The sequence below is a fragment of the Variovorax ureilyticus genome (assembly GCF_037889935.1).
Lineage (GTDB): Bacteria > Pseudomonadota > Gammaproteobacteria > Burkholderiales > Burkholderiaceae_C > Variovorax > Variovorax ureilyticus.
In genome coordinates this window covers 449021-506176 of sequence record NZ_JBBKZU010000001.1, presented here as the reverse complement: position 1 = coordinate 506176, position 57156 = coordinate 449021, and the positions used below count along the sequence as shown (strand labels likewise).

At 66.9% G+C, this 57156-nt stretch carries 48 protein-coding genes, 4 tRNA genes and 1 riboswitch (2 of these 53 only partly in view); of the genes, 40 read left to right on the top strand and 12 right to left on the bottom strand.

Going from position 1 to position 57156, the window contains the following annotated elements; translation table 11 throughout:
- The 13 genes from WKW77_RS02450 to WKW77_RS02390 all read left to right on the top strand — a co-directional run.
- Window positions 1-323, top strand: the 3' end of a protein-coding gene (locus tag WKW77_RS02450; protein ID WP_422823101.1) for a potassium transporter Kup. 1591 nt of this gene lie to the left of the window's left edge; the window shows 323 of its 1914 coding nt (coding positions 1592-1914); its start codon lies off the left edge, out of view; the stop codon is at window positions 321-323.
- 107 nt (window positions 324-430) lie between these two features.
- The gene (locus WKW77_RS02445) at window positions 431-1591 is read left to right on the top strand and encodes an efflux RND transporter periplasmic adaptor subunit (RefSeq protein WP_340355220.1); all 1161 of its coding nucleotides are present in this window, start codon (window positions 431-433) and stop codon (window positions 1589-1591) included.
- A gap of 10 nt (window positions 1592-1601) precedes the next feature.
- Window positions 1602-4775, top strand: coding sequence for an efflux RND transporter permease subunit (locus WKW77_RS02440; RefSeq protein ID WP_340355219.1), 3174 nt, complete (start codon window positions 1602-1604; stop codon window positions 4773-4775).
- Between the two features lie 114 nt (window positions 4776-4889).
- Window positions 4890-4976: transfer RNA gene (locus tag WKW77_RS02435), tRNA-Leu, on the top strand.
- A 29-nt stretch (window positions 4977-5005) separates the two neighbouring features.
- Window positions 5006-6319, top strand: a complete 1314-nt coding sequence (gene tig / locus WKW77_RS02430; protein ID WP_340355218.1) for a trigger factor — start codon at window positions 5006-5008, stop codon at window positions 6317-6319.
- A gap of 94 nt (window positions 6320-6413) precedes the next feature.
- The gene (gene clpP / locus WKW77_RS02425; RefSeq protein WP_340355217.1) at window positions 6414-7022 is read left to right on the top strand and encodes an ATP-dependent Clp endopeptidase proteolytic subunit ClpP; all 609 of its coding nucleotides are present in this window, start codon (window positions 6414-6416) and stop codon (window positions 7020-7022) included.
- A gap of 103 nt (window positions 7023-7125) precedes the next feature.
- Entirely contained in the window at window positions 7126-8391 is a 1266-nt protein-coding gene (gene clpX, locus WKW77_RS02420; RefSeq protein ID WP_340355216.1) for an ATP-dependent Clp protease ATP-binding subunit ClpX, read from the top strand.
- Between the two features lie 119 nt (window positions 8392-8510).
- Window positions 8511-10952 (top strand): endopeptidase La, encoded by a 2442-nt coding sequence (gene lon / locus WKW77_RS02415; protein WP_340355215.1) that lies wholly within the window; start codon window positions 8511-8513, stop codon window positions 10950-10952.
- Between the two features lie 77 nt (window positions 10953-11029).
- Window positions 11030-11105: transfer RNA gene (locus tag WKW77_RS02410), tRNA-Gly, on the top strand.
- Between the two features lie 73 nt (window positions 11106-11178).
- Window positions 11179-11252: transfer RNA gene (locus WKW77_RS02405), tRNA-Cys, on the top strand.
- 88 nt (window positions 11253-11340) lie between these two features.
- Window positions 11341-11433 (top strand) — tRNA-Leu (locus WKW77_RS02400).
- Window positions 11434-11455: 22 nt separating this feature from the next.
- Window positions 11456-12088, top strand: a complete 633-nt coding sequence (locus WKW77_RS02395) for a DUF6806 family protein (RefSeq protein ID WP_340355214.1) — start codon at window positions 11456-11458, stop codon at window positions 12086-12088.
- Between the two features lie 92 nt (window positions 12089-12180).
- On the top strand, window positions 12181-13479 hold the full coding sequence (locus WKW77_RS02390; protein WP_340355213.1) for an MFS transporter: 1299 nt from the start codon (window positions 12181-12183) through the stop codon (window positions 13477-13479).
- Between the two features lie 13 nt (window positions 13480-13492).
- Here the strand turns inward: WKW77_RS02390 and WKW77_RS02385 are convergent, their stop codons facing one another.
- The 3 genes from WKW77_RS02385 to WKW77_RS02375 form a co-directional block, all read right to left on the bottom strand.
- Complete coding sequence (locus WKW77_RS02385; RefSeq protein WP_340355212.1) at window positions 13493-14167, bottom strand: PA3715 family protein; 675 nt, start codon at window positions 14165-14167, stop codon at window positions 13493-13495.
- Window positions 14168-14265: 98 nt separating this feature from the next.
- Window positions 14266-15120 carry a glutamate racemase gene (gene murI / locus WKW77_RS02380; protein WP_340355211.1) on the bottom strand — a complete coding sequence of 285 codons (855 nt, stop codon included), beginning with the start codon at window positions 15118-15120 and terminating at the stop codon, window positions 14266-14268.
- Window positions 15117-16667 carry a fumarate hydratase gene (locus WKW77_RS02375; protein ID WP_093159351.1) on the bottom strand — a complete coding sequence of 517 codons (1551 nt, stop codon included), beginning with the start codon at window positions 16665-16667 and terminating at the stop codon, window positions 15117-15119. The genes murI and WKW77_RS02375 overlap by 4 nt, the downstream gene beginning before the upstream one ends.
- A gap of 126 nt (window positions 16668-16793) precedes the next feature.
- On the opposite strand from WKW77_RS02375, the gene fumC reads away from it, so the two are divergent.
- Complete coding sequence (fumC, locus tag WKW77_RS02370) at window positions 16794-18191, top strand: class II fumarate hydratase (protein WP_340355210.1); 1398 nt, start codon at window positions 16794-16796, stop codon at window positions 18189-18191.
- A gap of 15 nt (window positions 18192-18206) precedes the next feature.
- On the opposite strand, the gene WKW77_RS02365 is transcribed toward fumC, so the two are convergent.
- Window positions 18207-18824 (bottom strand): YqhA family protein, encoded by a 618-nt coding sequence (locus WKW77_RS02365; RefSeq protein WP_340355209.1) that lies wholly within the window; start codon window positions 18822-18824, stop codon window positions 18207-18209.
- A 188-nt stretch (window positions 18825-19012) separates the two neighbouring features.
- Between WKW77_RS02365 and acs the strand changes: the two genes are divergently transcribed.
- Both acs and WKW77_RS02355 read left to right on the top strand, forming a co-directional pair.
- The gene (gene acs, locus WKW77_RS02360; RefSeq protein WP_340355208.1) at window positions 19013-21007 is read left to right on the top strand and encodes an acetate--CoA ligase; all 1995 of its coding nucleotides are present in this window, start codon (window positions 19013-19015) and stop codon (window positions 21005-21007) included.
- A 107-nt stretch (window positions 21008-21114) separates the two neighbouring features.
- On the top strand, window positions 21115-21621 hold the full coding sequence (locus WKW77_RS02355; protein WP_340355207.1) for a LapA family protein: 507 nt from the start codon (window positions 21115-21117) through the stop codon (window positions 21619-21621).
- 9 nt (window positions 21622-21630) lie between these two features.
- On the opposite strand, the gene WKW77_RS02350 is transcribed toward WKW77_RS02355, so the two are convergent.
- Complete coding sequence (locus WKW77_RS02350) at window positions 21631-21936, bottom strand: c-type cytochrome (protein WP_340355206.1); 306 nt, start codon at window positions 21934-21936, stop codon at window positions 21631-21633.
- Between the two features lie 107 nt (window positions 21937-22043).
- Between WKW77_RS02350 and WKW77_RS02345 the strand changes: the two genes are divergently transcribed.
- The gene (locus WKW77_RS02345; protein ID WP_340355205.1) at window positions 22044-22280 is read left to right on the top strand and encodes a TIGR04438 family Trp-rich protein; all 237 of its coding nucleotides are present in this window, start codon (window positions 22044-22046) and stop codon (window positions 22278-22280) included.
- Between the two features lie 114 nt (window positions 22281-22394).
- Here WKW77_RS02345 and ilvD read toward each other — a convergent pair whose 3' ends face one another.
- Window positions 22395-24089 (bottom strand): dihydroxy-acid dehydratase, encoded by a 1695-nt coding sequence (gene ilvD, locus WKW77_RS02340; protein WP_340355204.1) that lies wholly within the window; start codon window positions 24087-24089, stop codon window positions 22395-22397.
- A 99-nt stretch (window positions 24090-24188) separates the two neighbouring features.
- Between ilvD and WKW77_RS02335 the strand changes: the two genes are divergently transcribed.
- The 8 genes from WKW77_RS02335 to WKW77_RS02300 all read left to right on the top strand — a co-directional run bounded on the left by WKW77_RS02335 (window position 24189) and on the right by WKW77_RS02300 (window position 34280).
- Window positions 24189-25115: a LysR family transcriptional regulator gene (locus WKW77_RS02335; protein WP_340355203.1), complete on the top strand. Its 927-nt coding sequence runs from the start codon at window positions 24189-24191 to the stop codon at window positions 25113-25115.
- A gap of 41 nt (window positions 25116-25156) precedes the next feature.
- Window positions 25157-25984 (top strand): prolipoprotein diacylglyceryl transferase, encoded by an 828-nt coding sequence (gene lgt, locus WKW77_RS02330; RefSeq protein ID WP_340355202.1) that lies wholly within the window; start codon window positions 25157-25159, stop codon window positions 25982-25984.
- Between the two features lie 118 nt (window positions 25985-26102).
- Entirely contained in the window at window positions 26103-28121 is a 2019-nt protein-coding gene (locus tag WKW77_RS02325) for a protein kinase domain-containing protein (RefSeq protein WP_340355201.1), read from the top strand.
- Complete coding sequence (locus WKW77_RS02320) at window positions 28121-29326, top strand: OmpA family protein (RefSeq protein WP_340355200.1); 1206 nt, start codon at window positions 28121-28123, stop codon at window positions 29324-29326. The genes WKW77_RS02325 and WKW77_RS02320 overlap by 1 nt, the downstream gene beginning before the upstream one ends.
- 126 nt (window positions 29327-29452) lie before the next feature.
- Window positions 29453-30880, top strand: coding sequence for a malonyl-CoA decarboxylase (locus WKW77_RS02315; RefSeq protein WP_340355199.1), 1428 nt, complete (start codon window positions 29453-29455; stop codon window positions 30878-30880).
- Window positions 30881-30950: 70 nt separating this feature from the next.
- Window positions 30951-31940, top strand: coding sequence for a Bug family tripartite tricarboxylate transporter substrate binding protein (locus WKW77_RS02310; protein ID WP_340355198.1), 990 nt, complete (start codon window positions 30951-30953; stop codon window positions 31938-31940).
- A complete protein-coding gene (locus WKW77_RS02305) occupies window positions 31937-32713 on the top strand; it encodes an enoyl-CoA hydratase/isomerase family protein (RefSeq protein ID WP_340355197.1) in 777 nt (258 codons plus the stop codon). Before WKW77_RS02310 ends, WKW77_RS02305 begins: the two co-directional genes overlap by 4 nt.
- 7 nt (window positions 32714-32720) lie before the next feature.
- Window positions 32721-34280 carry a malonate--CoA ligase gene (locus WKW77_RS02300; protein ID WP_340355196.1) on the top strand — a complete coding sequence of 520 codons (1560 nt, stop codon included), beginning with the start codon at window positions 32721-32723 and terminating at the stop codon, window positions 34278-34280.
- 6 nt (window positions 34281-34286) lie between these two features.
- Here WKW77_RS02300 and WKW77_RS02295 read toward each other — a convergent pair whose 3' ends face one another.
- The 5 genes from WKW77_RS02295 to WKW77_RS02275 form a co-directional block, all read right to left on the bottom strand.
- Window positions 34287-34712 carry a universal stress protein gene (locus WKW77_RS02295; RefSeq protein ID WP_340355195.1) on the bottom strand — a complete coding sequence of 142 codons (426 nt, stop codon included), beginning with the start codon at window positions 34710-34712 and terminating at the stop codon, window positions 34287-34289.
- 67 nt (window positions 34713-34779) lie between these two features.
- A complete protein-coding gene (locus WKW77_RS02290) occupies window positions 34780-35223 on the bottom strand; it encodes a universal stress protein (protein WP_340355194.1) in 444 nt (147 codons plus the stop codon).
- Window positions 35224-35293: 70 nt separating this feature from the next.
- Window positions 35294-36109 (bottom strand): sulfite exporter TauE/SafE family protein, encoded by an 816-nt coding sequence (locus WKW77_RS02285; RefSeq protein ID WP_340355193.1) that lies wholly within the window; start codon window positions 36107-36109, stop codon window positions 35294-35296.
- A gap of 280 nt (window positions 36110-36389) precedes the next feature.
- Complete coding sequence (locus tag WKW77_RS02280; protein WP_340355192.1) at window positions 36390-36710, bottom strand: cell division protein ZapA; 321 nt, start codon at window positions 36708-36710, stop codon at window positions 36390-36392.
- Window positions 36707-36934, bottom strand: a complete 228-nt coding sequence (locus tag WKW77_RS02275; RefSeq protein ID WP_093159302.1) for a DUF904 domain-containing protein — start codon at window positions 36932-36934, stop codon at window positions 36707-36709. The genes WKW77_RS02280 and WKW77_RS02275 overlap by 4 nt, the downstream gene beginning before the upstream one ends.
- 77 nt (window positions 36935-37011) lie before the next feature.
- A riboswitch (cobalamin riboswitch) is annotated at window positions 37012-37257 on the top strand.
- An 81-nt stretch (window positions 37258-37338) separates the two neighbouring features.
- On the opposite strand from WKW77_RS02275, the gene WKW77_RS02270 reads away from it, so the two are divergent.
- The 8 genes from WKW77_RS02270 to WKW77_RS02235 are packed head-to-tail and all read left to right on the top strand — an operon-like array spanning window position 37339 to window position 45005.
- Window positions 37339-39216, top strand: coding sequence for a TonB-dependent receptor domain-containing protein (locus WKW77_RS02270; protein ID WP_340355191.1), 1878 nt, complete (start codon window positions 37339-37341; stop codon window positions 39214-39216).
- Window positions 39213-39782 carry a bifunctional adenosylcobinamide kinase/adenosylcobinamide-phosphate guanylyltransferase gene (locus WKW77_RS02265; RefSeq protein ID WP_340355190.1) on the top strand — a complete coding sequence of 190 codons (570 nt, stop codon included), beginning with the start codon at window positions 39213-39215 and terminating at the stop codon, window positions 39780-39782. The genes WKW77_RS02270 and WKW77_RS02265 overlap by 4 nt, the downstream gene beginning before the upstream one ends.
- Window positions 39779-40744, top strand: coding sequence for an ABC transporter substrate-binding protein (locus WKW77_RS02260; RefSeq protein WP_340355189.1), 966 nt, complete (start codon window positions 39779-39781; stop codon window positions 40742-40744). The genes WKW77_RS02265 and WKW77_RS02260 overlap by 4 nt, the downstream gene beginning before the upstream one ends.
- Window positions 40741-41748 carry a FecCD family ABC transporter permease gene (locus WKW77_RS02255; RefSeq protein ID WP_340355188.1) on the top strand — a complete coding sequence of 336 codons (1008 nt, stop codon included), beginning with the start codon at window positions 40741-40743 and terminating at the stop codon, window positions 41746-41748. Before WKW77_RS02260 ends, WKW77_RS02255 begins: the two co-directional genes overlap by 4 nt.
- Complete coding sequence (locus tag WKW77_RS02250; RefSeq protein WP_340355187.1) at window positions 41745-42515, top strand: ABC transporter ATP-binding protein; 771 nt, start codon at window positions 41745-41747, stop codon at window positions 42513-42515. Before WKW77_RS02255 ends, WKW77_RS02250 begins: the two co-directional genes overlap by 4 nt.
- A gap of 14 nt (window positions 42516-42529) precedes the next feature.
- Window positions 42530-43099 (top strand): cob(I)yrinic acid a,c-diamide adenosyltransferase, encoded by a 570-nt coding sequence (cobO, locus tag WKW77_RS02245; RefSeq protein ID WP_340355186.1) that lies wholly within the window; start codon window positions 42530-42532, stop codon window positions 43097-43099.
- 8 nt (window positions 43100-43107) lie between these two features.
- Window positions 43108-44046 carry an adenosylcobinamide-phosphate synthase CbiB gene (cbiB, locus tag WKW77_RS02240; protein ID WP_340355185.1) on the top strand — a complete coding sequence of 313 codons (939 nt, stop codon included), beginning with the start codon at window positions 43108-43110 and terminating at the stop codon, window positions 44044-44046.
- Window positions 44043-45005: an aminotransferase class I/II-fold pyridoxal phosphate-dependent enzyme gene (locus WKW77_RS02235; protein ID WP_340355184.1), complete on the top strand. Its 963-nt coding sequence runs from the start codon at window positions 44043-44045 to the stop codon at window positions 45003-45005. Before cbiB ends, WKW77_RS02235 begins: the two co-directional genes overlap by 4 nt.
- On the opposite strand, the gene WKW77_RS02230 is transcribed toward WKW77_RS02235, so the two are convergent.
- Window positions 44986-45957, bottom strand: coding sequence for a LysR family transcriptional regulator (locus WKW77_RS02230; protein ID WP_340355183.1), 972 nt, complete (start codon window positions 45955-45957; stop codon window positions 44986-44988). The two genes, WKW77_RS02235 and WKW77_RS02230, sit on opposite strands and share 20 nt — an antisense overlap.
- Before the next feature lie 180 nt (window positions 45958-46137).
- Between WKW77_RS02230 and WKW77_RS02225 the strand changes: the two genes are divergently transcribed.
- The 7 genes from WKW77_RS02225 to WKW77_RS02195 form a co-directional block, all read left to right on the top strand.
- On the top strand, window positions 46138-46998 hold the full coding sequence (locus tag WKW77_RS02225; RefSeq protein ID WP_340355182.1) for an alpha/beta hydrolase: 861 nt from the start codon (window positions 46138-46140) through the stop codon (window positions 46996-46998).
- Window positions 46999-47240: 242 nt separating this feature from the next.
- Window positions 47241-48497, top strand: a complete 1257-nt coding sequence (locus WKW77_RS02220; RefSeq protein ID WP_340355181.1) for an efflux RND transporter periplasmic adaptor subunit — start codon at window positions 47241-47243, stop codon at window positions 48495-48497.
- A gap of 25 nt (window positions 48498-48522) precedes the next feature.
- A complete protein-coding gene (locus WKW77_RS02215) occupies window positions 48523-51783 on the top strand; it encodes an efflux RND transporter permease subunit (protein ID WP_340355180.1) in 3261 nt (1086 codons plus the stop codon).
- Between the two features lie 40 nt (window positions 51784-51823).
- Window positions 51824-53305 carry an efflux transporter outer membrane subunit gene (locus tag WKW77_RS02210; RefSeq protein ID WP_340355179.1) on the top strand — a complete coding sequence of 494 codons (1482 nt, stop codon included), beginning with the start codon at window positions 51824-51826 and terminating at the stop codon, window positions 53303-53305.
- An 869-nt stretch (window positions 53306-54174) separates the two neighbouring features.
- Window positions 54175-55644 carry a cobyric acid synthase gene (locus WKW77_RS02205; RefSeq protein WP_340355178.1) on the top strand — a complete coding sequence of 490 codons (1470 nt, stop codon included), beginning with the start codon at window positions 54175-54177 and terminating at the stop codon, window positions 55642-55644.
- Complete coding sequence (gene cobT / locus WKW77_RS02200) at window positions 55641-56684, top strand: nicotinate-nucleotide--dimethylbenzimidazole phosphoribosyltransferase (RefSeq protein ID WP_340355177.1); 1044 nt, start codon at window positions 55641-55643, stop codon at window positions 56682-56684. Before WKW77_RS02205 ends, cobT begins: the two co-directional genes overlap by 4 nt.
- A gap of 55 nt (window positions 56685-56739) precedes the next feature.
- A protein-coding gene (locus WKW77_RS02195; RefSeq protein WP_340355176.1) for an adenosylcobinamide-GDP ribazoletransferase crosses the window boundary here: on the top strand, window positions 56740-57156 show its 5' portion. The gene runs 381 nt beyond the window's last position; only the first 417 of its 798 coding nucleotides appear in the window; it begins with the start codon at window positions 56740-56742; its stop codon lies beyond the right edge, outside the window.

The window sequence follows — 57156 nt, the reverse complement described above, 5'->3', positions numbered from 1 at the left end:
CGCCGCGGGTGGACGCGCGGCTGCGCATCGAGGCCGAGCAGCTCGGTCACGGTATCTGGGTCGTGACGGCGCGGCACGGCTTCATGGAAAGGCCGAACGTGCCCGAGTTCATCCGCATCCTGGCCTACCAGAAGGCGCTGGCCTGCGATTCGATGACCACGTCGTACTTCGTCTCCCGCGCTTCGGTGGGCGACGACCGGCTGCCACAGATGAACCCCTTGCGGCGCGCGCTGTTCAGCTGGCTTCAGCGCAATGCGGGTCGGGCTTCGGACTATTTCCAGCTGCCGGACAACCGCCTCGTGGAGATGGGCCAGCGCACCTGAAACTTCCCGCAGGGCCACGGCTGTTTTCGTTGACAGTCCTCGGCGTTTACCCTAGATTACTAACCGGCCGGTCATTAGTGACCCCGTCTGTCTTTCAAGGGTGATTCATGACCGCCTCATCGCATCTCCGGGTCCCGCTCTGCCTCGGCGCATTGGTCGCCGCGCTCGTTCTGGCAGGCTGCTCCCGTCCTCCTGCTGCCGAAGAGCCGGTCCGTGCCGTCAAGGTGATCGCGGTCGGCGTGAGCGCCTATGACACCGAGCCCGAGTTCTCGGGCGAGGTGCGGGCCCGGGTCGAATCGCGGCTCGGCTTCCGCGTCGCGGGCAAGATCACCAGACGTCAGGCCGAACTGGGCCAGCATGTGCAGGCTGGACAGGTACTGGCCCAGTTGGATCCGCAGGACTACCAGCTCGCGGCGGAGGCGGCCCGTGCCCAGCATGCCGCCGCGCTCACCAACCGGGATCTCGCCGCTGCGGACCTCAAGCGCTATCGCGAGCTGCGCGCGCAGAACTTCATCAGCGGCGCGGATCTGGAGCGCCGAGAAACCACCTTCAAGGCCGCGCAGGCCCAACTCGAACAGGCGCAGGCCCAACTGACGACCCAGGGCAATCAGGCCAACTACACCACGCTCGTGGCCGACGTGCCGGGCATCATCACCGCCATCGAGGCCGAGCCGGGGCAGGTGGTCGCTGCCGGCGCGCCGGTCGTGCGCGTGGCCCAGGACGGCGCACGGGACGTGGTGTTTGCAGTGCCGGAAGACAAGGCGGGCCGGATCAAGGCTGGTTCGCCCGTCGTGGTCCGTGGATGGTCCAACGACAGCGAATTCCAAGGCCAGGTGCGGGAAGTCGCCGCCAGTGCCGATGCGGTCACGCGCACCTACACCGTCAAGGTGACCGTGGATCCCGCGACCGCGCCGGCACTTGGCGCCACCGTCTATGCGCGGCCGAAGGCACTGTCTGCCAGCGGCGCACCGGTTCTGAAGGTGCCGACGAGCGCCCTTCGGCAGGAAGGCAAGGGAACCGCCGTCTGGGTCCTCGACAAGTCCACGATGACCGTGCGTTCGCAGGCGGTCGACGTGATGACCGCCGACGGCAACGAGGCGGTGATCGCCCGCGGGCTGGAGCCCGGCATGCTGGTGGTCGCAGCGGGCGTGCACGTGCTTCAGCCTGGCCAGAAAGTCACGATCTACCAGGACCGTTCGGCCGCGCCGGCGGCGGAAACCGCGGCCACTGCGGTACGCACGCCCATCGCCCCGGTTGCTGCGCGCTGAGGACGGCTCGATGACGTCCTCCAACGCCGGCGCCGGCAAGACCGGCTTCAACCTCTCGAAATGGGCGCTCGATCACTCGGCGCTCACCCGCTACCTGATGCTGGTGCTGATGCTGCTGGGATTCGCGTCCTACTTCCAGCTCGGGCAGGACGAAGACCCGCCGTTCACTTTCCGTGCGATGGTGGTCCGCACCTACTGGCCCGGCGCCACCGCGCAGCAGGTGGCCGAGCAGGTGACCGACAAGCTCGAACGCACCCTGCAGGAGGCGCCGTACGCGGACAAGATCCGCAGCTATTCCAAGCCCGGCGAGTCGCAGATCATCTTCCAGATCAAGGACTCCTCGCCGCCGGGCGACGTGGCGAACGTCTGGTACACGGTGCGCAAGAAGATCGGCGACATGCGCTACACGCTCCCGGCGGGCGTGCAGGGGCCGTTCTTCAACGACGACTTCGGTGATGTCTACGGGGTGATCTATGCGCTGGAGAGCGAAGGCTTCTCGTACGCCGAGCTCAAGAACTTTGCCGACGATGTGCGCCAGCGCCTGCTGCGCGTGAAGGATGTCGCCAAGGTCGAGCAGTTCGGAGTGCAGGACGAGAAGATCTTCATCGAAGTCTCGCAGAAGCGTCTTGCCCAGCTCGGACTCGATTTCAGCAACGTGCTCGCGCAGCTCGGTTCGCAGAATGCCGTCGAGAGCGCCGGCACCATCCAGGCCCCGCAGGACATCGTGCAGGTGCGCGTGGCTGGGCAGTTCACGAACGTCGAGCAGTTGCGCGCCATGCCGATCCGCGGGAGCTCGGGCAACCAGATGCGTCTCGGCGATCTCGCGGAGATCCATCGCGCCTACGTCGATCCGCCGTCCGTCAAGGTGCGGCACGAGGGCAAGGAAGTGATCGCGCTCGGCGTATCGATGGCCAAGGGCGGCGACATCATCGCGCTCGGCAAGTCGTTGCAGAGCGCGACCGACCAGATCGAAAAGCAATTGCCGCTCGGCGTGAAGCTCGTGCAGGTGCAGGACCAGCCGGTTTCGGTGTCGCGCTCGGTCAACGAGTTCGTGCACGTGCTGATCGAAGCTGTGGCGATCGTGCTCGCGGTGAGCTTCATCTCGCTCGGCCTGCACAAGGGTGGGCGCTTCGGCTGGTACATCGACATCCGGCCGGGGCTGGTGGTGGCGATCACGATTCCGCTCGTGCTCGCGGTGACCTTCCTCGCGATGAACTACTTCGGCATCGGGCTGCACAAGATCTCGCTGGGGTCGCTGATCATCGCGCTCGGCCTGCTGGTGGACGACGCGATCATCGCGGTCGAGATGATGGTGCGGAAGATGGAGGAGGGTTACGACAAGGTGCGCGCCGCGACCTTCGCCTACGACGTCACTGCGAAGCCGATGCTGACCGGCACGCTGATCACGGCGGCGGGATTCCTCCCGATCGGCATCGCGAAGTCGGTGACGGGCGAGTACACCTTCGCGATCTTCGCGGTGACCGTGATCGCGCTGGTGTTGAGCTGGCTGGTGTCGGTGTACTTCGTGCCGTATCTCGGGACGATCATCCTGAAGGTGAAGCCGCATGACCCCGATGCGCCTCCGCACGAACTCTTCGACAGCCCGTTCTACAACACCTTCCGCCGCACGGTGGACTGGTGCGTGGCGCACCGCTGGATCACCATCGGCGCGACCGTGCTGATGTTCGGGCTCGGCATCGTCGGCATGGGCAAGGTCCAGCAGCAGTTCTTCCCCGATTCGAGCCGCCCGGAGATCCTCGTGGACCTGTGGTTCCCGGAAGGCACCTCGTTCGCCGCGAACGAGGAAGTCGCCCGGCGCGTCGAGCAGCGGTTGCGCAAGGAAGAGGGTGTCTCGACGGTCACGAGCTGGATTGGCTCGGGCGTGCCGCGCTTCTACCTGCCGCTGGACCAGGTGTTCCCGCAGACCAACGTCTCGCAATTGATCGTGCTCGCTCAGGACCTGCACTACCGCGAGACCTTGCGGCTGAAGCTTCCGGGCCTCCTGGCGCAGGAGTTTCCCGAGGCGCGCGGCCGCGTGAAGCTGCTGCCGAACGGGCCGCCGGTGCCCTATCCGGTGCAGTTCCGCGTGATCGGCACCGAGCCGTCCGAGCTTCGCGCGCGTGCCGATGAGGTCAAGGCCGTGATGCGCGAGAACCCGAACATGCGCGGCGTCAACGACAACTGGAACGAGTCGGTGAAGGTGATCCGCCTCGAAGTCGACCAGGACAAGGCACGAGCCCTCGGCGTGACCAGCCAGGCGATCGCGCAGGCGTCGCGGACCATGTTCAGCGGCACCACCGTCGGGCAGTATCGCGAGAACGACCGCCTCATCGACATCGTGCTGCGCCAGTCGCCGGACGAGCGCGAGGCGATCTCGGACATCGGCAACGCTTATCTCCCCACCAGCTCGGGCCGCTCCATCCCGCTGACCCAGATCGCCAGGCCGGTCTTCACCTGGGAGCCGGGCGTGATGTGGCGCGAGAACCGCGACTACGCGATCACGGTGCAGGGCGACATCGTCGAAGGGCTGCAGGGTGCGACCGTGACCGAACAGCTCCTTCCCAGGCTGCGCGAGCTCGAAGCCAGATGGCACGCCGCAGGACAGGGTGCCTATCGCATCGAGGTGGCCGGCGCGGTGGAGGAGAGCAGCAAGGGCTCGGCATCGATCGTGGCCGGCGTGCCGATCATGCTGTTCCTCACGTTCACGCTGCTGATGCTCCAACTGCACAGCTTCAGCCGCTCGGTGCTGGTGTTCATCACGGGTCCGCTGGGCATCGTCGGCGTGGCGGGCGCGCTGCTGGCGCTGAACAGGCCTTTCGGTTTCGTCGCGCTGCTGGGCGTGATCGCATTGATGGGCATGATCCAGCGCAACGCGGTGATCCTGATCGACCAGATCGAGCACGACCGCGCGGCCGGCGTGCCGACGTGGGACGCGATCGTCGAGTCGGCGGTGCGCCGTCTGCGGCCGATCGTGCTCACCGCCGCTGCTGCCGTGCTGGCGATGATTCCGCTGTCGCGCAGCGTGTTCTGGGGCCCCATGGCAGTGGCCATCATGGGAGGCCTCATCGTCGCGACCGTCCTGACCCTGCTGGCACTGCCGGCGATGTATGCGGCATGGTTCCGCGTCAGGCGCGAAGAGAGAAACCCTGCCGTCGAAGCGGAGGTGGCCCTCGTTCGCGTTTAAAATGCGCGGTTGACCGATTTCAGGCGGACGACTTTCAAAGCCGTCCGCTCGCGAATGAACGAAGGCGGCCCGCGGGCCGCCTTCGGGTATTCATCACCTGAAAACACTGGAACCGCGCGGGTGGCGAAATTGGTAGACGCACCAGGTTTAGGTCCTGACGCCAGCAATGGCGTGCCGGTTCGAGTCCGGCCCCGCGCACCAGCAAAAGACCCCTCACAAGGAAGACTCTAATGACCGTGAACGTTGAAACCCTCGAGAAGCTCGAGCGCAAGATCACGCTGACGCTGCCCGTCGGCGCCATCCAGTCCGAGGTCGATTCGCGCCTCAAGAAGCTGGCTCGCACCGTGAAGATGGACGGCTTCCGCCCAGGCAAGGTGCCGATGAACGTCGTGGCCCAGCGCTACGGTTACTCGGTTCACTACGAGGTCATGAACGACAAGGTCGGCGAGGCCTTCTCGCAAGCGGCCAACGAAGCCAAGCTGCGCGTCGCCGGCCAGCCGCGCATCACCGAGAAGGAAGAGTCGCCCGAGGGCCAGCTCGCGTTCGACGCGATCTTCGAAGTCTTCCCCGAGGTCAAGATCAATGACCTGTCGGGCGCCGAAGTCGAAAAGCTCAGCGCCGACGTCGGCGACGACGCCATCGACAAGACGCTCGACATCCTGCGCAAGCAGCGCCGCACCTTCGCGCAGCGCGCGCAGGACGCCGCCGTTCAGGACGGCGACCGCGTGACGGTCGATTTCGAAGGCAAGATCGACGGCGAACCCTTCCAGGGCGGCAAGGCCGACGACTTCCAGTTCATCGTCGGCGAAGGCCAGATGCTCAAGGAATTCGAGGACGCCGTTCGCGGCCTGAAGGCCGGCGACAGCCGCACCTTCCCGCTGTCGTTCCCGGCCGACTACCACGGCAAGGACGTGGCCGGCAAGCAGGCCGACTTCATGGTCACCGTGAAGAAGATCGAATCCTCGAACCTGCCTGAAGTCAACGAGCAGTTCGCCAAGTCGCTCGGCATCGCCGACGCCACGGTCGAAGGCCTGCGCGCCGACATCAAGCGCAACCTCGAGCGCGAGGTCAAGTTCCGTCTCCTCGCGCGCAACAAGAACGCCGTGATGGACGCGCTCATCGCCAACGCCGAACTGGACCTCCCCAACGCCAGCGTGCAGGCCGAAGTCGACCGCATGATCGAAGGCGCCCGCGCCGAACTGAAGCAGCGCGGCATCAAGGACGCCGACAAGGCGCCGATTCCCGATGATGTGTTCCGTCCGCAGGCCGAGCGCCGGGTGCGCCTGGGCCTCGTCGTGGCCGAACTGGTCCGCGCCAACGATCTCCAGGCCAAGCCCGAGCAGATCAAGGCCCACGTCGACGAACTCGCCGCCAGCTACGAGAAGCCGGCCGACGTCGTGCGCTGGTACTTCAGCGACAACCGCCGCCTGGCGGAAGTCGAGGCCGTGGTGATCGAGAACAACGTGACCGATTTCGTGCTGGGCAAGGCGAAGGTCAACGAGAAGTCGGTATCCTTCGACGAGCTGATGGCCCAACAGGGCTGATCGCGGCCGCAAGGCTGAAATCCATGGGGCTTGTGCTTTGTGGCACGAGCCCCATTTCGTCTGGGTACAGTCCAAATCCCTCTGGAGAGCAATCATGAGCGCACAGGAAATTCAAGGCCTCGGCATGGTCCCGATGGTCATCGAGCAGTCGGGTCGGGGCGAGCGGTCCTACGACATCTATTCGCGCCTGCTCAAGGAGCGGGTGATCTTCCTGGTCGGCGAGGTCAACGACCAGACCGCCAATCTGGTGGTGGCGCAGCTCCTGTTCCTAGAGAGCGAGAACCCCGACAAGGACATCTCGTTCTACATCAACTCCCCGGGCGGCAGCGTGAGCGCGGGCATGGCGATCTACGACACCATGCAGTTCATCAAGCCTGACGTGTCGACCCTTTGCATCGGCTTCGCGGCCAGCATGGGCGCGTTCCTGCTGGCGGCTGGCGAGAAGGGCAAGCGCTTCTCGCTGCCGAACTCGAAGATCATGATCCACCAGGTGCTCGGCGGCGCACGCGGTCAAGCCACGGACATCGAGATTCATGCCCGCGACATCCTGAAGACCCGCGAGCAGATGAACCGCATCCTGGCCGAGCGCACCGGCCAATCGTTCGAAAAGATTGCCCGCGACACCGAGCGCGACTACTTCCTGACGGCCGACGAATCGAAGGAGTACGGGCTGATCGACCAGGTGATCTCCAAGCGCAGCTGACCGCCGCGCAAGGCGCCCGAGCAACGACGGCGTTTTCCCACACGGGGGACGCCGTTTTTGTTTCGCTATCATTGTTAAAACCCCTGTTACGAGGCATTTGTCCATGGCCGAAAAAAAAGGCTCCTCCAGCGAAAAAACGCTTTACTGCTCGTTCTGCGGGAAAAGTCAGCACGAGGTCAAGAAGCTGATCGCGGGGCCTTCGGTCTTCATTTGCGACGAGTGCATCGATCTCTGCAACGAGATCATTCGTGACGAGCTGCCCACGGGCGAGGAATCGCGCGAGTCCCGCAGCGATCTCCCGACCCCGTCGGAAATCAAGGCCAACCTCGACAACTACGTGATCGGCCAGGAGCCGGCCAAGCGGATGTTGTCGGTGGCCGTCTACAACCACTACAAGCGCCTGCGCCACAAGGACAAGGCCAAGGGCGACGACGTCGAGTTGAGCAAGAGCAACATCCTGCTGATTGGCCCGACGGGTTCGGGCAAGACGCTGCTGGCGCAAACCCTGGCGCGCATGCTGGACGTGCCTTTCGTGATGGCGGACGCGACGACCCTGACCGAGGCTGGCTACGTCGGCGAGGACGTCGAGAACATCATCCAGAAGCTGCTCCAGAGCTGCAACTACGAAGTCGAGCGTGCGCAGCGCGGCATCGTCTACATCGACGAAATCGACAAGATCTCGCGCAAGTCCGACAACCCGTCGATCACCCGCGACGTGTCGGGCGAAGGTGTGCAGCAGGCGCTGCTGAAGTTGATCGAAGGCACCATGGCCAGCGTGCCGCCGCAGGGCGGACGCAAGCATCCCAACCAGGATTTCCTGCAGATCGACACGACCAACATCCTGTTCATCTGCGGCGGTGCGTTCGCGGGCCTCGAGAAGGTCATCGAGAACCGCACCGAGGCGTCGGGCATCGGCTTCGGCGCGTCGGTCAAGAGCAAGCAGCAGCGCAGCCTCACCGAGGTGTTCCGCGAGGTCGAGCCCGAGGACCTGATCAAGTTCGGCCTGATTCCAGAACTCGTCGGACGGATGCCGGTCGTGGCGTCGTTGGCAGAGCTCTCGGAGGATGCGCTGGTCCAGATCCTGACCGAGCCGAAGAATGCCGTCGTCAAGCAGTTCACCAAGCTGCTGCAGATGGAAGGCGTGGACCTCGAGATCCGTCCGGCCGCGCTCAAGGCGATTGCCCGCAAGGCGCTTGCGCGCAAGACGGGTGCCCGCGGATTGCGTTCGATCCTGGAGCAGTCGCTGATCGACACGATGTTCGAGCTTCCGAACGCGACCAATGTCGACAAGGTGGTGGTCGAAGAATCGACCATCGACGAGAACAAGCCTCCGCTGCTCGTCTACCGCGAAGCCGCGAAGAAGGCGTGATGACCACGCGGCCGGCCGCTTTGAAACAGGCGTCCGGCGTCATTCGTCGAAATCCGCCATCGCGGGCTTGAAAAGCGCGTGCGGCCGACCATCTTTCCATGATCAAGTAAAGGATCCCCATGTCCGGTCATACCCCCCTGCCTGCAACCGAACTCGACCTGCCGCTGCTGCCGCTGCGCGACGTGGTCGTGTTCCCCCACATGGTCATCCCGTTGTTCGTCGGCCGTCCCAAGAGCATCAAGGCGCTCGAACTGGCGATGGAAGCGGAGCGCCGCATCATGCTGGTGGCGCAGAAAGCCGCCGCCAAGGACGAACCGTCGGTCGAAGACATGTTCGAGGTGGGCTGCATCTCGACGATCCTCCAGATGCTGAAGCTGCCCGACGGGACGGTGAAGGTGCTGGTCGAAGGCCAGCAGCGTGCGCGCGTCAACCGCATCGACGACAGCGAAACGCATTTCTCGGCGAACGTGACGCCGGTCGAGCCGGCGGACACCACCACCCAGAAGGCGACCGAGATCGAGGCATTGCGCCGCGCGGTGATGCAGCAGTTCGACCAGTACGTCAAGCTGAACAAGAAGATTCCGCCCGAGATCCTCACGTCGATCTCGAGCATCGATGACCCGGGGCGGCTGGCCGACACCATCGCGGCCCATCTGCCGCTGAAGCTCGACAACAAGCAGGCGGTGCTGGACCTGGACGACATCAAGGAGCGTCTGGAGAACCTGTTCGGGCAACTGGAGCGCGAGGTCGACATCCTCAACGTCGACAAGAAGATCCGCGGCCGCGTGAAGCGCCAGATGGAGAAGAATCAGCGCGACTTCTACCTGAACGAGCAGGTCAAGGCGATCCAGAAGGAGCTGGGCGAAGGCGAAGAGGGTGCGGACATCGAGGAGATCGAGAAGAAGATCAAGCTCGCCAAGATGCCCAAGGACGCGCTCAAGAAGGCCGAGAGCGAACTCAAGAAGCTCAAGCTGATGTCGCCCATGTCGGCCGAAGCCACCGTGGTGCGCAACTACATCGATGTGCTGATCGGCCTGCCCTGGAGCAAAAAGACCAAGATCAAGCACGACCTCGCGCATGCGGAAGAGGTGCTCAACGAGGACCACTACGGGCTCGAGAAGGTCAAGGACCGGATCCTCGAATATCTCGCGGTGCAGCAGCGCGTCGACAAGGTGAAGGCGCCCATCCTGTGCCTCGTGGGCCCGCCGGGCGTCGGCAAGACCTCGCTCGGGCAGTCGATCGCCAAGGCGACCGGCCGCAAGTACACCCGCATGGCGCTGGGCGGCATGCGCGACGAGGCCGAGATCCGCGGCCACCGCCGCACCTACATCGGCGCGCTGCCGGGCAAGGTGCTGCAGAGCCTTGGCAAGGTGGGCACGCGCAACCCGCTGTTCCTGCTCGACGAGATCGACAAGCTCGGAACCGACTTCCGCGGCGATCCTTCGAGCGCGCTGCTCGAGGTGCTCGATCCCGAGCAGAACCACACCTTCGGCGACCACTATGTCGAGGTCGACTTCGACCTCTCCGACGTGATGTTCGTTGCGACATCGAACTCGATGAACATTCCGCCGGCGCTGCTGGACCGGATGGAAGTCATCCGTCTCGCGGGCTACACCGAAGACGAGAAGACGCACATCGCGCTGAAGTACCTGCTGCCCAAGCAGATGAAGAACAACGGCGTGAAGGAGGACGAACTCCTCATCACCGAAGAGGCGGTGCGCGACATCGTGCGCTACTACACCCGCGAAGCGGGCGTGCGGTCGCTCGAGCGGGAACTGTCGAAGATCTGCCGCAAGGTGGTCAAGGGCCTGCTGCTCAAGAAGATGGAGGCGAAAGTCGTCGTGACGGGCCAGAACCTCAACGACTTCCTCGGCGTGCGCAAGTACACCTTCGGTCTTGCCGAGAAGCAGAACCAGGTCGGGCAGGTGGTGGGTCTGGCATGGACGGAGGTCGGCGGTGACCTGCTCACGATCGAGGCCGTCACCATGCCTGGCAAGGGCGTCATCAGCCGCACGGGTTCGCTCGGCGACGTGATGAAGGAATCGGTCGAGGCGGCCCGCACCGTGGTGCGCAGCCGTGCGCGCCGGCTCGGCATCAAGGACGAGGTCTTCGAGAAGCGTGACATCCACATCCACGTGCCTGACGGCGCGACGCCCAAAGACGGCCCGAGCGCCGGTGCCGCGATGACCACGGCTTTCGTTTCGGCGCTGACCGGCATTCCGGTGCGTGCGGACGTGGCGATGACCGGCGAGATCACCCTGCGCGGCGAAGTCACGGCCATCGGCGGGCTGAAGGAAAAGCTCCTGGCAGCGCTGCGCGGCGGCATCAAGACGGTGCTGATCCCCGAAGAGAACGCGAAGGACCTGCAGGACATTCCCGAGAACGTGAAGAACGGCCTCGAGATCGTGCCGGTGAAGTGGATCGACAAGGTGCTCGAGATCGCGCTCGAGAAGACCCCGACGCCCCTTTCCGACGAGGAGGTTGCTGCGTCCGCCGCGGCGATGGCAGAGCAGGCCAAGCAGCGCGCATCGCAACCGGCCGAAGGGTCGGTGAAGCACTGACCAAATTGCTGCCGCGATTTGTGGAGCCTCGAAAAATTGCTATATAATTCGAGGCTCTGCAGTGATCGGTGCAGTATGCGGGAATAGCTCAGTTGGTAGAGCGCAACCTTGCCAAGGTTGAGGTCGCGAGTTCGAGTCTCGTTTCCCGCTCCAGTTCTAAAAGAGGAAGCCGGAGCTTCCTTTTTTTTCGCAGGTTCTGCGAGCTCAAGATCTCGGCAACGAGAGCGGCGCGATAGCAAAGCGGTTATGCAACGGATTGCAAATCCGTCTAGTCCGGTTCGACTCCGGATCGCGCCTCCACCCCATCCTCATGTCTCAAAATGCAGTCCCGCCAATCCAGATTGACGGGACTGTTTTTGTTTGGGGTATCGTCAACATCCGACCCGAAGCCCGGATGGTGAAATTGGTAGACACATCGGACTTAAAATCCGCCGCTTCCTGCATAAGGGGCGTACCGGTTCGACCCCGGTTCCGGGCACCACCACATTACAAGGGAGCAAGACATGCCTCGCTATAACGCTCCGTTCGAAATCCATGTGCATGGCGATGTGCCGCTGCGCTCCGATGTGAATTTCGAGCAGATTCAGGAAGCCCTCAAGCCGCTGTGGAAGTACGCCGGTGCACGTTCGCTCGCCGATGGCGCGAGCAGCGTCTACGAGGAAGAGCCGGGCATCCGCTTCGAGCAGAAGGACCACATGCTCCAGATCTGCTGGACCGTGGCGGGCGACGACGACTTCCGCCAGGCGCTCGACGAGATGTGCATGGCGCTCAACGAGCTGTCGGAACAGGGGGCCGCGCTGGAGGTCACCTTCTACGACACCGACTTCGATGAAGAAGAGGGCGACCCGGACCAAGAATCGCGCGACGATTTCCTGATGCTCTTCGTCGGGCCGAATCCCGCCGCGATCATGCAGGTGCAGCGCGACCTGCTCGTCGAGGACGTCGTGAACCTGATGGAGCGTCACTTCGACGGTGCCGAGCTAGGCGGCGTGGTGGCGGAGATCGACAAGCTCTTCGGCGACCGCTTCGACGCCCTCGTGAACTCCCTCGAGATCGGCAAGCGCCCGCGTGGTGGCACGGGCGGCGCAGGTGGCAGCGGCCACGGCGGTGGACGCCGGCCGCGCCACCTTCACTAGGACACGCGCTGCGGCGCGCCCGGTCACTCGCGACACGGAGCGGTCAGCCCGCTCCGCTATGCTCGGCGGCGATCTATTCGAGGAGACGTCGCTTGGCCCTTTTCCCCCAGTCAGCCCTGCAGCCGGGCGTTCGCAAACGTGAAGTGTTCGGCTGGGCGATGTACGACTTCGCCAACTCCGGCTACACCACGGTCGTCATCACCGCGGTGTTCGCGGCCTACTTCGTCGGCGGCATCGCCCAGGGAGCGCCCTGGGGCGCCTTTGCATGGACTCTCGCGCTCAGCATCTCGTATGGGCTCGTGATGGTGACGATGCCCGCGATCGGCGCGTGGGCCGATCTCCATGCAGCCAAGAAGCGGGTGCTGATCCTGGCCACCTCGGGGTGCGTCGTCGGCACCGCGGCCCTCGCTCTCACGCCGCGCGTGGACGGATTCAGCGGCGTCCTCGTCGCGATGGCGCTGGTGATCTTCTCCAACACCTTCTATTCCTATGGCGAGTCGCTGACCGGTGCCTTCCTGCCCGAGTTGGCGACTGCCGACGGCATGGGCAAGGTCAGCGGCTGGGGCTGGGGCTTCGGCTACATCGGCGGCATGCTGGCACTGGGGCTGTGCCTTGCCTACGTGTTGTGGGCGCAAAGCCGCGGACTTCCGGCTGCCCACTTCGTGCCGGTGACGATGCTCATCACCGCGGTACTCTATGGTGTCGCCGCGTGCGTGACCTTCGTCCTGCTGCCGGAGCGCGCGGTGCCGCAGGCGCGCGCCGAGAAGTCGAGCGCGTGGCGGCAGTTGCGCAGCACCTTTCGCGAAGCTCGCAAGTACCGCGATTTCATGTGGCTGCTGGCCTGCACGGTGTCCTACCAGGGTGGCGTGGCGGTTGCGATCACGCTGGCGGCGATCTATGCGGAACAGGTGATCGGTTTCGTCCCGAACGAAACGATGGTCCTCATCTTCGTCCTGAACATCGCCGCGGCGCTCGGGGCTTTCGTCTTCGGCTACTGGCAGGATCGCATCGGACACAGGCGTTCGCTGGCCGGCACGCTGCTCGCCTGGATCGCCGTGTGCGTGATCGCGGCGTCGGTGACGACCAAGGGCGGCTTCTGGTGGGCCGCATCGATCGCCGGCCTGGCGATGGGCTCCAGCCAATCCGCAGGACGCGCGATGACGGGTGTCCTCGCGCCGCCCGGCCAACTGGCCGAATTCTTCGGGCTGTGGACGTTCGCGACCCGGTTGGCCAGCATCATCGGGCCGTTGAGCTATGGCCTGATCACATGGGCGACCGGTGGCAACCAGCGCGTTGCGATTCTTGCAACCGCCGTGCTGTTCGTTGCAGGCCTCCTGATGCTGCTGCCGATCGACATGCGAAGGGGCCGCGAGGCAGCTCTGCGAGCGTGAGTCTTCAGGAAACTCAGTCCCGCGCCGCGCGCTTGGGCGTCCGGTAGAGCGTGCCATCGAAGCGCAGGACGGTGGAGCTGAACGTCGCCGGCCGCTCCTGGGTGACGCATTCGTCCCCCTGGAGCAGGTTGCGGGTGCCCGAACGCGTCTGCCGCAGCATCAGGTCGGCCAATCCGTTGCTCGTGGCACGCATGACCGACAGCGTGCCGCGCCTCGTCTCGAAACTGCCGGTGCAATTCGTGTCCCACTCGCCGCGTTCCAGCATCATTTCGAGTTCGTCGAGCACCTTGGCGAGCTTCTGGCCTTGCGGCAGGTAGAGCGTCAGCGTTTCCCGCGCGTAGGGATTCGCGCGCGACGAACCCTGGTAGATCACGCGCAGGCCGAAGGCACGGGCATCCGGCGCCAGCGTATAGCGTGCGGTGTCGAGGCGGATTTCCGAGATGCGGATCGCGTCTTCCGTGAGTGCGCCCTCGTCGAGCAGCCGGCTGACGATCTTCGCGCGTTCGGTATTGCCGTTGTCGGCCTGCTGGACGACGAGCACGTCGAGGTCGAAGCGGGTGGTGTCGTGATCCCCGCCGGATTGCGGCATCGGCAGCACGACGATGAAGCGGCCCGGCGAGCCCCTCCAGGGCTCGCACACGGCGCGCTCATGGTCGAGGGTACGCTTGGGGTGCAGCTTGGCGTGCATCCGCTCTGCAAGACCCGTATCGCATGCCGCATGTCCAGCCCCGCAAGCGAGTCCCAGAAGGCATGCGGCGACGAATCGGCGGTGCATGCGCGACCGGATCAGGCCGTGGGCGTGTCGGAGGTCCAGGCGCGGATCGCCCGATCGACAGGTCCGTCGAGCCAGCGCGCCGTTGCGGCGTCGAGCGCTTCGGGCGCGGCGCTGCTGAGCATCAGAACGCCGCCTGCGCCTTCCGCACTGAGCTGCCCGGCGTTCTGCAACAGCCTGCGCGTCTGCTGCGCCACCGGCGCGCCGGTGTCGATGAAGCGCACCGCATCGCCGGTCCAGCGGCGCAGCTCGTCGGTGATGAACGGGTAGTGGGTGCAGCCGAGCACCAGGGTGTCGACGTGCCCGGGCTGATCGCCGAAGTTGCCTGCCGCCCCGAGGTACTTCTCGCAGAGCGTGGCGATCCGCACGGAATCCGCGCCTTCGATGGCGCCGGCCAGGCCGTCGCACGGAACGATGTGGAAATGGGCCTGCGCCGCGAGCGAGCCGCGCAGTGCATCGAACTTGCGGCTCTCCAGCGTCACGCGCGTAGCGATCACTGCGATGTGGCCTGTCCTGCTCAACGCGACCGCCGGCTTGAGCGCCGGTTCGACGCCGATCACGGGAAGCGTGAGGTGCGCCGCGCGCAGTTCATGGATCGCTGCCGCGGTCGCCGTGTTGCAGGCGACGACGAGCGCCTTGATCCCGTGCTCGTCGACCAGGTGGCGCGCGATCGCCGAAGTTCGCCGTGCGACGAAGGCATCGCCGCGCTCGCCATACGGCGCATGCGCCGTGTCGGCGAAATAGACGAAGCGCTCGTGCGGCAGTTCGGCGCGCAGCGCGTTGAGGACGCTCAGGCCCCCGACGCCGCTGTCGAAGACGCCGATCGGCCGACCGGCGCCCGAGGGGCCTGCTGTCGCGCCAGCGCTCAAGCCGGTTCCAGCGTGATGGTCTTGAACTCGCCGCTGGCGATGCGCTTCTGCCACTCGGCAGGGCCGGTGATGTGGGCGCTGGTGCCGCCGGCGTCGACCGCGACGGTGACGGGCATGTCCACGACGTCGAACTCGTAGATGGCTTCCATGCCGAGGTCCGCGAAGCCGACCACCTTGGCCGACTTGATCGCCTTGCTCACCAGGTAGGCCGCGCCGCCCACCGCCATCAGATAGGCGCTCTTGTGCTTCTTGATCGCCTCGATAGCGACCGGGCCGCGCTCGGCCTTGCCGATCATCGCGATCAGGCCGGTCTTGGCGAGCATCATTTCAGTGAAGCCGTCCATCCGGGTGGCGGTGGTCGGGCCCGCGGGGCCGACCGCTTCGTCCTTGACCGGATCGACCGGGCCGACGTAGTAGATCACGCGGTTGGTGAAGTCCACCGGCAGCTTCTCGCCCTTGGCGACCATGTCGCCGATGCGCTTGTGCGCGGCGTCGCGGCCGGTGAGCATCTTGCCGTTGAGCAGCAGCGTGTCGCCCGGCTTCCAGCTTGCGACTTCCTCGGGCGTGAGCTTGTCGAGGTCGACGCGCTTGCTCTTGTTGTAGTCGGGTGCCCAGTCGATCTTGGGCCAGAGGTCCAGCGAAGGCGCTTCGAGGTAGACCGGGCCCGAACCATCGAGCACGAAATGCGCGTGCCGGGTCGCCGCGCAGTTCGGGATCATCGCCACCGGCTTGCTGGCCGCGTGCGTCGGGTACATCTTGATCTTGACGTCGAGCACGGTCGAGAGACCGCCCAGGCCCTGCGCGCCGATGCCGAGCGCATTGACCTTTTCATAGAGTTCGATACGCAGCGCCTCGACCTTCGTCAGCTCGGCGCCGGAGGCCTTCTTGGCCTGCAGTTCGTGCATGTCGAGGTCGTCCATCAGGCTTTCCTTGGCGAGCAGCGTGGCCTTCTCGGCGGTGCCGCCGATGCCGATGCCCAGCATGCCCGGCGGGCACCAGCCGGCGCCCATGGTCGGCACCGTCTTGAGCACCCAATCGACCACGCTGTCGCCCGGGTTCAGCATCACGAGCTTGCTCTTGTTCTCGCTGCCGCCGCCCTTGGCCGCGACCGTGACTTCGACCGTGTTGCCGGGAACGATCTCCGTGAAGATCACCGCCGGCGTGTTGTCCTTGGTGTTCTTGCGATCGAACTGCGGATCGGCGACGACCGAGGCGCGCAGCATGTTGTCGGGATGGTTGTAGCCTCGACGCACGCCTTCGTTGATGGCGTCCTCGAGGCTGCCGGTGAACCCGCCCCACTGCACATCCATGCCGACCTTCAGGAACACATTGACGATCCCGGTGTCCTGGCAGATGGGGCGGTGGCCGATGGCGCTCATCTTGCTGTTGGTCAGGATCTGCGCCATCGCATCCTTGGCCGCGGGGCTCTGCTCGCGCTCGTAGGCCTTGGCCAGATGCGCGATGTAGTCGGTCGGGTGGTAGTAGCTGATGTACTGGAGGGCGGCGGACACCGACTCGATCAGGTCGGCCTGCTGGATGATGGTCATGGCTTTACGTGGGTGAGGGCGGACAAAACTCCCCGATTATCCGCGCCGCGGCCGTGGGCTGCCCGGATCGCGAAGCTCGCCCGAGTACCATGGTCGGCGTTTCGAATCTGACCGGGGACTCTTTCCATGACGACAGAAGCCAAGACCCGCACCGAACGCGACACCTTCGGACCGATCGAGGTGCCGGCCGACAAGCTCTGGGGCGCCCAGACTCAGCGCTCGCTCCAGAATTTCGACATCTCCGGAGAGCGGCAACCTGCCGAGATCATCCGGGCGCTGGCCCAGGTGAAACGGGCATCGGCGGTCGTCAATCAGGCCCTCGGGCTGCAGGACGAGAAGAAGACGCAAGCCATCGTCCGGGCTGCCGACGAAGTCATCGCGGGCAAGCACCCCGGCGAATTTCCGCTCGTGGTCTGGCAGACCGGTTCGGGCACCCAGACGAACATGAACGTGAACGAGGTGCTGGCGAATCGCGCGAGCGAGCTGCTCGGCGGGGAGCGCGGAGAAGGGCGGCTGGTGCATCCCAACGATGATGTGAATCGCAGCCAGTCTTCCAACGACGTTTTCCCCACGGCCATGCACGTCGCCGCGGTCGACGCGATCACGCACCGGCTGCTGCCGGCGATCGCCAAGTTGCGCGCGACGCTCGACAAGAAATCGAAGGACTTCGCCGACATCGTGAAGATCGGCCGCACGCACCTGCAGGACGCGACCCCACTGACGCTCGGCCAGGAGTTCTCGGGGTACGTTGCGCAGCTTGCCCACGGGGAGGCACACGTGAGGGCTGCGTTGCCGCACCTTTGTGAGCTTGCGCTCGGCGGCACCGCGGTCGGCACCGGCCTCAATGCGCCCAAGGGCTATGCGGAGCAGGTGGCGGCGGAACTCGCGAAGCTCACCGGACTGCCTTTCGTCACCGCCCCGAACAAGTTCGAGGGCATGGCCTCGGCCGACGGATTGGTCCATGCGCACGGCGCCATGAAGACGCTGGCGGCCAGCATGAACAAGATCGCCAACGACGTCCGCTGGCTCGCCAGCGGCCCGCGCAGCGGCATCGGGGAGCTGAGCATCCCCGAGAACGAGCCGGGCTCGTCGATCATGCCCGGCAAGGTCAACCCGACGCAGAGCGAAGCGGTCACGATGCTGGCCGCGCAGGTGTTCGGCAACGACGTCGCGATCAACATCGGCGGCGCTTCCGGCAACTTCGAGCTGAACGTGTTTCGTCCGATGATCGCCCACAACTTCCTGCAGAGCGTGCGCCTGCTGGCCGACGGGATGGTGAGCTTCAACGATCACTGCGCGGTCGGCATCGAGCCCAACCGCGAGCGCATCACCGAGCTGGTCCAGCGCTCGCTGATGCTCGTGACGGCCTTGAACACGCACATCGGCTACGACAAGGCCGCCTACATCGCGAAGAAGGCGCACAAGGAGGGCACCAGCCTGCGCGAGGCAGCGATCGCTTCCGGGCACCTCACGGCCGAGCAGTTCGACGCATGGGTGGTTCCGGAGAAGATGACCGGCCGCTGAGCCGGCCCTGCGGGATCAGTGTTGTTCGGCAGGCGACGGGGCCATCAGCCGGTCCGTGACCGCGATCGCCATCGCCGACAGCAGGAACGTGATGTGGATCGCGGTCTGCGCGATCAGCACCCGGTCGGTGTAGTTGTCCGCGTTGATGAAGGTCTTCAGCAGGTGGATCGAGCTGATGCCGATGATCGCGGTCGCCAGCTTGACCTTCAGCACCGAGGCATTGACGTGGCTCAGCCACTCGGGCTGGTCGCGGTGGCCTTCCAGGTTCAGCCGGCTCACGAAGGTCTCGTAGCCGCCGACGATCACCATGATGAGCAGGTTCGAGATCATCACCACGTCGATCAGGGCCAGCACGACCAGCATGATCACCGTCTCGTTGAGCGTGGCCACCGGGGCCGTGGTCTTGTAGCCGATGCTGGTGATTAGTGCCTGCAGCGCGTCCTTGCTGCCGAAGGCGGCCTCCACGAGGTGGAGCAGCTCGACCAGGAAATGCACCACGTAGACCGCCTGCGCGACGATGAGGCCCAGGTACAGCGGGAGCTGGAGCCAGCGGCTTGCGAAGATCAGGTTGGGCAGCGGACGAAGCGGCGAAGCCTTGCCTTCCACGGCACGGAGGGGATCTTGGTTTGACATCGGGCGGACGTTTGTTGAACTTCTTTGACAACGGTCAGGACGCGAGATTCTAGGGGGCGACAATCGACCGCCATGTGACGATTCCCGCATCGGCAGGGCCCGTCAGTCCTCCGTAAGTGCAGGCACCGACATTCGATCAGCACCGCAACGGTTCGCAATCTGATGCAGTCGGTATAGGAGACAAACGAATGAGCAGCGCATCCACCATCGAATCCGTCCTCGTCGAAAACCGGGTGTTTCCGCCGGACGCCCGCGCCAGCCAGGGCGCTCGCATTCCGAGCATGGCCGCCTACGACGCCCTCTGCAAGGAGGCCGCCGACGACTTCGAAGGCTTCTGGGGCCGGCAGGCCAAGGCCAACGTGGTCTGGACCAAGCCCTTCACCCGCGTGCTCGACGAGTCCAACGTGCCGTTCTACAAGTGGTTCGACGACGGCGAGCTCAATGCCTCGGCCAACTGCCTCGACAAGCACATCGGCACCCCGGTCGAGAACAAGACCGCGATCATCTTCGAGGCCGACGACGGTGCGGTCACGAAGGTCACCTACAAGGAGCTGCTGGCGCGCGTCTCGCAGTTCGCGAACGCGCTGAAGGCGCAGGGCATCAAGAAGGGTGACCGCGTCATCATCTACATGCCCATGACCATCGAAGGTGTGGTCGCGATGCAGGCCTGCGCGCGCATCGGCGCGACGCACAGCGTGGTCTTCGGCGGCTTCTCGGCCAAGGCGCTGCAGGAACGGATCATCGACGCCGGCGCCGTCGCGGTCGTCACCGCCAACTACCAGCTTCGCGGCGGCAAGGAGCTGCCGCTCAAGGCGATCGTCGACGACGGCATCGCGCTGGGCGGCTGCGAATCGATCAAGTCGGTGCTGGTGTTCCAGCGCACGAAGACGGCGTGCAACATGGTCGCCGGCCGCGACAAGACTTTCGACGAAGTCCTCAAGGGCCAGAGCAGCGAATGCGCGCCGGTGCCCGTCGGCGCGGAACACCCGCTCTTCATCCTCTACACCTCCGGCTCGACGGGCAAGCCCAAGGGCGTGCAGCATTCGACCGGCGGTTACCTGCTGTGGGCCAAGCTCACGATGGACTGGACCTTCGACATCCGTCCCGAGGACGTCTTCTGGTGCACCGCCGACATCGGCTGGATCACCGGCCACACCTATGTCGCTTACGGGCCGCTTGCGGCGGGCGCCACGCAGGTGGTGTTCGAGGGCATCCCGACCTTCCCGCACGCGGGGCGCTTCTGGCAGATGGTCGAGAAGCACAAGGTGTCGATCTTCTACACTGCACCGACCGCGATCCGTTCCCTCATCAAGGCCGCGGACAGCGACGAGAAGGTGCACCCGAAGAATTGGGATCTCTCGTCGCTGCGCATCCTCGGAACGGTCGGCGAGCCGATCAATCCCGAAGCGTGGATGTGGTACTACCGGAATGTCGGCGGCGAGAAGTGCCCGATCGTCGACACCTTCTGGCAGACCGAGACGGGCGGCCACGTGATCACCCCGCTGCCGGGCGCCACGCCGCTCGTGCCGGGCTCGTGCACGCTGCCGCTGCCGGGCATCATGGCTGCGATTGTCGACGAGACCGGCAAGGACATTCCGCACGGCGCCGGCGGCATGCTGGTCATCAAGCGGCCGTGGCCGTCGATGATCCGGACCATCTGGAATGATCCGGACCGTTTCAAGAAGAGCTACTTCCCCGAGGAGATGGGCGGCGCGATCTATCTCGCCGGCGACGGCGCGGTGCGCAGCGCCGACCGGGCGTATTTCCGTATCACGGGTCGCATCGATGACGTGCTCAATGTCTCGGGCCACCGCCTCGGCACCATGGAGATCGAATCGGCCCTGGTCGCCAAGACCGACCTCGTTGCCGAAGCGGCAGTCGTCGGGCGGCCCGACGACCTGACGGGTGAGGCCGTCTGCGCCTTCGTGGTGCTCAAGCGCGGGCGCCCCACGGGCGACGAGGCCAAGCAGATCGCCGCGGAACTGCGCAACTGGGTCGCGAAGGAAATCGGCCCGATCGCCAAGCCCAAGGACATCCGCTTCGGCGAGAACCTGCCCAAGACCCGCAGCGGCAAGATCATGCGCCGCCTGCTGCGCAGCATTGCCAAGGGCGAGGCGATTACCCAGGACACATCGACCCTCGAGAATCCAGCGATCCTCGAGCAGTTGGGTCAAGCCTACTGATTCGAGCCGTTTCGCCTGCTCGGCGCGGCGCGTTCGCACCCCTGTCCGACAGGGGATGCGGTCGACTTGCGTTACAAACGACCCTCCAATCACAAACGGAGCAGGTCATGGGAGTCAGGACAGGAGTATTGCTGGTGGTCGTGCTGCTGATTGCAGCACTGGCGGCCCTGAACTGGGGCCTCATCGTCTCGCCGACCGCCATGTCGATCGGCTTCATGCAGGTCAACGCGCCTTTCGGCCTGATCATGTTGGGGCTGACCGCGCTGCTGGGCATCTTCTTCGTCGCCTACGTGGTCTACCTGCAGAGCTCGATCCTTCTGGAGACGCGCCGTCACACCAAGGAAATGCAGGCTCAGCGCGATCTCGCCGACAAGGCGGAAGCCTCGCGCTTCACCGAGCTGCGCAACTTCCTCGAAACCCAGGAAAACGCCCACATGGCCCGAAACGCCGAGCGGCACGCGGCGATGCTCGCTCGTGTCGAGCAACTGGAGGCGGCCATGAAGGTCCGTTCCGAGCAGCTCGACAACACGCTCGCCGCTCATATCGGCCAACTCGAAGACCGGCTGGATCGCCGCTCGACCGGCGCCGCAGTCGGCATGCCGCCGGCGGTCTGACGCAGGACGTTATTTCGTCGACAACACCCAGGCCGCGAGCTTCTTCGCGTCGGCTTCGCTGACCTGGTTGTTGGCGGGCATCGGCACCGGTCCCCACACGCCGGAGCCGCCCTTCATGATCTTGGTGGCGAGGAGGTCGGCCGCGCCCTTGTTGTCCTTGTACTTGGCGGCCACGTCCCTGAAGGCCGGCCCCAGCACCTTGCGATCGACCGCGTGGCAGCTCATGCAGTTCTTTGACGTGGCCAGCGCCAGATCGGCAAAGGCTGGGACTGTGCATCCGACACACAGGACGGCAGCGAGGAGCGCTTGTTTCATGGGGTTCAAAGGCGTGGGTGCGTTAAAGTCGATCCAACGCGATTGTAGGTAGGGCGGTGGACGTCCCTTAGCCCGTGTGTCGCATACAAAGGACGGAGGAGTTCGCGATGTGGTTCTTGGGATTGGGCCTGCTGGCCGTGGCGCTCAAGGTGCTCGAGGTCGGTGTTGTCGCCACCTGGAGCTGGTGGGTGATCTTGACGCCGTTCGCGTTGGCCGTCGCGTGGTGGGCCTGGGCCGATGCTTCCGGCTATACCAAGCGCAGGGCCGTCGAACGGGAAAACGCGCGTCGGCAGGAGCGCATCGATCGGCAGCGGAGCAGGCTGGGCACCCTCCGAAGGAAATAGGCTCGCCCCCAGCCTCGCTCACTTCGTGTAGCTCGGGCACCCCCTACCGGGGGCAACACCAGCGGCCCGGCGAAGCCGGTTCCGCGGTGTTTCCCGCCTGGGCTGTCGGGCCTTTTAGAACTTGTCTAGGACGGCGCCGGAGCTTGCGCTGGAGGCGTTGAAGGCGAACTTGGCCTGCACGCCGCGGGTGTAGCGCGGGGCGGGGGCCTTCCAGCCGGCGCGGCGCTTGGCGATTTCCGCGTCCGGCACGTTCAGTTCGAGCTTCAACTGGTGCGCGTCGATGGTGATCGAGTCGCCCTCGTTGACGAACGCGATGGTGCCGCCGGCCGCCGCCTCGGGCGCGACGTGGCCGACCACCATGCCCCAGGTGCCGCCGGAGAAGCGGCCGTCGGTGATGAGGCCGACGCTTTCGCCCAGGCCCGCGCCGATCAGCGCACCGGTCGGGGCCAGCATTTCCGGCATGCCCGGGCCGCCCTTGGGGCCGAGGTAGCGCAGCACCATCACGTCGCCGGCCTTGATCTTGCCGTCGAGGATGGCCTGCAGCGCCGACTGCTCGTCGTCGAACACGCGCGCCGGCCCGGTGATGACCGGGTTCTTCAGGCCGGTGATCTTCGCGACCGCGCCTTCGGGCGAGAGGTTGCCCTTGAGGATCGCCAGATGTCCTTCGGCGTACATCGGATTGTGGATGGGGCGGATCACGTCCTGGTCGGCGCGCGGCTGGTCCGGCACGTCCTTCAGCACTTCGGCGACGGTTTGGCCGGAGATGGTGATGCAGTCGCCATGTAGCAATCCGGCGTTCAGCAGCAACTTCATGACCTGCGGGATGCCGCCGGCCTTGTGCAGGTCGACCGCGAGGTACTTGCCGCTGGGCTTCAGGTCGCAGATCACCGGCACCTTCTTGCGCATGCGCTCGAAGTCGTCGATGGTCCAGTCCACGCCGGCCGCATGCGCGATCGCGAGGAAGTGCAGCACCGCATTGGTCGAGCCGCCGGTCGCCATGATGACGGCCACCGCGTTCTCGATTGCCTTCTTGGTCACGATGTCGCGCGGCTTGAGGTCTTTCTTGATCGCCTCGATCAGCACCTTGGCCGATTCCTTGGCCGAGTTCTGCTTCTCGTCGTGCGGGTTCGCCATGGTGGACGAGTAGGGCAGCGACATCCCCAGGGCCTCGAAGGCGCTCGACATGGTGTTGGCGGTGTACATGCCGCCGCACGAGCCGGTGCCGGGGATGGCGCGGCGTTCGATTTCCTTCAGGTCCTCGTCGCTCAGGTTGCCGGCTGCGTTCTGGCCGACCGCCTCGAAGACGCTGACGATGTTCAGATCCTGGCCCTTGTAGTGGCCGGGGAGGATGGTGCCGCCGTAGACGTAGATCGCCGGTACGTTGGCGCGCAGCATGCCCATCATGCCGCCGGGCATGTTCTTGTCGCAGCCGCCGACGACCAGCACGCCGTCCATCCACTGGCCGCCGACGCAGGTCTCGATGCAGTCGGAGATCACTTCGCGGCTGACCAGCGAGTACTTCATGCCTTCGGTGCCCATCGCCATGCCGTCGGAAATCGTCGGCGTGCCGAACACCTGGGCGTTGCCGCCCGCTTCCTCGATGCCGGCGATGGCCGCGTCGGCCAGCTTCTGCAGGCCCGAGTTGCACGGCGTGATGGTGCTGTGGCCGTTGGCGACGCCGACCATCGGCTTCTTGAAGTCGCCTTCCTCGTAGCCCATGGCGTAGAACATCGACCGGTTCGGCGCGCGGCTCTTGCCTTCGACGATGTTGGCGCTGCGGCGGTTGATCTGGATCGGTTTCGTTTCCATCGTGTGTCTCGTGTGGTCGGGAATCGGGGACGCCAAGTATCGGACGATTGATTGATTGGTTCCAATCCAATTTTTCCGATGCATTGATATGCTCGGCATATGAAAGAGAGCCTGATCGACCTCCGTGTCTGGCGCCAGTTCCTCGCGGTGGCGGAGGAGCTGCACTTCGGCCGTGCCGCGCAGCGTCTGCACATGACGCAGCCGCCGGTGACGCAGGCGATCGCGCAACTCGAAAAGACGCTCGGCGTGGTGCTGTTCGACCGCACGCGGCGCCGTGTTGCGCTGAGCCCTGCAGGCGAGGCGCTGGTGCCCGAAGTGCGCGAGCTCCTGGCGCGCGCACAGGCTTTGCCCGCGCGAGCACGCGCCGCGGCGGCGGGCGAGGTCGGGCGCGTGCGGCTGGCGTTCGTGTCGACGATCGGTTTCGAGCGGCTGCCCGTCTGGGTTCGCGAATTCCGCCTGCGCTCGCCAGACGTGGCATTGGAACTGGTGGAGGCCACCGGCGACGTGCAGCTCGAAGCCTTCTCGCGCGGCGAAATCGACGCCGGGCTGATGCTGCATTCGCCGGGTTCCGCGCCGCCGGGTCTGGAGCGGCTCGTTGTGTCGCAGGAGCCGCTGGTGCTCGCGCTGCCCGCCACGCATCCCCTGGCGAAGGCCAGGAAGATCCGGCTCGCGGATGCCCTGGCCGAGCCGGTGGTGATCTTTCCGCGCCGCATCGTGCCGTCGCTGCACGACGCCATCTTCGACCTCTACCACGGGGCGGGCCGCACGCCGCGCATCGCGCAGGAGGCGATCCAGATGCAGACCATCGTGAACCTCGTGTGGGGCGGTCTGGGCGTCGCCTGGGTGCCCGAGAGCGTCATGCAGTTCCGCCGGGCGGGCATCGTCTATCGGGGTGCGGCCGAGTTCGAGCCCGAAGGCCGCCGCCGTGCGCCGGTCGCGCTGCCGAGTTGCGAGACCAGCCTCGTCTGGGCCGCCGAAGCCGCCAACCCGGCGCTCGCCCGCTTCATCGAATTCATCGGCCAGTGACCGGCCGGATGGGTTCACGCGGGGGTGTTTTAATCCCGGGCATGCTCATGTATCCGCAGATCAATCCCGTGGCGCTGCAGCTCGGGCCGATCGCCATCCACTGGTACGGCCTGACCTATCTGGCCGCTTTCGCACTGTTCTATTTCCTCGGCACCCGACGGCTGCAACACGAGCCGTTCCGCTCGATCACCGGCCCCGGCGCGTGGACGCGCAAGGACCTCGAGGACATTCTCTTTCTCGGCGTTCTCGGCGTGATCGTCGGTGGCCGCCTCGGTTACTGCTTCTTCTACAAGCCGGGCTTCTATCTCACCCATCCATTGGAGATCTTCTTCGTCTGGCAGGGTGGCATGAGCTTCCACGGCGGGCTGCTGGGCGTGATCGTGTCGATGGTCTGGTTCGCGCATTCGCGCAAGCGGCCGTTCTGGCAGGTGATGGATTTCGTCGCCCCTTGCGTACCCACCGGACTGGCGGCGGGGCGCGTCGGCAACTTCATCAACGGCGAGCTCTGGGGCCGCTTCGCGCCCGCCGACCTTCCGTGGGGCATGGTCTTTCCGCAGAGCGGGTCGATGCTGCCGCGCCATCCCTCGCAGGTCTACCAGTTCCTGCTCGAAGGCCTGCTGCTCTTCGTGATCCTGTGGCTCTATGCGCGCAAGGAACGGCGCGAGCGCCGCGTGTCGGCGGTGTTCCTGATCGGCTATGGCGCGATGCGCTTCACGGCCGAATTCTTCCGCGAGCCCGATGACTTCCTGGGCCTGCTGGCGCTGAACATGAGCATGGGCCAGTGGCTGTGCGTGCCGATGATCGTCTTCGGCGCGTGGCTCTATCTCAGCGCGCCGGCGCAGCGAAGAGCGACGACCGCGCCCGCGTAAGGGGAATTCCCGTGCACGCGTAGGCGAACGGAGCGTCCGTTCGGCTAGTGCTTCTGGTGAATGCATCATGCTGCGGTGCGCAGTAGAGTCCGCACCACAGGGAAACTGAAGTGATGCAATGACCTCCGTGTCGGCAATCGAATCGAACTCCGTGCTCGGCCGCCTCCCGGGCCAGGACGATGCGGACGCGGCGTCGCTCGAATGGAGCGATTCCGAGCGGGCAACCGCGCACACGCTGCCCGAAGGCATGCGCCTTCTGGACTACGAGATCGTCGGGCCGATCGGAGAAGGCGGCTTCGGCATCGTCTACCTCGCCTGGGACCATTCGCTCGAGCAGCACGTCGCGATCAAGGAGTACCTCCCCGCCGTCCTCGCGACGCGCGCGAGCGTCTCCTCGGCGGTGGTGGTCAAGTCGCAGCGGCATCGCGACAGCTTCCGTGTCGGCATGCGCAGCTTCCTCAACGAGGCGCGGCTGCTGGCGCGTTTCGATCATCCTTCGCTGGTGCGCGTGCTCCACTTCTGGGAAGACAACGGCACGGCCTATATGGCGATGCCGTACTACGAAGGCCCGACGCTGCAGCACGCGCTCGCGGCGCTCGGCCGGCCGCCGACCGAAGAGGAGCTCTGCAACTGGCTTCGCCCGCTGCTGGATGCGCTCGGCACCATGCACGCCGCGAGCTGCTTCCATCGCGACATCGCGCCGGACAACATCCTGCTGACCGACGCCGGGCCGGTGCTGCTCGACTTCGGCGCCGCGCGGCGCGTGATCGACGGCATGGGTTCGTCGCCGACGGTGGTGTTCAAGCCGGGCTATGCGCCGATCGAGCAATACGGCGAAGTCGCCTCGATGAGGCAGGGCGCCTGGACGGACCTCTACGCGCTGGCGGGCGTGGTCTACGCGGCAGTGACCGGGCACGCGCCGATGCCGGCGATCGAGCGACTGATGGAGGACCGGCTCCAGCCGCTGTCGGATATCGCCGAGGGGCAGTACAGCGAATCCTTCCTTGCCGCGATCGACGCCGCGCTGTCGCTTCATCCGCGCAACCGGCCCCAGAGCGCCGCCGAGTTCTGGACCCTGCTGAGCTGTGGCGAGAAGCTGCAGGATCTGGAACTCGTGCGTGCGGTCCATCGCAACGACGCGCTCTTGACCCCCGAGTCCTCCGGCCCGAAGGTCGTGACCGATCGTCCGTCCTTCGCCGAACCCGATCCGATCGTCGAGCGCGAGCTGGCGGACGCGATGCGCGTGCCGCCGACGATGCCGCCTGCAGCGGTGGAACATGTGCACACGGCGTCGGACGAGATCGACGATCGCGAGGAACCCGTGGTGATCCGCAGCCGCCGCAGGGCCCCGGTGTCGAACTGGCCGCCGCTGGTCGGCGCCCCGGCGGCAGCGCGGCAGGATACGCGTACGAGTTGGGGCAAGCCCGCCGTGCTGGCGGCGCTGGCCGTGCTGGCATGCGCGGTGACCTTCGTCTACTACCGCAGCAGCAGCGTGTCGCCAACGACCGGGCCGTCGCCCGCGGGGACGGCGCCGTCGGCGCCCGCCAAGCCGCGCGCGGTGACCATGCGGGTGGCGCCCGCGCCGCAGGAGCAGCCGGAACCGGCGAAATCCCCAGAGACGCCCCGGCAGGCGGTCGCACCCGTGCAGGCGCCGAAGCCGTTGCCGGCAATGGCCGTGCAACCTGCGCCCCGGACCGATCCCGCCGCCCCCAAGGCCATCGAAGCACTCGCTCCGATCCCGGCCGCAGAGCCGCCCAGGACCGTCGAGCTGCACAAGGAAAAGGTGTCCGAGCCCTCATCCGCTCCGGCAAAGGCGGCGCTCGCCCCGGCGTCGATCGACGAATCGGCGAAGGGTCCGGAGCGCATTCCGGCCGTCCCGTCGCCGGGCGCCGCGGCACCGGCTCCGCGTGCTGCGTCGCACGCGCGCACCGAACCGAGGCGCATTGCACGGCGCGAGCAGCCTGTCGCCGCGCCGGAATCGGAAATCCGGACCGTCGTCGTGCCGATCGTTCGTCCCGCGGGGCCGGCGCCCGAGCGCGTGCCGGCCGGCACGAACTGCACCGACATTCTTCAGCGAGCCTCGCTCGGCTCGCTGTCACCGTCGGAGGCGGCTCAACTCAGAAAGGGGTGTGAATGATGACCACGACACTTGCTCGCTGGCTTCAGGCCATGTCCTCGTTCGGCGCGGCCGCGCTTCTGGTGGCCTGCGCCTCGCAGCCGCCGGCTTCCAGGGCGGAGCTTCCGTTCGACCAGGCCGTCGCGCAGGCGACCGACGGTTTGATGGTGCAGACCCAGAAGATGCAGAGCCTGCTCACCCGGATGGGCGGCAAGAGCGGGGTGGTGCTGGATCCGATGATCGATGCCGGCAGCGGCCAGCAGACGGCGGCGACCCAGTTGTTGCAGGAGCGCGTGACGGAGCGCCTGGCGACGCAGGACTCGATCCAGGTCGTGCCGTTCCAGCGCGCGAACCTCGACAAGGCACGCTATCTGCTGACCGGCACGATGACCCGGCTGGCGGTCGACCAGCCGCGCGGCCCGATGGAGATCAACCTCGCCCTGACCGAGCTCGCGAGCGGCAAGGTGATCGCGCAGTCCTCCGCCGTGACCCGTGACGAGGGGCTGGACCACACGCCGCTGCTCTACTACCGAGACACGCCCGTGCCCACGAAGGACCGCGTGGTCGAGGGTTACGTCCGGACCAGCGCGACCCCGCCCGGCCAGAAGGCGGATGGGTACTACCTCGATCGTCTTGCCGTTGCGCCGCTGATCAAGGACGCCACGAGCGCCTACAACGCCGAGCGCTACCAGGATGCGCTGGCGGGCTACAACGCCGCCGGGGACAGCGCGATCGGCGAGCAGCTTCGCGTGCTCAACGGCATCTACCTGAGTTCGGCCAAGCTCGGCAAGAACGCGGAGGCCGAACAGGCCTTCGGCAGGCTCGTGGCGTATGGCATCGCCAACCAGCAGCTCGGTGTGAAGTTCCTGTTCAATCCGAACAGCACCGTGTTCTGGTCGGAACAGAAGATCAGCGGGCCCTATCCGATGTGGCTGCGCGAGATCGCGAAAGCAAGCGCCGGCGCGAAGGTCTGCATGGACATCATCGGCCACACGAGCCACACCGGTCCGGTGGCCTACAACGATACGCTCTCGCTGCAGCGGGCGAAGTTCATCCAGCAGCGGCTGGTGGGCGAAGCGGCCGTGCTCGGCACGCGCACGGCGCCGAGCGGCAAGGGCTTCCGCGAGAACATCATCGGCAGCGGCACCGACGATGCGGTCGATGCGCTGGATCGCCGCGTCGAATTCAAGATCGTCGACTGCGGCGTGATGCAGGCCGCGCGTTGAGCCGGCGGAGAGAGACCGCCGCGGCTTGCAGGGTCTATCGATAGCCGGCGAAAAGAATCCGGTCTCGGTTCCCCTAAGATGACTCTTTTCGCCCGAGTCATCTGAAGGAAGGGTCGAACCGATCTCATGAATGCCAGCGACTGGATCACACGCAACGTCTCGCGCCTGAAACCGGGCAACATCACCGAAGCGGCCAGCGCCGTCGGGCCCAGGCCGCTTTCCGAACGTCTCGAAGCCACGCTGCGCCGCTCCGGCGAGGCGCTCGCGCCGCGCGCGCTGCGGCGCGCATTGGTGGAACTCCAGGCGGTGGTCGATCCCAGCGTGAGCGAAGTCGAGGGCGGCCGGCGCGCGCATGATTTCGTCAACTGGTATGCCGGCCGCGAGCTCGACGAGCGGCGCGACATCTGGCTGCTCATGAGCGAGCGCTTCGCACCCGATGCGCAGAAGCTCAGCAGCGCCCGTGATCGTCATGAGGCGGCGGTCGGCACGCCCGACGAAGGCCAGGCCGAGGTCCATCTGCGGCGCGCGCTGGTGTCGCCCCGCGCGCGGCTGCTGCAGCGCTTCGCGATCGAGCCCGACGGCATGCGCTTCCTCGTCGAGCTGCGCGCGCAGCTGCTGCCGCATCTCAAGGGCGACCGGCGCCTGCTGCCGCTCGACGCCGAACTCGAACACCTGTTCTCCACCTGGTTCGACGTGGCCTTCCTCGATCTGCGGCGCATCAGCTGGGATTCGCCGGCTTCGCTGATCGAGAAGCTGATCCAGTACGAGGCGGTCCACGACATCAAGAGCTGGGCCGACGTCAAGAACAGGCTCGACAGCGACCGCCGGTGCTACGGCTTCTTCCATCCCCGCCTGCCGAATACGCCGCTGATCTTCGTCGAGGTGGCGCTGGTGGATCGCATCAGCGAGGGCATCTCGCCGCTGCTGGACGAGGCTGCCGCGCTCACGAAGCCCGAGAAGGCCACCACCGCGATCTTCTACTCCATCAGCAACACGCAGACCGGCCTGCGCGGCGTGAGCTTCGGCGATTCGCTGATCAAGCGCGTGGTCGAGACGCTGCAGGAAGAACTGCCGCGGCTCAAGACCTTCGCGACCTTGTCGCCGATTCCGGGGTTTCGCGCGTGGCTCGGCAAGCATGCCGGCGACATGCTGGCGCGGCTCGACGAAAAGCGCTCGACCGAGCTCGGCCGCGTGGTCGGATCGCTGCCGCCTACGGCGGAGCGCTTCCTCGCGGCGGCGGAAGAGGTGGGCGGGCTGGACGCGAAGTCGCCGGTGCGGCAGCTGCTGCTCAATGCGGCCGCGGAATACCTCGGCCGCGCCACCGCCGACGGCAAGCCGGTGGACCCGGTGGCGCGCTTTCATCTGGGTAATGGCGCGCGCGTGGAGCGGCTGAACTGGGCCGGTGATCCCTCGCCGAAGGGGCTGAAGCAGTCCTACGGGCTGATGGTCAACTACCTCTACGATCTCAAGCGCCTCGACAAGCACCGTGCACTGCTGGCGCAGGGCAAGGTAGCGGTGTCCGGCGCGATCGACGATCTCTTTTTCCCGGATTGATAGTTTCGAGGGCCGAATCATCCTGCGCCGCGGGCCCCGGCGCGTGCAGACCATAACGAGGAGACAAGCCATGACACCAACCTTTCAGCGGCGCGCGCTGCTGCAGCTCGCGGCGGCGGCGGGCGCGACGGCCCTGGCAGGCGGCGCGCAGGCGCAGTCGGGCTGGCCGACCAAGCCCGTGACGATGATCGTGCCGTTTCCGGCCGGCGGCGGCACCGATGCCTTCGCGCGGCCGCTCTCGGCGCAGTTCAGCCGCCTCGTCGGCCAGACGCTGGTGATCGACAACCGTGGCGGCGCGGGCGGTACCGTCGGCGCGAGCATCGCGGCCAAGGCGCATCCGGACGGCTATACGCTGTTCATGGGCGCGGTCCATCACGCGATCGCGCCGTCGGTCTATCCCAAGCTGGACTACGACCTCGAAAAGGACTTCGTGCCCTTGATGCTGCTGGCCGACGTGCCTCAGGTGGTGGTCGTCAATCCGAAGCGGGTGAGTGCGACCACGCTCAAGGCCTTCGTCGCCTATGCCAAGCAGAACCCGGGCAAGCTCAACTACGCCTCGGCGGGATCGGGCACTTCGCACCATCTCGCGGGTGAGCTCTTCAAGCTACAGACCGGCACCTTCATCACGCACATCCCGTACCGCGGGGCGGGGCCGGCGCTGCAGGACCTGATCGCCGGCAACGTGGACGTGATGTTCGATGGGCTGGGTTCTTCGGCACAGCACATCAAGGCGGGCCGCATCAAGGCGCTGATGGTCGCCGGCACGAAACGCAATCCGGCGTTCCCCGACGTGCCCTGCGCGGCGGAGGTGGGCCTGCCCGACTACACCGTGACCACCTGGTACGGTCTCTGGGCGCCCAAGGGCACGCCGGCAGACATCCAGGCGCGGGCCATCGACGACATGAAGAAGGCGCTCGCGACCGACGACCTGAAATCGATCTGGGCCGCCAACGGGTCCGAAATCCCGAGCCTCATCGGCCCGCAGTTCGGCGCGTTCGTGAACGCCGAGATCAAGCGCTGGGCGGCCGTGGTGAGGGACTCCGGGGCCAAGCTGGAATGACCGGTTCGATCACGCTGCACGGCGACGGGCCGATCGCGTTCGTCACGCTGGCGAACGCAGGCCGGCTCAACGCCATGACGCGCGCGATGTGGCTCGAATTGCGCGCGGTCTTCGAGGGGCTTGCGCGCGATGCGTCGCGCCGCTGCATCGTCGTGCGCGGGGAGGGCGGTGCTTTCTGTGCGGGCGGCGACATCTCCGAGTACCCGTCGTTCCGCTTCGACGAGGCGAGCCTGCGCGAATTCCACGAGAACGAAGTGTGGGCGGCCCTGGCCGCGATGCTGGCGTGCGAAGTGCCGCTCGTCGCGCAGATCGAGGGCGCCTGCATGGGTGCGGGGCTCGAGATTGCGAGTTGCTGCGACATCCGCCTGGCCGGCGCTTCGGCGAAGTTCGGCGCCCCGATCGCGAAGCTGGGCTTCCCGATGGCGCCGCGCGAAGCCGCGCTGGTGCGCGGGGCGATCGGCGACACGCTCGCGCGCGACATGCTGCTGGCCGCAAGCGCGCACGACGCGCAGCGCCTCTACGACGCCGGCTTCCTGCTGCGGGTGCTGCCCGACGCCGAAGTCGCCGGCGAGGCGATCGCGCACGCGCAGCGCATCGCGACGCTGGCGCCCGAAGCCGCGCGCCTCAACAAACGCACCTTCTCGGCGCTGCGCGGTGCCGGCGGCCAGGACCCGCTGCCGCCGCTCGTGGCGGTGGCCTACGACTACGCCGATTCCGACGAACACCGCGAAGGCATCGCCGCCTTCCTCGGCAAGCGCACTCCTGTCTTCTGAATTCACCATGACCGATACGACAACGAACGCCAATCTCTTCGCTGCGCTGCGCGCGGCCTTTCCCTCGGATCTCGATTCGATCGCGGTCGAGACCGACGATGGCCTGTTCTATTCCTGGCGCGATCTCGACCGCGCGAGCGCGATGATCGCGAACCTGCTCCATGCGCTGAAGCTCAAGGAGGGCGCACGCATCGCAGTGCAGGTCGAGAAGTCCGTCGAGGCGATGCTCCTGTACCTTGCGACCCTCCGCGCGGGCTATGTCTTCCTGCCGCTCAACACCGCCTACCGGCAAGCCGAGATCGAGTACTTCATCGGCAATGCGGAGCCGGAGGTGGTCGTCTGCAGCACCGCCAACGCGGACTGGGTCGCGCCGATCGCAACGAAGGCCGGCACGCGCCATGTCTTCACGCTCGACGACGATCGCACGGGCACGCTGCTCGAAGTCGCGGCGCAGTGCAGCGACCAGCACGACATCGCTCGCAAGAAGGGCGACGATCTCGCCGCGATCCTCTACACCAGCGGCACCACCGGCCGCAGCAAGGGCGCGATGCTCTCGCACCGCAACCTGCAGTCGAACGCCGAAGTGCTCAAGGACTACTGGGGCTGGCGCACCTCCAAGCGCGGCGACGGCGATGTGCTCATTCACGCGCTGCCGATCTTCCATGTGCACGGACTCTTCGTCGCGATCCACGGCGCGCTGATCAGCGGCAGCCGGATGATCTGGCTCAACCGGTTCGATCCGCGCCGCGTGGTCGCGCGCCTTCCGGAAGCGACCGTCTTCATGGGCGTGCCCACCCTCTACGTGCGCATGCTGGCCGAGCCGGGGCTCACGCGCGAGGCGTGCAGCAATATGCGGCTCTTCATCTCGGGGTCGGCGCCGCTCCTGATCGAGACCTTCAACGAGTGGCGCGAGCGCACCGACCACACCATCCTCGAGCGCTACGGCATGAGCGAGACGGCGATGCTCACCTCCAACCCGTACAGCGCGGTGCAGGGCGAGCGGCGTGGGGGCACGGTGGGCTTTCCGCTGCCCGGCGTGCGACTGAGGGTGAGGGACGACCAGGGCAACCCATGCCCCATAGAAGAGATCGGCCACATCGAGGTCGACGGCCCCAACGTGTTCGCCGGCTATTGGCGCATGCCGGAGAAGACCAAGGAGGAGTTCACCGCCGACGGCTTCTTCAAGACCGGTGACGTGGGCAAGATCGATGGCCTCGGCTACGTGACCATCGTCGGGCGCAGCAAGGACCTGATCATCAGTGGCGGGTACAACGTCTATCCGGCGGAGATCGAGGGCTTCATCAACGAGATGCCCGGTGTGGCCGAGAGTGCCATCGTCGGCGTCCCGCACCCGGATTTCGGCGAGGTGGGCGTGGCGATCGTGATTCCGAAGGCGGGGGCGGCGCTCGATGCAGATGCGATCGTTGCGGACCTCAAGGCCCGGCTCGCGAACTTCAAGATTCCCAAGCGCTGCTTCGTGGTGGACGAGCTGCCGCGCAACGCGATGGGCAAGGTGCAGAAAGCACTGCTGCGCGAACAGCACAAAGGGCTGTTCGCGAGCGCCTGAGCGGCGCTATTGCACGAGCAGGACGGAGATGTCCGTCTCGGCCACGACCTTCGTGGCCACCGAACCCATGAGCGCGCGGCCGATGAGGCCATGGCCGTGCGTGCCCATGACGATCAGCTCGGCGCCGCACTCGCCGGCGGACTTGATGATTTCCTCGGCCGCATGGCCGTGGCGCGCGTCGATGCGGTAGTTCGTGATCTCGTGCTTCGCGAGTTGCGCCTTCACCGGTTCGATGATCTTCGCGGTTTCTTCGGTGTAGTACTCCGCGATCGTTCCCTTGCTCAGATGCCGGGCCACGTGCCCCGGCACGCCGATGCAGACGTGGACCACGACGAACTCATTGCCGTTCACGAACATCTGGCGATGCTTCGCCAGGTAGTCGATGGCTTTCTGCGTGTGGAGGCTGCCGTCCACGGCGATCAGGATCTTCATTCGCTTCCTTTCCAAGTAGAAGAACGGTGCGGCGAGGGCCGCACCGCTTCGCCGTTATAAATCGCGATCAGCGCAGCACCAAGACAGGAAGCTCGGAATGCGTAAGGACATGCTGGGTCTCGCTGCCCAGGAGCAGCCGCTTGATGCCCTTGCGGCCGTGCGAGGCCATGACGATCAGGTTGCACTCGTGCTTTTTCGCCGCACCGATGATGGCATCGCCGACGACGTCGGAACTGGTGACCGCGGTCTTGAGGTTCACGCCGGCCGCCCTGGCCTCGGTGGCGACCGCGTCGAGCGCTGTCTGCGCGGAGTCGGCCCACTGCTTTTCGATGCGGCCGATGTCCTCGGGCGTGAAGACGGCGGCGCCGTCGAAATAGTTGGTCGGATAGCGGGGCACGACGGTCAGCGCGACCAGTTCGGCGCCGTTCTGCGCCGCCAGCGCGATGGCGCTCGTCACGGCTTTCTTGGCCAGGGGCGAGCCGTCGGTGGCGACCAGGATTCGCTGGAACATGCAGTTCTCCTTGATTGAGTGCGACCACTTTAAGCCAGCCGCCGGAGAAGCGCTTGTGCCAGATCAAACGTCAGCCGCGCAGGCCCTTCCACAGCATGTAGGTCGCGAGTAGATAGAGGATGCTCGCGAACACCCGCTTGAGCTTCGACACCGGCAGGTTGTGCGCCGCCTTCGCGCCCAGCGGCGCGACCAGAAAGCTGGTGACCGCGATGGCCGCGAGCGCCGGCAGCCAGATGTAGCCGAACGAGCCGGCGGGCAGTCCCGGCACCGACTGGCCGCTCGCGATGTAGCCCGCGACGTTGGCCAGCGCGATCGGGAAGCCGAGCGCCGCACTCGTCGCCACCGCGTTGTGGATCGCGACGTTGCACCAGGTCATGAAGGGCACGCTGATGAAGCCGCCGCCCGCGCCGACGAGGCCCGAGACGAAGCCGATGACGCCACCGGCCGCGAGTTGCCCTCCAGTGCCCGGCATCTGGCGCGTCGGCTTGGGCTTCTTGTCGAGGAACATCTTTGTGGCCGAGAAGCCGACGAACAGCGCGAAGAAGATCGCGAGCGCAGTGCCCTTGAGCAGCGAGAACACGCCGAGGCTGCCGATCAGGCTGCCGATGACGATGCCGGGGGCGAGCCGCCGGGCGATGTCCCAGCGGACCGCGCCGCGCTTGTGATGCGCCCGCACGCTCGCGATCGAGGTGAAGATGATGGTCGACATCGAGGTCGCGATCGCCATCTTCACGGCGAGATCGGCCGATACCCCTCGGTGGCCCATGATGATCGTGAGGAACGGCACCATCAGCATGCCGCCGCCGATGCCGAGCAGGCCGGCCAGGAATCCGGTGCCGACGCCGAGGAGGGCGAGTTCGGCGATCAACAGGGGTTCGATCGTCATGCGGTGCGAAATGCGGGCCAGAAAAAAGCCACGGCCCCGATGCGGGGGCCGTGGCGACGAGGAATAGGTGTCTGCGAGTGGGCCTGGACTCGCAGCCTGAACCGGGGTTCAGGTGGGCGAGGGCAGCAAGGCTTCGGGTTCATCTGACGCGAGATGATCACACCCGCCGAGCGATATACCAAGCCCTGCTCCGTGGAGCATTGGTACAAGGACATATAGAGCCCAGCGCGCACCGCAGACAGGCGCGATTTTACGCCGGCCCGGCGCGGCGGCGCGAGTTTCAGAGTAAATGCCCGTCGCCGGCGAGGGCCTGATCGAGACGCTGGATCAACTGCGTGGCGCGTGCATCGTCCGCGGTGGGATCCGATGCGGCGGCGGGCGGTGCGGCCGGGGGCTCGGCTTCGCGCTGCGCGAGGTCGAACGCGAGATTCAGAGAAGCGAGCACCGCGATGCGGTCGCGCGCCTTGACCTTGCCGGCGTCGCGGATCTTGCACATCGCCGCGTCGACACGTTCCACCGCTTCGCGCAACCGGGCTTCACCGCCTTCGGGACAGCCGAGCAGATAGCTCTGGCCCATGATCTGGACTTCGATTTGTTTCATGAGCGGGCGCTCGGATCTTGAGTGGGATCGGCCGGGAGCTGATCGAGAAGGGCATCGAGCCGCGTCCGCGCGGCCGTCAGGCGCGACTTGAGCGCATCGCGTTCCCGCGTGAGCGCCTCCACCTGCTCCTGCAGCAACGCATTGGTGCGCTGTACTTCTTCATGGCGCACGAGCAGTCGTTCGACACGCTCGGCGATCTGTTCAATACGGCTCGGTGCAGGCATGGGGGGCGATTGTAGATTCCGGCGCTTGCGGGTTTCCACGGCCGGCTGGCGGTGCGTGGAACGTGTTTCACGAGACTTTACAATCCCGGGCTGTTGGTGCTCGCGAGGTGGTTCACACGTCGCAGTTGAACGGGAAGCAGGAGCCGACGCCCTCACAGGGCTCAAGCCGGCCTGCGCTGCCCCCGCAACGGTCAAGCAGACGGCGTCCTCTCGACGGATGCCGCCCTCGTCAATCAGCCACTGGAAGCAATGAAACAGGCTTCTGGGAAGGCGACGAAGGTCGCGCTGCCAGCCCGGATACCGGCCAACGAGGCGGTCGCCGCATGTTCGTGCATGCGTGTCGTCCATTGCGTCCATGCGCTGGCGGGGAAGCCGGCGAAGGACATTGACCTTTTGTTGTCCCCATGAAGACAAGCGTTTTCTTCCATCGCACCGACCGGTGCGCTTCGTCGTGGCCGCTCGCGCGCGCCACCCACATTTCGCTGGCCGTGGCCGCGTTGTCGGGCGTGTCGTCCGCCGCGATGGCCCAGGGCGCCCCGTCGCTCACCGAAACCGTGGTGACCGCCACCCGCACCCCGACGCGCGTCGATGACCTGGTTTCCGATACCGTCGTGATCGACCGCGCACAGATCGAGCAGCAGGCCAGCCGCACGTTGCCCGAAATCCTCGCGCGGCTCGCGGGCGTCCAGATCTCGGCCAACGGCGGTGCCGGCAAGGCGAGCAGCGTCTACATCCGCGGCGCCGAGGCGCGCCACACCATCCTGCTGATCGACGGCGTGCGCTACGGCTCCGCAACGCTCGGCACGCCGAACTGGGACAACATCCCGGTCGAGATGATCGACCGCATCGAAGTAGTGAAGGGCCCGGCCTCCGCGCTCTATGGCAGCGACGGTGTCGGCGGCGTGGTGCAGATCTTCACGCGCAAGGGTGCGCCCGGCGATTCGGTCTTCATGCCGCGCGCCTCGACCACGCTCGGCAGCGAGAGCTACAAGCAGATCACCGGTGGCTTCAGCGGCGCTTCGGGCGCCGCGACCTACTCGCTCGACGTCCAGCGCACAATCCAGGACAGTTTTTCCGCCACCAACAGCAGGGTGCAATTCGGCAACTACAACCCCGACCGCGACCCGTTCAACCAGAGCGCGGCCAACGCTTCGTTCGGCTACCAGTTCAACCCGGACTGGAAGCTGGACGCCGGCCTCCTGTATTCGGACGGCCTGAATCATTTCGACGACGGCCCGGGGCGCGACAGCCGCAACACGGTGCGCACGCAGACCGCCTACGTGGGTGCGAGCGGCAAGGTCATGTCGAGCTGGAACACTCAACTGCGCTACGCGCGCAGCGAGGACAAGACCCAGAACATCGTGGCCGCACCGGGCAACGTGCCCGGCTTGTTCGAGACCACGCAGAACCAATACCTCTGGCAGAACGACATCGCCACGCCGCTGGGCACGGTGATTGCCGGGCTGGAGCGGCTCGAGCAGAACGTGAACAGCGACACACGCTACACCGTCACCGAGCGCGACATCAACTCCGCCTTCGTCGGCCTCAACGGCGACCAGGGCGCGCACAGCTGGCAGCTCAACGCGCGCCACGACGACAACTCGCAGTTCGGCGGCAACGACACCTGGTTCGCCGGCTACGGCTATCGCATCACGCAGAACTGGCGCGTGAACGCGTCATACGGCACGAGCTTCGTGGCACCGTCGTTCAACCAGCTCTACTACCCGAACTTCGGCAATCCCAATCTGAAGCCGGAAGAGGGCAAGAACACCGACGTCGGCATCACCTGGAGCCAGGGCGGCCACACGGTGAAGCTGGTGGGCTACGACAACAAGATCACCGGCTTCATCACCAACGAGACGCTGCCTCAGAACATCCCGCATGCGCGCATCCAGGGCGGCACGCTGAGCTACGACGGCCAGTTGGGCAACCTCGGCCTGCATGCGAGCTACGACTCGCTCGATCCGCACAACGAAGGCACGGGCAAGCAACTGCCGCGGCGCGCGAAGGACCAGGCCACGCTCGGCGTCGACTACCAGATCGGCGCATGGAAGCTCGGCGGCTCGGCGCTCTACGTGGGCCAGCGCTATGACGACGCGGCCAACACGCGCGTTCTCGACGGCTACACCACGGTCGATCTCTATGCCGAATACCGCGTGGCGAAGGACTGGTCGGTGCAGGGCCGCGTCTCGAACATCGGCGACGTGCAATACGAAACGGCGTGGGGCTACAACCAGCCCGGCCGCGCGTTCTACGTGACGCTGAGGTGGCAGCCGAAATGAGCGATGTTTGCCGCGAACTGATCCTCGGTGGCCAGAAGAGCGGCAAATCGCGCCGTGGCGAAGAACTCGCTGCGGCGTGGCTCGGGCGTTCGAACGTGCATCGGGCCGTCCTCATCGCGACCGCGCAGGCACATGACGACGAGATGCGCGCGCGCATCGCGCGTCATCGCCGCGATCGCGCGCTGCGCGTGCCGGGGCTCGGCACGGTGGAGGAACCGCTCGCGCTCGCCGAGGCGATCCGTGCCCAGGCATCACCGAACACGCTGGTGCTGGTCGACTGCCTGACGCTCTGGTTGACGAATCTGATGATGCCGGTCGAAGGGATCGGCCGCAGCCCGGTCGACATCGATGCCGCGACCGACTCGCTGGTGAGCGAAGTCGGCGCGGCTGGCGGCCCGGTCGTGTTGATCGGCAACGAAATCGGCCTCGGCGTGATCCCGCTCGGGCGCGAGGTGCGCGCCTTCGTCGATGCCCTGGGCATGCTCAACCAGCGCGTAGCGGCCGCTTGCGACCGTGTCACGCTGATGGCGGCCGGCCTGCCCTTGACCCTGAAGGAGCCCGGATGAATCTCCTCGCGAGACTGTCGCTCGCCGCCGCGCTGGCCGTGTTCGCGGTGGCGGCGCAGGCGATCGTCGTGACCGACGAGCGCGGCGTGTCGGTCGACCTGCCGAGGCCGCCCCAGCGGATCGTCACCGTGCTGCCTTCGCTTACCGAATCCGTCTGCACGCTCGGCGCCTGCAACCGGCTGGTCGGTGTGGACCGCTACTCCAACTGGCCTGCATCGGTGCGCACCTTGCCCCAGGTCGGCGGCGGGATCGATCCCAATGTCGAAGCCATCGTGGCGCTCAAGCCGGACGTGGTGCTGCTGGCGAAGTCTTCGCGCGTGACCGAACGGCTGGAAGGGCTTGGCCTCAAGGTGCTGGTGCTCGAACCGAAGAACCATGCGGACGTGCGCCGCGTGCTCGATGCGGTGGCCCGGGTGATCGGCTCGGACGATGCGCCGCGCGTATGGCGCGACATCGATGCGAGCGTGTCGGCAGCGGCGCAGTCCCTGCCCGCAGGCGTCCGGAACACGCGGGTGTATTTCGAGGTCAACAGCGCGCCGTATGCGGCGAGCGCGTCATCGTTCATAGGCGAGACGCTCTCGCGCCTGGGTGCGAAGAACATCGTTCCGGGCTCGATGGGACCGTTTCCGAAGCTCAATCCCGAGTTCGTGGTGCGCGCCGATCCCGACCTGATCATGGTGGGCGAGCGAAGTGCGCAGGGGCTGGAGCAGCGGCCAGGGTGGAGCCGCATCAAGGCTGTGCGCGACGGGCGCATCTGCCGCTTCACCGCCGACGAATCCGATGTGCTGGTGCGCCCTGGGCCGCGCATGGGCGAAGCGGCCCGGCTGATGGCGCAGTGCTTGATCTCACCCCCAGCCTCGCCCACTTCGTGTGGCTCGGACCTCCCCTCTTCGGGGGCGCACCCAGCGGACCGGCAAAGCCGGTTCCGCGGGTGCCCTGGTCTGGATTCGGAGCGCCGATGAAAGGCGAACAGCGTCGTGCGCTCGGGCTCGGTGTCGTGCTGCTGTTGGTCGGCGCCATCGTGCTGACGCTCGGCGCGGGCGTGGGCAGCACGGGGTTCGAGAGTCTTTGGGGCGCCTGGCGCGACCCGGTGGCGATGCAGATCGTGTGGGACATCCGGCTGCCGCGCACGCTCGGCGCGTGGCTGGCCGGGGCTTTGCTGGGCCTGGCGGGCGCGGTGGCGCAGGGGCTGTTCCGCAATCCGCTGGCCGATCCCTACCTGCTCGGCAGTGCGTCGGGCGCGTCGCTCGGCGTGGCGGCGGCGCTGTGGATGTTCGGCGCGTCGCCGGCCAGCACGCAGTGGGTGGTACGCCTGGGCATGACCGGGGCGGCGTTTCTCGGCGCGGTGGCGGCGGTGATGCTCACGCTGCTGCTTGCGCGCGGCGTGCAGCAGACGCTGCGTCTGCTGCTGGCGGGCGTCATCGTCGGCGTGGTGCTCGGCGCCGTGAAGGACCTCATCACGATCGCATCGGCGGACATCCTCCAGGCCATTCAGGGCTTCATGCTCGGCAGCACCGGCCTCGTCGGATGGAGTGCCTGCGCGATCATGGGTGCGCTCGCGCTGGTGTGCCTGCTCTCGGGATGGGCGCTGGCACCGGTGCTGGACGGGCTGGCACTCGGCGAGTCGACCGCAAGCAGCCTCGGCCTTCCGGTCGGCGCGATGCGCGCGGCGCTGGTGGCGGTGCTGGCGCTGGCGACCGGCGCCGCGGTGGCGCAGACGGGCTTGATCGCCTTCGTCGGGCTGGCGGCGCCGCATCTGGTGCGCTCCGCGGTCAAGACGACGCATGCTCGGCTGATCATTCTGTCCAGCGCGATGGGAGGCCTGCTGCTGATGTCCGCCGACCTCCTGGCGCGATGGCTGATCGCACCCCAGGAGCTGCCGGTGGGCGTGCTGACCGCAGTGCTCGGCGGCACCTACCTGTTGTGGCTCATGCATCGCCGTAGTGCCAGAGGCGGTGCGCGATGACAGCCGTGCTGGAAGGGCGCGCCATCACCGCGAGGCTCGGCCACGCGGAGGTGTTGCACGCGATCAACGTGTCGTTCTTCGAAGGGCGCTGGACCAGCATCGTCGGCCCCAACGGCGCGGGCAAGTCGACCTTGCTCAAGGTGCTCGCGGGCCTGCTGCCGCACGGCGGCGAGGTGCGTCTGCTGGGCGAGCCGCTCGCGGCGATGCCGGGGCGTGCGCGCGCCCGGCGCCTGTCCTGGCTCGGCCAGGGCGGCGCGGGCGAGGGCAGCGCGGACGACCTCATGGTGTACGACGTCGCCATGCTCGGGCGCCTGCCTCACCAGCGTTGGCTCGCGGCGCCGAACGATGCGGACCGCGCCGCCGTGGAACGCGCGCTGCGCAGTACGCAGGCTTGGGAATGGCGCGACCGGCCGCTCGGCCAGTTGTCCGGTGGCGAACGCCAGCGCGTTCTGCTGGCGCGCGCGCTGGCCGTCGAAGCCGACGTGCTGCTGATGGACGAACCGCTCGCCAACCTCGACCCGCCACATCAGGCCGACTGGATGCAGACCGTGCGCGAGTTGATCGCGCAGGGCCGCACCGTGGTCAGCGTGCTGCATGAACTCAATGCCGCGCTGGTCGCCGACGACATGGTCGTGATGGCGCAAGGGCGCGTTCTTCACCACGGCGCCTGCAATGACGGCGCGACGCATCGCGCGCTCGAGGACGTGTTCGACCGGCGCGTGGTGGTGCATCAGATCGAAGGCCACTGGCTGGCCGTACCCCGTTGAGGAATTCAGGACCCATGCAGATCGAAACCCCACCCAGCGAAAAGCCCTATGAGAAGCCCGAAGGCGAACGCCGCGGCATCGTCATCGTCAACACTGGCGACGGCAAGGGCAAGAGCACGGCCGCCTTCGGCCTCGCCTTGCGCGCGCACGGACGCGGCAAGGCGGTGAAGATCTTCCAGTTCATGAAGGTGCCCAGCGCGCGCTTCGGCGAGCACCGGATGTTCGAGCAGATCGGAATCCCGATCGAAGGGCTCGGCGACGGCTTCAGCTGGAAGAGCCAGGACCTCGAACGCTCGGCGCAGCTCGCGCGCGACGGGTGGGAGAAGGCGAAGGCCGCCATCCTGTCGGGCGAGTACTTCCTCGTCGTGCTCGACGAGATCACCTATCCGCTGATCTACGGCTGGCTGTCGCTGGATAGCGTGCTGGAGACGCTGCGCGCGCGGCCGAAGGAGGTGCACGTGGTCCTGACCGGCCGGCGCTGTCCCGACGAGATCATCCAGCTCGCCGACACGGTGACCGAGATGACGATGATCAAGCACGCGTTCAAGGCCGGCATTCCGGCGCAGCGCGGCATCGAAGACTAGGGGCGCCGTTGGTCCTTGTCGCCACCCTCTGGCTCGCGCTGGCGATCGATCGCTGGCTGGGCGAGCCGCCTGCGGGCGGGCATCCGGTGGTGTGGATGGGACGGTATCTCGGCTGGATGGGCGACCTCGTTGCGCCGCGTGCGGGTGCCGAAAGCACGCGCGATTTCCTCCGCTTTGGCGCGGGTGCGCTCGGCTGGTGCGCAGGTGCCTTGCTGGTGGCGGGCGTCGCTTGCGGCGTTGCGCGGGCCGCATTCGTGCTGCCCGCCTGGGCTGCCGCGCTGCTGCTGGGCATCGCGCTCAAGCCGCTGCTCGCATGGCGCATGCTGCGGGACGAAGTGCTGGCGGTCGAAGCGGCGCTCGGCCGTTCGCTCGACGACGGACGAACCCAGCTCGCCCGATTGGTCAGCCGCGACGTGCGCATGCTCAGTGCCGTCGAAGTGCGCGAGAGCGCGATCGAATCGCTGGCCGAGAACCTCAACGATTCGCTGGTCGCGCCCCTGTTCTGGTTCGCTCTCCTCGGATTGCCGGGCGCGGCGGTCTATCGCTTCGCCAACACGGCGGATGCGATGTGGGGCTATCGCGGCGAACGCGGCGGCCGCGACTGGGAATGGGCGGGCAAGTGGGCCGCACGCATGGACGACGTGCTTTCATGGATCCCCGCGCGCATCACCGCGGCCTTGCTGCTTCTCGGCTCGCCGGTGCGGTTCGCGTCCTGCCGGCGCGAGGCGCGCAGGACGCCGTCGCCCAATGGCGGATGGCCCATGGGCGCGATGGCCCTGCGTGCGGGCGTGAGGCTTTCGAAGCCCGGTGTGTACGTGCTCAATGCACCCGGGCGCGAGGCCGCGGCCTCGGATATGGCGCATGTCGTGGCCATCGCATCTCGCGTGGTCGTCTTGGCCGCCGTTTGCGCAACGGTTGCGATGGTCTTCCGCCTAGGCGTGGCATGACGCACGGCGGCCCCGATGCGCTGGGCGCGGCGCTGCATGACTTCTCGACCAATGCCAACGCATGCGGTCCGTGCCGCGATGCGCTGTCGGCAGTGGAGGTCGCCGATCCTCGCCGCTACCCGGACCCGCTCTACACCGCGCTGCGTGAGCGGCTTGCCGACTTCCATCGTGTGGACGCGCGGCGCATCGTGATCGCGTCGAGCGCCAGCGAGTTCATCGCGCGGATCACCGCGGCGGTGGCGCGGCGCGGCGGCCGGCGGATCCGTCTGCCGCCGCACTGCTATGGCGACTACCTGCGTGCGGCGGGCGCATGGGGCTTCGAACGGGTGGACCATGGCGCCGATCTGGTCTGGTGCTGTGATCCATCGAGTCCGCTCGGGCAGCCGCAGGAAGCACTCGACCCGCTTATCCATGGGCTGCGCGCGGAGGCGGTCTGCGTGATCGACCTCGCCTACGAGCCGCTGAGATTGGAAGGCGCGCTTGGGCTGGGCCGCGAGCCCCTGAATGCGACCTGGCAGCTCTGGACGCCGAACAAGGCGCTCGGACTGACCGGCGTTCGCGCCGCCTATGCCATCGCGCCACTGGACCGGGAAGACTGGGTGGCGCAACTCGCGGCGCTCGCGCCTTCGTGGCCGATCGGCGCGCACGGCGTTGCGCTGCTGGAAAGCTGGACCCGCTCGACGACGCAACGGTGGCTGGACGAGAGTCGCGCCACGCTGCGCTTATGGAAGGCGGCGCAGCGCGCGATGTGCGAGTCGCTCGGCTGGCAATGCCTGCCAAGCGTCGTCAACTACTTCTGCGCAAACCCGGATGTGCCGTACTCGGCGGAACGCTCGGCTGCGCTTCGCGCGCAGGGCATCAAGCTGCGCGATGCCGCGTCTTTCGGATTGCCGGGACATGTCCGGCTCGGCGTGCTGCCGCCGGCCAGCCAGGAGGCGCTCAGGCAGGCATGGCGGTAGGGGCAGGGGCGGACGCCAGCGCAGGTGCAGGTGCAGTGGGGGTGCGCTGCAACTGGGGATGCTTCGCGAACAGCTCGGCGGCCCAGTCCACGAACGCGCGCACCTTGGCGCTCAGGTGCCGGTTCGGCGGATAGACCACGTGCACCGGCAGGGGCGGACGCGTCCAGTCCTTCAGGATCTGCACCAATTCCCCGCTCTCGATGTAGGGCTCCGCCATGTACGTGATGACCTGCGACAGCCCGTAGCCGCCCAGAACTGCCGTCATGTGCGCGTTGCTGTCGTTCACCGACACGCGGTAGGGGCCGGTGATTTCCAGCTGCTCGTCGCCGCGGTGGAACTCGTGCGGGTAGACCCGGCGCGTGCTGCCGGAGAAGAAGCCAACCACGAGGTGCCGCTTCTCGATGTCCGTCGGATGCTGCGGAATGCCGTAACGCTTGATGTAGGCGGGCGAGGCCACCGTCATCCACGGCAAGTTGCCGATCCGCCGCGCGACCAGCGACTGGTCGGTGAGGTCGCCGCCGCGGATCACGCAGTCCACGTTGTCGGTGATCAGGTCCACCGTGCGGTCGCTCACGCCGACATCGACCTGGATGTCGGGGTACTGGTCGCAGAAGGTCTGAAGGGCCGGAAGGATGACCAGGCGGGCCATGGATGAGCCGACGTCGATGCGCAAGCGGCCCGTCGGGTTGGCCTGCGCATTGGTCATGCTGGCTTCGATGTCGTCGAAATCGTTCAGCAGCCGGGCGGTGCGTTCGTAATAGGCGGCGCCGTCGGGCGTGACCGTGACGCGCCGGGTTGTGCGGTTGAGCAGCTTGACGCGCAGCCTCGCCTCCAGCGCCTGGATCTGCTTGGTGACCGTGCCCTTCGGCAGGCCGAGCGAGTCGGCCGCACGGGTGAAAGTGCCTGCTTCGACGACGCGAACGAAGATCCGCATGCCTTGGATCTGATCCATCTATGCTGCTCCTGAGAGTGCGCTTTGGGGGTGGCCCTCGGGCCGGGGGAGCGGGATTCTCACACGGTCATTTGAGCCGATTGTTAGTCGGTTGGAAACAGAGTAGGGGCTTGTGTCCTGTTTGAAGCATGAGGATGGCGTCTTATATTCCATCCATCGTCCATCCACCGAGACCGCCTCATGTCCACCCGACCGTCCCCGTTATCTGCCGACGTTCCCGCGGCCGTTGCGCGGGGTGCCGAACCCGACATCAGCATCGACCTGCCCGGTCGCGAGCCCGTCAAGGCCCGCCTCTACGGCGAGCGCGCCCGTGGGGCGACCGTGCCGCTGGTGCTGCATTTCCATGGCGGGACCTTCGTCTGCGGCGGTCTCGACAACGGTCGCAACGTGGCGCGCCTTCTGGCCGGCGCGGGCGCGGTGGTGGTGTCGCTCGACTACCCGAAAGCGCCCAAGGCGCCGTTCCCCGAGCCGATCGAGGTCGGCTACGCGGCCCTCGAATGGCTCTACAAGCAGCGCAGCAAGCTCGGCGGCAAGGGAGCCGACCTGTTCCTCGCGGGCGAGGAAGCCGGGGGCAACCTGGCGGCGGCGGTGGCGATGATTGCCCGCGACCGGGGGCATCCGCCGCTGGCCGGCCAGATCCTGCTGTCGCCCATGCTCGACCCGTGCGCCGGCACGGCCTCGCTGCGGCAAGCCACGGGCGATGCGATCCAGTGCCGGTGGGCCTCGGGCTGGCGGGAATTCCTGAACCGCCCGGTCAATGCCACGCACCCCTACGCGGTACCGGGCGGATCGCTTCGGCTGGCCGAAGTGGCCCGGACGCTGGTGCTGGTCGGCAAGGACGACCCGATGCGCGACGAGGGCCTGGCTTTCGCGCAGCGGCTCCAGGATGCCGGCATTCCGGTCACCAGCAGCGTCTTGCCCGGGGCCTCGAACTGGCCCGCTGCACTCTACGAGCCCGAGGGCTCCGGTTGCGCTGAGTGCGAGGCGGTGGTGCAGAAGCACTTCCGCGATTTCTTCAGCGCCGCACCGCCGCCTCATTGAGCGGCGACGCACGGTTCGCCGTGCGGCCATGGATCCCGTAGCGCGGGATCGATCCGAAGGCTGAGGGCCTGATCCCTCGTTCTCCTGCGACGGCAAAACCGCCGCAGCGGTGATGCCTTCGTCCGCGCAACGCCCTGGCCGCCGACCGCCGCGCTCCCAACCGATTCCCTTTCCGCCGTCCTGCGCCACCCGCGCGGGAGGGTCCGTCGCATCCCAGAAGTCACCAAAAGGACGTATTCATCATGACGAACAACAAGTCTTCCTCTCCGGCCCGCCGCGGCCTCTGGCCCGCGGTGACGGGCGTCACGGCCCTGGTTGCCATCGCTTCGGCGGTGATCCTGGGCTTGCACAGTTTCAACGCCGAGGCGAACAACGCGCAGGCGGCCGGGGCCGCGCCAGCGGTGCCGGTGTCGGTCGCCACCGTCGCCTCGACCGAGGTCAATACCTGGGACGAGTTCTCTGGCCGGCTCGAGGCGGTCGAGCGGGTCGATGTCCGTTCGCGCGTCGCAGGCGCGGTGCAGGCGGTGCATTTCCGCGAGGGCGCACTGGTCAAGCAGGGCGAACTGCTGATCACCATCGACCCGGCGCCGTATGCGGCTGAAGTGGATCGCGCCGAAGCACAGGTCGTCGCCGCGCAGGCGCGCGTGGCCTTCACCCGCAGCGAGACCGAGCGCTCTCGCCGCCTCTGGGCGGAACAGGCGATCGCCCAACGCGAGCTCGACGAACGCACGAACGCAAGCCGCGAAGCCGAGGCGAGCCTGCGCGCCGCGCAGGCTCAATTGCAGAGCGCACGCCTGAACCTCGGCTACACGCAGGTGCGCGCACCGGTGGCCGGGCGGATCGGCAAGCTCGAGGTGACGGTGGGCAACCTGGTCGCGGCCGGTCCGGGCGCGCCGGTGCTCACGACGCTGGTGTCGGTCAGCCCGATCTACGCGAGCTTCGACGCCGATGAGCAGATCGTGGTCCGCGCGCTGAAGGACCTGCCGGGCGGCGCCAGCGCGCGCAATCGCATCGAAGGCATCCCGGTGCAGATGGGCACCGCGGGCACCGACGGCACGCCTTACGAAGGTCGCCTGCAGCTCATCGACAACCAGGTTGACGCCAAGAGCGGCACGGTGCGTGTCCGTGCCGCCTTCGACAACAAGGACGGCGCGCTGATTCCCGGCCAGTTCGCCCGCATCCGCATGGGGCAGGCCCACAGCGACAAGGCGCTTCTGGTCAACGAACGTGCCGTCGGCACCGACCAGAACAAGAAGTTCGTGATGGTCGTCGGCGCAGACAACAAGGCCGAGTACCGCGAAGTCGCGCTCGGCGCGCCGTTCAACGGCCTGCGCATCGTGACCAAGGGGCTCGAGCCCGGCGAGCGCGTGATCGTCAACGGCCTGCAGCACATCCGCCCCGGCGCGGTCGTTGCGCCCCAGACCGTGACGATGGATGCGAAGGCCGAATTGGCACCGCAGACCCAGCGCGTCGCGCAGGCGAAGTCCGAGAAATCCTGATCCCGTTCGAGAAGAGGAATCCACCATGAATCTTTCGAAATTCTTCATCGACCGGCCGATCTTTGCCGGTGTGCTTTCGGTGCTGATACTGATCGGCGGGCTGATCGCGCTGCGCGGCCTGCCGATCTCCGAGTACCCCGAGGTGGTTCCGCCATCGGTGGTGGTGCGGGCCAACTACCCGGGCGCGAACCCGAAAGTGATCGCCGAGACGGTGGCGACGCCGCTGGAAGAACAGATCAACGGCGTCGAAGGCATGCTCTACATGGGCAGCCAGGCGACGACCGACGGCCTCATGACGCTGACCGTGACCTTCAAGCTCGGCACCGATCCGGACAAGGCGCAGCAGCTCGTGCAGAACCGCGTCGCACAGGCCGAGCCGCGCCTGCCCGAAGAGGTGCGACGTCTGGGCATCACGACCGTCAAGAGTTCGCCCGACCTCACGATGGTGGTGCACCTGCTCTCGCCCAACGGTCGCTACGACATGACGTACCTCCGCAACTACGCGGTGCTCAATGTCAAGGACCGGCTCGCACGCGTGCAGGGCGTGGGCGACGTGCAGCTCTTCGGCTCGGGCGACTATTCGATGCGCGTGTGGCTCGATCCGCAGAAGGTCGCGCAGCGCGGCCTCTCGGCCGGCGACGTGGTGCGCGCGATCCGCGAGCAGAACGTGCAGGCGGCGGCCGGGGTGGTCGGCGCTTCGCCGGGGCTGCCCGGCGTGGACATGCAGATCTCGATCAACGCGCAGGGCCGTCTGCAGACCGAAGAGGAGTTCGGCGACATCATCGTCAAGACCAGTGCCGACGGCGCGGTGACGCGCCTGCGCGACGTCGCGCGGCTGGAGCTCGGCGCGTCGAGCTATGCGCTGCGTTCGCTGCTCGACAACAAGGACGCGGTGGCGGTGCCGATCTTCGCGGCGCCGGGCTCCAACGCGATCCAGATCTCGAACGACGTGCGCGCCACGATGGCCGAACTCAAGAAGAACATGCCCGACGGCGTGGACTACGACATCGTCTACGACCCGACGCAGTTCGTGCGCGCCTCGATCGAATCGGTGGTGCACACGCTGATCGAGGCGATCGCGCTCGTGGTGCTGGTGGTGATCCTGTTCCTGCAGACCTGGCGTGCCTCGATCATCCCGTTGCTGGCGGTGCCGGTGTCCGTGATCGGCACCTTCGCGGTGATGCATGTCTTCGGCTTCTCGATCAACGCGCTGAGCCTCTTCGGGCTGGTGCTCGCGATCGGCATCGTGGTCGACGACGCGATCGTGGTGGTCGAGAACGTGGAGCGCAACATCGAGGCCGGCCTGAGTCCGCGCCAGGCGACCTACCGCGCGATGCGTGAAGTCTCCGGGCCGATCATCGCGATCGCGCTGGTGCTGGTGGCGGTGTTCGTGCCGCTGGCCTTCATCAGCGGGCTGACCGGGCAGTTCTATCGCCAGTTCGCGCTGACGATCGCGATCTCGACCGTGATCTCGGCGATCAACTCGCTCACGCTCTCGCCCGCGCTCGCCGCCTTGCTGCTGCGCGACCACGACGCGCCCAAGGATGCGCTGACGCGCGGCATGGACCGCGTGTTCGGCCGCTTCTTCCGCGCCTTCAACCGCGTGTTCCATCGCGGCGCCGAGGGCTACAGCAGCGGCGTGAAGGGCGCGATCTCGCGCAAGGCCTTGATGATGGTGGTCTACCTCGCACTCGTGGGCGTGACGTTCGGGCTCTTCAAGGCGGTGCCCGGCGGCTTCGTGCCGGCGCAGGACAAGCAGTACCTGATCGGCTTCGCGCAGCTGCCCGACGGCGCCACGCTCGACCGCACCGAGGAAGTCACGCGCCGCATGAACGAAATCGTGATGAAGCAGCCGGGCGTGCAGCACGCGATCACCTTCCCGGGCCTGTCGATCAACGGCTTCACCAACAGCTCGAACTCGGGCATCGTGTTCGTCGGCCTCGACGAGTTCGACAAGCGCAAGTCGAAGGAGCTGAGCGCCGGTGCGATCGCGGGGCAGCTCAACGCGCAGTTCAGCCAGATCCAGGACGCCTACATCGCGATCTTCCCGCCGCCGCCGGTGCAGGGCCTCGGCACGACGGGCGGCTTCAAGCTGCAGCTCGAAGACCGCGGCTCGGTCGGCTACGCGGGCATGGACAAGGCAGTGAAGGCGTTCATGGCGAAGGCCTATCAGACGCCGGAGCTCGCGGGCATGTTCACGAGCTGGCAGGTCAACGTACCGCAGCTCTACGCCGACATCGATCGCACCAAGGCACGCCAGCTCGGCGTGCCGGTGACGGAGGTGTTCGACACCATGCAGATCTACCTCGGCAGCCTGTACGCGAACGACTTCAATCGCTTCGGGCGCACCTACAGCGTGCGTGTGCAGGCGGATGCGCCGTACCGCGCGCGCGCCGAGGACGTGGGTCTGCTCAAGGTGCGTTCGACCAGCGGCGAGATGGTGCCTCTGTCGGCGCTGATGAACATCCAGCCCAGCTACGGGCCGGAGCGTGCGATGCGCTACAACGGTTTCCTCTCGGCCGACATCAACGGCGGACCGGCGCCCGGCTTCTCGTCGGGGCAGGCGAGGGCGGCCGTCGAGCGCATCGCGGCCGAGACGCTGCCGCCGGGCGTGAGCTTCGAATGGACGGAACTGACCTACCAGGAAATCCTGGCCGGCAACTCGGCGGTGTGGGTGTTCCCGCTCGCGATCCTGCTGGTCTTCCTGGTGCTTGCGGCGCAGTACGAGAGCCTGACCTTGCCGGTGGCGATCATCCTGATCGTGCCGATGGGCCTGCTGGCGGCGATGACGGGCGTGTGGCTCTCGGGCAGCGACAACAACATCTTCACGCAGATCGGGTTGATGGTGCTGGTCGGGCTGTCGGCGAAGAACGCCATCCTGATCGTGGAATTCGCACGTGAGCTGGAGTTCGCCGGGCGAACGCCGGTGCAGGCCGCGATCGAGGCGAGCCGGCTGCGCCTGCGGCCGATCCTGATGACCTCGATGGCTTTCATCATGGGCGTGCTGCCGCTGGTGCTGTCGACCGGCGCGGGCGCGGAGATGCGCCACGCGATGGGCATCGCGGTGTTCTCCGGAATGATCGGCGTGACCGCGTTCGGCCTGTTCCTGACGCCGGTGTTCTACGTGCTGCTGCGCCGCATGACGGGCAACCGCCCCCTGAAGCTGCACGGCGAGGTGCCGCATGGCGATGCGTTCGTGTCGGGTGACCATCCCGTTGCGCCTTCGCATGCCGGCGGCGGACCGCTGCGCCCTTCGCCCGCCGCGCCGCTCAAGGCGATCGAGTGAGGCGCCAGCCAACTTTTGTGAATCGAGAAGAAAGCTGATCATGAAGAACGAAACACAAGCCAAGGTGCGGCCGTGGCGGGCCGTGTTGCTGCCGCTGGTGGCGGCGCTGGTGCTGGCCGGTTGCGCGACCGCGAAGGTGGAGGCACCGACCTTCGAGGCACCTGCGCAGTTCAAGGAGCAGGCTGCTGCCGCACCGAGCGACGGCACATGGACGCGCGCACGGCCGGCCGAGGCGCAGCCGCGCGGCGAATGGTGGCGCGCTTTCAACGATCCGGTGCTGGACAAGCTGATCGAGCGTGCCGATGCGCGCAACACGAACATCCAGGCCGCGGCCGCGCGGCTGGCCGAAGCGCGTGCGCTGGCCCGCAGCGCCGACGCCGACCGCTCGCCGCAGGTAGGCGTGGTTGCCGGCGGCGTGCGCAGCGCCGGGCTGGACCGCAACCTGAGCCCCAAGCCGTCGACATTGCTGCAGGCGGGCGTCGCGGCTTCCTATGAGCTCGACCTGTTCGGCAAGCTGTCGAAGGCCAGCGAGGCGGCGCAACTCGATGCCGATGCGCGCGAAGGCCTGCTGCAGAGCACGCGGCTCCTGGTCGAGTCGGAGACGGCGCAGACCTACCTGCAGCTCCGCGCGGTCGATGCCGAGCGGGCGCTGGTGCGCGACACGGTCGAGGCCTACCGCGACACGCTGAAGCTGACGCAGAGCCGGCAGCGAGCGGGCGATGTGGCCGACCTGGACGTGGCGCGCGTGGAGACGGAGGTGGCATCGACGGAATCGGATGCGCTGACGCTCGACCGCCGCCGCGCCGAACTGGAGCATGCGCTCGCGGTGCTGGCAGGCGATGCGGCTTCGGATTTCGGGGTGAACACGGATGAGTGGGCGACCGCGTTGCCGACGATCCCGGCGGGTGTCCCGGCGACTGTGTTGACGCGGCGGCCGGACATCTCGGCGGCGCAGAAGTCGGTGATGGCAGCGCAGGCGCGCGTCGGCGTGGCGCAGACCGCGTGGTTCCCGGACATCTCGTTGACGGCGGGCGGCGGCTATGCGTCGCAGGACTTGAGCGACTTGTTCAAGTGGTCGGCGAAGTCATGGGGCATCGGTGCGCTGTTGAACCTGCCGATCTTCGATGGCGGCCGTCGGGAGGCTGGAGTCCAAAGCGCTTCGGCACAGCTCGACGGCGCGCTGGCGAACTACAGGACCCAGGTGCTGGTTGCGTTCAAGGAGGTGGAGGACCAGCTTTCTTCGCTGCGCATCCTGGAGCAGCAGGCGGACGTGCAGTCGAAAGCGGTGACCTCGGCCAGCAGGGCCACGAGCCTGTCCGATTCACGGTATCGCAACGGCATGGTGAGCCAGCTCGATCTGCTCGATGCGCGGCGGCAGGAACTCGCCAATCGCAGGCAGGCGCTGCAGGTGCGGTCTGCGCAGTACCAGGCGACCGTGGGGCTGATTCGGGCGCTCGGGGGGAGCTGGGACGTGAAGGTTGCCGCTTTTTCCTCGGATGGTCAGAGGGTCGCTGCGCGTTAGATAGGTCGCTTGGTCGAGAGCGGGGTGGCGGTGGCGGGCGGTGCGCCCTTGGGCGGCCGACGTCACCGGCCGCTTCGCGGCTTCCCTGCGCTGCTCGCGGCACGCGGGGTCCGCGTGAAACTCGCTTCGCTCAAACACACGCGGCCCTTTATCCGCGTGCCGCTGCGCTGCTCGGCGGTGCCTCAACGGCCGCCCAAGGGCACACCGCCCGCCACCGCGGAGACGGTAGGGGAGAACTGTCCACTGCCATCGGCCTGGTCTGGGTATGAACTGCGACGTCGTAGACGAGCAGGCTGGTCGCACACAACGGAGCCCGGGTGGTGGTGCGGGGCCGGGGGCGCCTCTACGCCGCCGAGGAGCGCAGCCTTTCGCGGATCAGGGCTCGCGCTGTCTGAGCGAAGCGAGTTTGCGCGAGACCCCGCGAGAGGCGAGCACCGCAGGGCAGCCGCGAAGCGGCCGGCGTAGTGAAGCCCCCGGCCCCGCACCACCACCCGGGCGGGCCCCCAGGGGAAGCGACGCTAAAGAATGGTCCCCGAAAACCCCCCGGAATCCGCCAACCGCCGCAGCGCATTGGCCCCCACAGCCAGTGCACTCGAGTAGCTGCTCTGCGCCAGGGTCGCAGACCGGATCTTGCGATAGTGAATCGCCTCTGTCTCGTCGCTGCTCACAGCCTCCAGAAGAACCCAATAGAAGTGATTCGCCTCGCGCTCTTCTATCGTGAGCGCAATTTCTCGTAGTGAGGCCATCCGCCTTATTCCCTTCGTTTGCAGTTCATCTGAAGCTAACGGCGAATTAGATGAAAGGTTTTACATCGCCAGAACGAGGCGCTCGGAACCGTGATGGACTTCACGTAAAGGACAATCACCCCCATGACTCCCAATGTGGTGAATCCGCGAGCGCGCTGCGTGATGGTCCTCGGCACGACCAGCGGCGCCGGCAAGAGCTGGATCGCGACGGCGTTGTGCCGTTGGTATGCGCGCCAGGGCTTGAAGGTCGCGCCGTTCAAGGCGCAGAACATGAGCAACAACGCGCGTGTCGTCGCCGGTGGCGAGATCGGCAGCGCGCAGTACTTCCAGTCGCTCGCTGCGCGTGCCGAGCCCGATGTGCGCATGAACCCGCTGTTGCTCAAGCCCGAGCGCGATACCCATAGCCAGGTGGTTCTGATGGGGCAGGTCAGCCACGAGCTTTCGTCGCTGCCCTGGCGCGGACGAAGCGAGCGCGTGTGGCCGCAGATCGCGCAGGCGCTCGATGAGCTTCGCGCCGAGAACGACGTCGTCGTCATCGAAGGCGCAGGGTCGCCGGCTGAAATCAACTTGATGGCCAGCGACATCGTCAACCTGCGCGTGGCCCGGCACGCGAATGCGCGCTGCCTGCTCGTCACCGACATCGATCGCGGAGGCGCCTTCGCGCATCTCTACGGCACCTGGGCGCTGATGCCCCCGGAGGATCGCGCATTGATCGCCGGCTTCGTGCTCAACAAATTCCGGGGCGATGCCTCGCTGCTCGCGCCCGCACCCCGGCAACTGCAGGAACTGACCGGCGTTCCGACCGTCGCGACGCTGCCGATGTGGTGGCAGCACGGCCTGCCGGAAGAAGACGGCGTGTTCGACGACCGCAGCGTGGCGAGCGGCGAAGTCACGCGGACGATTGCGGTGATCGCCTATCCGCGCATCAGCAACCTCGACGAATTCCAGCCGCTCAAGAACATCGCCGGCGTTCGCCTGCGCTGGGCCCGCAGCCCGGCCGACGTGGCGGGCGCGGACTGGGTCATCCTGCCCGGCTCGAAGAACACCAGCGGCGATCTCGCATGGCTGCGCGCCCAGGCGCTGGATCGCGCGGTGGCTGCACACGCGGCGCGCGGCGGCGCGGTGCTCGGCGTGTGCGGCGGGCTGCAGATGCTGGGCGAGGCGCTCATCGACCCGCATGGCGTCGACGGCAATGGACCGGGGCTCGGCCTGCTGCCGGTGGTCACCGTGTTCGCCACCGACAAGACCGTGCGGCACCGCGAGGCGCGCTTCGCGCAGGTGAACGGGCCGTGGTCCGCGCTCTCCGGCGTCACCGTGCACGGCTACGAAATCCATCATGGCCAGACGGCCGAACACAGCGCGATGGCCGCGGCCGGCGATCGCGCCGCTGCCGTCATGGCAGACGATCTCGCGTGGCAGAACGGCAAGGGCAACGTGCTCGGCCTGTACCTGCACGGGCTCTTCGAAGACCCCGCCGTGCTCAACGCACTTTTCGGCGTGGAAGCACGCACGCTCGATGCGGTGTTCGACGCCCTCGCGGATCACATCGAATCCAACTTTGAACCGGGCGTGCTGCGCTCGCTCATCCAATGACGCTTGAACTTCCCGACATCGACAGCATCGACGACCCGGCGCTCGCTGCGCGGCTCCAGCACGCGATCGACAACAAGACCAAGCCGGTCGGCGCGCTGGGACGGCTCGAGGGGCTCGCCTTGCGTCTCGGCACGATTCTCGGCACCACCGCGCCCACGCTCGAGTCGCCGCAGATGCTCGTTTGCGCCGGCGACCATGGGTTGGCGGCCCGTGGCGTCTCGGCCTATCCGAGCGACGTGACCTGGCAGATGGTCGAGAACTTCCTCGCGGGCGGTGCGGCGGTGAGTGTCCTGGCGCGCCAGCATGGCCTCAAGCTGACAGTGGTCGATTGCGGCGTCCGGCATGCGTTCGCGCCGCGCGACGGCCTGCTCGTGCGCAAGATCGCGCCGGGTACGGCCGATGCGTCGGTCGGTCCGGCGATGAGCCTGGCGCAATGCGAGGAAGCGGTCGGGAACGGCGTGGCGCTCATGCGCGAGATGCCGGGCAACGTGGTGCTGCTCGGCGAAATGGGCATCGGCAATTCGTCGGCCGCGGCGATGCTGCTGGCGCGCCTGTCAGGTCAGGACATCGATGCCTGCACCGGCGCCGGCACCGGACTGGATGCGGCCGGGCGAGCCCACAAGCGCAAGGTGCTGCGCGGCGTGCTCGAACTGCATGCGGACGCAACGCATCCGTTGGCGGCGCTCGCTGCGTTCGGCGGCTTCGAAATCGCGACGCTCGTCGGCGCTGTGCTGCAGGCATCGCGCGAGCGGCGCGTGATCGTGCTCGACGGCTTCATCGCCAGCGCCGCGGTGCTCGTCGCGCAGGCGCTGCGGCCGAACGTGCTGCAGCGATGCGTGGCGGCGCACGAGTCGGCTGAACCCGGCCATCGACTGCTGTTGCACTACCTGTCGCTGCAGCCGCTGTTGCAGCTCGACCTGCGCCTCGGCGAAGGCTCCGGCGCGGCGCTTGCGTGGCCGCTGCTGGAGTCCGCCTGCCGCATCCTGCGCGAGATGGCGAGCTTCGAATCGGCAGGTGTCTCGCGGCAGGATTCGCCATGAGCCCCCGGGCCGCCCCTGTGCGAATACCGCAGCGCGGCGGCGCAGAGGTTTCCCAATGAACGGCGTGCGCCACTTCCTCCTGGCGCTGCAGTTCTTCACCCGCGTGCCGGTCACGGGTCCGCTGGCCGCTTGGGTGGGGTTCAGCCCCGCGATGCTGCGCGCGAGCGCGGCGCATTTTCCCGGCGTCGGATGGCTGGTCGGCGCGGTCGGCGCGGGCGTGTTCTATCTCGCCAGCGCCGGCTTGGCGGGATTGGCGGGCGCGCTCGTCGCGGCGGCGTTGTCGACGATCGCAACGGTGCTGATGACCGGTGCCTTCCACGAGGACGGACTCGCGGATGTCGCGGACGGCCTCGGCGGGTCGGCAGACCGCACGCGGGCGCTGGAGATCATGAAAGACTCGCGCATCGGTGCCTTCGGCGCAATCGCACTGGTGCTGGCGCTGGGGCTCAAGGCGGTGCTGCTGGCGGCCTTG

Excerpts from the sequence above, each read along its gene's own strand:
- WKW77_RS02225 (WP_340355182.1), top strand. The coding sequence starts at position 46,138 with ATGTCCACCCGACCGTCCCCGTTATCTGCCGACGTTCCCGCGGCCGTT.
- clpX (WP_340355216.1), top strand. The coding sequence starts at position 7,126 with ATGGCCGAAAAAAAAGGCTCCTCCAGCGAAAAAACGCTTTACTGCTCG.
- WKW77_RS02270 (WP_340355191.1), top strand. The coding sequence starts at position 37,339 with ATGAAGACAAGCGTTTTCTTCCATCGCACCGACCGGTGCGCTTCGTCG.
- WKW77_RS02305 (WP_340355197.1), top strand. The coding sequence starts at position 31,937 with ATGACCGGTTCGATCACGCTGCACGGCGACGGGCCGATCGCGTTCGTC.
- WKW77_RS02300 (WP_340355196.1), top strand. The coding sequence starts at position 32,721 with ATGACCGATACGACAACGAACGCCAATCTCTTCGCTGCGCTGCGCGCG.
- ilvD (WP_340355204.1), bottom strand. The coding sequence starts at position 24,089 with ATGGAAACGAAACCGATCCAGATCAACCGCCGCAGCGCCAACATCGTC.
- lgt (WP_340355202.1), top strand. The coding sequence starts at position 25,157 with ATGCTCATGTATCCGCAGATCAATCCCGTGGCGCTGCAGCTCGGGCCG.
- WKW77_RS02265 (WP_340355190.1), top strand. The coding sequence starts at position 39,213 with ATGAGCGATGTTTGCCGCGAACTGATCCTCGGTGGCCAGAAGAGCGGC.
- WKW77_RS02230 (WP_340355183.1), bottom strand. The coding sequence starts at position 45,957 with ATGGATCAGATCCAAGGCATGCGGATCTTCGTTCGCGTCGTCGAAGCA.
- WKW77_RS02290 (WP_340355194.1), bottom strand. The coding sequence starts at position 35,223 with ATGTTCCAGCGAATCCTGGTCGCCACCGACGGCTCGCCCCTGGCCAAG.
- WKW77_RS02440 (WP_340355219.1), top strand. The coding sequence starts at position 1,602 with ATGACGTCCTCCAACGCCGGCGCCGGCAAGACCGGCTTCAACCTCTCG.
- WKW77_RS02365 (WP_340355209.1), bottom strand. The coding sequence starts at position 18,824 with ATGTCAAACCAAGATCCCCTCCGTGCCGTGGAAGGCAAGGCTTCGCCG.
- WKW77_RS02285 (WP_340355193.1), bottom strand. The coding sequence starts at position 36,109 with ATGACGATCGAACCCCTGTTGATCGCCGAACTCGCCCTCCTCGGCGTC.
- WKW77_RS02255 (WP_340355188.1), top strand. The coding sequence starts at position 40,741 with ATGAAAGGCGAACAGCGTCGTGCGCTCGGGCTCGGTGTCGTGCTGCTG.
- WKW77_RS02220 (WP_340355181.1), top strand. The coding sequence starts at position 47,241 with ATGACGAACAACAAGTCTTCCTCTCCGGCCCGCCGCGGCCTCTGGCCC.
- acs (WP_340355208.1), top strand. The coding sequence starts at position 19,013 with ATGAGCAGCGCATCCACCATCGAATCCGTCCTCGTCGAAAACCGGGTG.
- fumC (WP_340355210.1), top strand. The coding sequence starts at position 16,794 with ATGACGACAGAAGCCAAGACCCGCACCGAACGCGACACCTTCGGACCG.
- WKW77_RS02355 (WP_340355207.1), top strand. The coding sequence starts at position 21,115 with ATGGGAGTCAGGACAGGAGTATTGCTGGTGGTCGTGCTGCTGATTGCA.
- WKW77_RS02395 (WP_340355214.1), top strand. The coding sequence starts at position 11,456 with ATGCCTCGCTATAACGCTCCGTTCGAAATCCATGTGCATGGCGATGTG.
- tig (WP_340355218.1), top strand. The coding sequence starts at position 5,006 with ATGACCGTGAACGTTGAAACCCTCGAGAAGCTCGAGCGCAAGATCACG.
- cobT (WP_340355177.1), top strand. The coding sequence starts at position 55,641 with ATGACGCTTGAACTTCCCGACATCGACAGCATCGACGACCCGGCGCTC.
- cobO (WP_340355186.1), top strand. The coding sequence starts at position 42,530 with ATGCAGATCGAAACCCCACCCAGCGAAAAGCCCTATGAGAAGCCCGAA.
- WKW77_RS02235 (WP_340355184.1), top strand. The coding sequence starts at position 44,043 with ATGACGCACGGCGGCCCCGATGCGCTGGGCGCGGCGCTGCATGACTTC.
- WKW77_RS02350 (WP_340355206.1), bottom strand. The coding sequence starts at position 21,936 with ATGAAACAAGCGCTCCTCGCTGCCGTCCTGTGTGTCGGATGCACAGTC.
- WKW77_RS02325 (WP_340355201.1), top strand. The coding sequence starts at position 26,103 with ATGACCTCCGTGTCGGCAATCGAATCGAACTCCGTGCTCGGCCGCCTC.
- clpP (WP_340355217.1), top strand. The coding sequence starts at position 6,414 with ATGAGCGCACAGGAAATTCAAGGCCTCGGCATGGTCCCGATGGTCATC.
- WKW77_RS02205 (WP_340355178.1), top strand. The coding sequence starts at position 54,175 with ATGACTCCCAATGTGGTGAATCCGCGAGCGCGCTGCGTGATGGTCCTC.
- WKW77_RS02335 (WP_340355203.1), top strand. The coding sequence starts at position 24,189 with ATGAAAGAGAGCCTGATCGACCTCCGTGTCTGGCGCCAGTTCCTCGCG.
- WKW77_RS02445 (WP_340355220.1), top strand. The coding sequence starts at position 431 with ATGACCGCCTCATCGCATCTCCGGGTCCCGCTCTGCCTCGGCGCATTG.
- WKW77_RS02275 (WP_093159302.1), bottom strand. The coding sequence starts at position 36,934 with ATGCCTGCACCGAGCCGTATTGAACAGATCGCCGAGCGTGTCGAACGA.
- WKW77_RS02250 (WP_340355187.1), top strand. The coding sequence starts at position 41,745 with ATGACAGCCGTGCTGGAAGGGCGCGCCATCACCGCGAGGCTCGGCCAC.
- WKW77_RS02320 (WP_340355200.1), top strand. The coding sequence starts at position 28,121 with ATGACCACGACACTTGCTCGCTGGCTTCAGGCCATGTCCTCGTTCGGC.
- lon (WP_340355215.1), top strand. The coding sequence starts at position 8,511 with ATGTCCGGTCATACCCCCCTGCCTGCAACCGAACTCGACCTGCCGCTG.
- WKW77_RS02280 (WP_340355192.1), bottom strand. The coding sequence starts at position 36,710 with ATGAAACAAATCGAAGTCCAGATCATGGGCCAGAGCTATCTGCTCGGC.
- WKW77_RS02215 (WP_340355180.1), top strand. The coding sequence starts at position 48,523 with ATGAATCTTTCGAAATTCTTCATCGACCGGCCGATCTTTGCCGGTGTG.
- WKW77_RS02260 (WP_340355189.1), top strand. The coding sequence starts at position 39,779 with ATGAATCTCCTCGCGAGACTGTCGCTCGCCGCCGCGCTGGCCGTGTTC.
- WKW77_RS02385 (WP_340355212.1), bottom strand. The coding sequence starts at position 14,167 with ATGCACGCCAAGCTGCACCCCAAGCGTACCCTCGACCATGAGCGCGCC.
- WKW77_RS02315 (WP_340355199.1), top strand. The coding sequence starts at position 29,453 with ATGAATGCCAGCGACTGGATCACACGCAACGTCTCGCGCCTGAAACCG.
- WKW77_RS02345 (WP_340355205.1), top strand. The coding sequence starts at position 22,044 with ATGTGGTTCTTGGGATTGGGCCTGCTGGCCGTGGCGCTCAAGGTGCTC.
- WKW77_RS02310 (WP_340355198.1), top strand. The coding sequence starts at position 30,951 with ATGACACCAACCTTTCAGCGGCGCGCGCTGCTGCAGCTCGCGGCGGCG.
- WKW77_RS02375 (WP_093159351.1), bottom strand. The coding sequence starts at position 16,667 with ATGACCATCATCCAGCAGGCCGACCTGATCGAGTCGGTGTCCGCCGCC.
- WKW77_RS02210 (WP_340355179.1), top strand. The coding sequence starts at position 51,824 with ATGAAGAACGAAACACAAGCCAAGGTGCGGCCGTGGCGGGCCGTGTTG.
- WKW77_RS02295 (WP_340355195.1), bottom strand. The coding sequence starts at position 34,712 with ATGAAGATCCTGATCGCCGTGGACGGCAGCCTCCACACGCAGAAAGCC.